41 protein-coding genes and 1 pseudogene (1 of these 42 running past the window's edge) are annotated in these 57,671 nt (G+C 45.3%); 16 read left to right on the top strand and 26 right to left on the bottom strand.

Annotated elements, in window-relative coordinates:
- The 4 genes from AB4249_RS16350 to dsrO all read right to left on the bottom strand — a co-directional run.
- On the bottom strand, window positions 1–519 hold the 5' portion of the coding sequence (locus AB4249_RS16350) for a cytochrome c (RefSeq protein WP_372103973.1). The gene continues 123 nt to the left of window position 1, outside the view; 519 of the gene's 642 nt are visible here — the first part of the coding sequence; its start codon is at window positions 517–519; its stop codon lies off the left edge, out of view.
- A gap of 526 nt (window positions 520–1,045) precedes the next feature.
- Window positions 1,046–4,138: a tetrathionate reductase subunit A gene (locus tag AB4249_RS16345; RefSeq protein ID WP_372103970.1), complete on the bottom strand. Its 3,093-nt coding sequence runs from the start codon at window positions 4,136–4,138 to the stop codon at window positions 1,046–1,048.
- A 14-nt stretch (window positions 4,139–4,152) separates the two neighbouring features.
- Window positions 4,153–5,301: an NrfD/PsrC family molybdoenzyme membrane anchor subunit gene (gene nrfD, locus AB4249_RS16340; protein WP_372103968.1), complete on the bottom strand. Its 1,149-nt coding sequence runs from the start codon at window positions 5,299–5,301 to the stop codon at window positions 4,153–4,155.
- Complete coding sequence (gene dsrO, locus AB4249_RS16335) at window positions 5,298–6,134, bottom strand: sulfate reduction electron transfer complex DsrMKJOP subunit DsrO (protein WP_372103965.1); 837 nt, start codon at window positions 6,132–6,134, stop codon at window positions 5,298–5,300. The genes nrfD and dsrO overlap by 4 nt, the downstream gene beginning before the upstream one ends.
- Before the next feature lie 221 nt (window positions 6,135–6,355).
- Here dsrO and AB4249_RS16330 point away from each other — a divergent pair, with 221 nt between their 5' ends.
- From AB4249_RS16330 to AB4249_RS16320, 3 genes are all read left to right on the top strand, one after another.
- Window positions 6,356–8,227, top strand: coding sequence for a PhnD/SsuA/transferrin family substrate-binding protein (locus AB4249_RS16330; RefSeq protein ID WP_372103963.1), 1,872 nt, complete (start codon window positions 6,356–6,358; stop codon window positions 8,225–8,227).
- A gap of 11 nt (window positions 8,228–8,238) precedes the next feature.
- Window positions 8,239–8,841, top strand: a complete 603-nt coding sequence (locus AB4249_RS16325) for a response regulator transcription factor (protein WP_048609831.1) — start codon at window positions 8,239–8,241, stop codon at window positions 8,839–8,841.
- A gap of 343 nt (window positions 8,842–9,184) precedes the next feature.
- Complete coding sequence (locus AB4249_RS16320; protein ID WP_081326279.1) at window positions 9,185–10,405, top strand: tetratricopeptide repeat protein; 1,221 nt, start codon at window positions 9,185–9,187, stop codon at window positions 10,403–10,405.
- Between the two features lie 212 nt (window positions 10,406–10,617).
- On the opposite strand, the gene sstT is transcribed toward AB4249_RS16320, so the two are convergent.
- From sstT to malT, 7 genes are all read right to left on the bottom strand, one after another.
- Window positions 10,618–11,832: a serine/threonine transporter SstT gene (gene sstT / locus AB4249_RS16315; protein WP_004732110.1), complete on the bottom strand. Its 1,215-nt coding sequence runs from the start codon at window positions 11,830–11,832 to the stop codon at window positions 10,618–10,620.
- A gap of 458 nt (window positions 11,833–12,290) precedes the next feature.
- Window positions 12,291–13,355: a ribosome small subunit-dependent GTPase A gene (gene rsgA, locus AB4249_RS16310; protein ID WP_017064233.1), complete on the bottom strand. Its 1,065-nt coding sequence runs from the start codon at window positions 13,353–13,355 to the stop codon at window positions 12,291–12,293.
- 507 nt (window positions 13,356–13,862) lie between these two features.
- On the bottom strand, window positions 13,863–14,321 hold the full coding sequence (locus AB4249_RS16305) for a copper chaperone PCu(A)C (protein ID WP_372103959.1): 459 nt from the start codon (window positions 14,319–14,321) through the stop codon (window positions 13,863–13,865).
- A gap of 83 nt (window positions 14,322–14,404) precedes the next feature.
- Window positions 14,405–15,001 carry an SCO family protein gene (locus AB4249_RS16300; RefSeq protein ID WP_004732104.1) on the bottom strand — a complete coding sequence of 199 codons (597 nt, stop codon included), beginning with the start codon at window positions 14,999–15,001 and terminating at the stop codon, window positions 14,405–14,407.
- Window positions 14,998–15,438 carry a hypothetical protein gene (locus tag AB4249_RS16295; RefSeq protein ID WP_372103957.1) on the bottom strand — a complete coding sequence of 147 codons (441 nt, stop codon included), beginning with the start codon at window positions 15,436–15,438 and terminating at the stop codon, window positions 14,998–15,000. Before AB4249_RS16295 ends, AB4249_RS16300 begins: the two co-directional genes overlap by 4 nt.
- Window positions 15,439–15,641: 203 nt before the next feature.
- Window positions 15,642–16,562, bottom strand: coding sequence for a DUF368 domain-containing protein (locus AB4249_RS16290; protein WP_017066617.1), 921 nt, complete (start codon window positions 16,560–16,562; stop codon window positions 15,642–15,644).
- Between the two features lie 568 nt (window positions 16,563–17,130).
- Window positions 17,131–19,839: an HTH-type transcriptional regulator MalT gene (malT, locus tag AB4249_RS16285; RefSeq protein WP_017067440.1), complete on the bottom strand. Its 2,709-nt coding sequence runs from the start codon at window positions 19,837–19,839 to the stop codon at window positions 17,131–17,133.
- A 567-nt stretch (window positions 19,840–20,406) separates the two neighbouring features.
- On the opposite strand from malT, the gene AB4249_RS16280 reads away from it, so the two are divergent.
- From AB4249_RS16280 to glgB, 3 genes are all read left to right on the top strand, one after another.
- Complete coding sequence (locus AB4249_RS16280) at window positions 20,407–22,860, top strand: glycogen/starch/alpha-glucan phosphorylase (protein ID WP_372103954.1); 2,454 nt, start codon at window positions 20,407–20,409, stop codon at window positions 22,858–22,860.
- Between the two features lie 188 nt (window positions 22,861–23,048).
- Complete coding sequence (gene malQ, locus AB4249_RS16275) at window positions 23,049–25,229, top strand: 4-alpha-glucanotransferase (protein ID WP_017067441.1); 2,181 nt, start codon at window positions 23,049–23,051, stop codon at window positions 25,227–25,229.
- A gap of 175 nt (window positions 25,230–25,404) precedes the next feature.
- Window positions 25,405–27,585 carry a 1,4-alpha-glucan branching protein GlgB gene (gene glgB, locus AB4249_RS16270; RefSeq protein WP_372103951.1) on the top strand — a complete coding sequence of 727 codons (2,181 nt, stop codon included), beginning with the start codon at window positions 25,405–25,407 and terminating at the stop codon, window positions 27,583–27,585.
- A gap of 98 nt (window positions 27,586–27,683) precedes the next feature.
- On the opposite strand, the gene AB4249_RS16265 is transcribed toward glgB, so the two are convergent.
- The 6 genes from AB4249_RS16265 to AB4249_RS16240 form a co-directional block, all read right to left on the bottom strand.
- On the bottom strand, window positions 27,684–28,148 hold the full coding sequence (locus AB4249_RS16265) for a TetR/AcrR family transcriptional regulator (RefSeq protein ID WP_372103948.1): 465 nt from the start codon (window positions 28,146–28,148) through the stop codon (window positions 27,684–27,686).
- Window positions 28,149–28,371: 223 nt separating this feature from the next.
- Entirely contained in the window at window positions 28,372–29,211 is an 840-nt protein-coding gene (locus AB4249_RS16260; protein WP_017064241.1) for an energy-coupling factor transporter transmembrane protein EcfT, read from the bottom strand.
- Window positions 29,208–30,902, bottom strand: a complete 1,695-nt coding sequence (locus tag AB4249_RS16255; protein WP_372103945.1) for an ABC transporter ATP-binding protein — start codon at window positions 30,900–30,902, stop codon at window positions 29,208–29,210. The genes AB4249_RS16260 and AB4249_RS16255 overlap by 4 nt, the downstream gene beginning before the upstream one ends.
- Window positions 30,903–30,908: 6 nt before the next feature.
- Entirely contained in the window at window positions 30,909–31,457 is a 549-nt protein-coding gene (locus tag AB4249_RS16250) for an ECF-type riboflavin transporter substrate-binding protein (RefSeq protein ID WP_372103942.1), read from the bottom strand.
- Between the two features lie 302 nt (window positions 31,458–31,759).
- Window positions 31,760–32,890, bottom strand: a complete 1,131-nt coding sequence (locus tag AB4249_RS16245; RefSeq protein WP_017064244.1) for an HlyD family secretion protein — start codon at window positions 32,888–32,890, stop codon at window positions 31,760–31,762.
- Window positions 32,890–33,285 (bottom strand): DUF3302 domain-containing protein, encoded by a 396-nt coding sequence (locus AB4249_RS16240; protein ID WP_372103939.1) that lies wholly within the window; start codon window positions 33,283–33,285, stop codon window positions 32,890–32,892. The genes AB4249_RS16245 and AB4249_RS16240 overlap by 1 nt, the downstream gene beginning before the upstream one ends.
- 250 nt (window positions 33,286–33,535) lie before the next feature.
- On the opposite strand from AB4249_RS16240, the gene AB4249_RS16235 reads away from it, so the two are divergent.
- Window positions 33,536–34,438 carry a DMT family transporter gene (locus AB4249_RS16235; protein WP_372103936.1) on the top strand — a complete coding sequence of 301 codons (903 nt, stop codon included), beginning with the start codon at window positions 33,536–33,538 and terminating at the stop codon, window positions 34,436–34,438.
- A gap of 32 nt (window positions 34,439–34,470) precedes the next feature.
- Here AB4249_RS16235 and AB4249_RS16230 read toward each other — a convergent pair whose 3' ends face one another.
- The 4 genes from AB4249_RS16230 to deoD form a co-directional block, all read right to left on the bottom strand.
- The gene (locus tag AB4249_RS16230; protein ID WP_372057814.1) at window positions 34,471–36,051 is read right to left on the bottom strand and encodes a diguanylate cyclase domain-containing protein; all 1,581 of its coding nucleotides are present in this window, start codon (window positions 36,049–36,051) and stop codon (window positions 34,471–34,473) included.
- Complete coding sequence (locus AB4249_RS16225; protein WP_136979020.1) at window positions 36,051–37,520, bottom strand: hypothetical protein; 1,470 nt, start codon at window positions 37,518–37,520, stop codon at window positions 36,051–36,053. The genes AB4249_RS16230 and AB4249_RS16225 overlap by 1 nt, the downstream gene beginning before the upstream one ends.
- Before the next feature lie 186 nt (window positions 37,521–37,706).
- Window positions 37,707–39,176, bottom strand: coding sequence for a lactate dehydrogenase (locus tag AB4249_RS16220; protein ID WP_017064249.1), 1,470 nt, complete (start codon window positions 39,174–39,176; stop codon window positions 37,707–37,709).
- 82 nt (window positions 39,177–39,258) lie between these two features.
- The gene (gene deoD / locus AB4249_RS16215; protein WP_017061880.1) at window positions 39,259–39,969 is read right to left on the bottom strand and encodes a purine-nucleoside phosphorylase; all 711 of its coding nucleotides are present in this window, start codon (window positions 39,967–39,969) and stop codon (window positions 39,259–39,261) included.
- A 346-nt stretch (window positions 39,970–40,315) separates the two neighbouring features.
- Here deoD and AB4249_RS16210 point away from each other — a divergent pair, with 346 nt between their 5' ends.
- Window positions 40,316–41,290, top strand: coding sequence for a L,D-transpeptidase family protein (locus tag AB4249_RS16210; protein WP_372103934.1), 975 nt, complete (start codon window positions 40,316–40,318; stop codon window positions 41,288–41,290).
- A 145-nt stretch (window positions 41,291–41,435) separates the two neighbouring features.
- Here the strand turns inward: AB4249_RS16210 and AB4249_RS16205 are convergent, their stop codons facing one another.
- The gene (locus AB4249_RS16205; protein WP_029223276.1) at window positions 41,436–41,702 is read right to left on the bottom strand and encodes an Lpp/OprI family alanine-zipper lipoprotein; all 267 of its coding nucleotides are present in this window, start codon (window positions 41,700–41,702) and stop codon (window positions 41,436–41,438) included.
- 361 nt (window positions 41,703–42,063) lie between these two features.
- Here AB4249_RS16205 and AB4249_RS16200 point away from each other — a divergent pair, with 361 nt between their 5' ends.
- A complete protein-coding gene (locus AB4249_RS16200; protein ID WP_017104563.1) occupies window positions 42,064–43,395 on the top strand; it encodes a DEAD/DEAH box helicase in 1,332 nt (443 codons plus the stop codon).
- Window positions 43,396–43,552: 157 nt separating this feature from the next.
- Here AB4249_RS16200 and AB4249_RS16195 read toward each other — a convergent pair whose 3' ends face one another.
- Window positions 43,553–44,800: an SGNH/GDSL hydrolase family protein gene (locus AB4249_RS16195; RefSeq protein ID WP_372103984.1), complete on the bottom strand. Its 1,248-nt coding sequence runs from the start codon at window positions 44,798–44,800 to the stop codon at window positions 43,553–43,555.
- Window positions 44,801–45,288: 488 nt separating this feature from the next.
- Here AB4249_RS16195 and AB4249_RS16190 point away from each other — a divergent pair, with 488 nt between their 5' ends.
- Window positions 45,289–46,230 (top strand): triacylglycerol lipase, encoded by a 942-nt coding sequence (locus tag AB4249_RS16190; protein WP_050547032.1) that lies wholly within the window; start codon window positions 45,289–45,291, stop codon window positions 46,228–46,230.
- 38 nt (window positions 46,231–46,268) lie between these two features.
- Window positions 46,269–47,156, top strand: a complete 888-nt coding sequence (locus tag AB4249_RS16185) for a lipase secretion chaperone (RefSeq protein WP_372103981.1) — start codon at window positions 46,269–46,271, stop codon at window positions 47,154–47,156.
- 107 nt (window positions 47,157–47,263) lie between these two features.
- Here the strand turns inward: AB4249_RS16185 and AB4249_RS16180 are convergent, their stop codons facing one another.
- Window positions 47,264–48,907 carry a methyl-accepting chemotaxis protein gene (locus AB4249_RS16180; protein ID WP_017064253.1) on the bottom strand — a complete coding sequence of 548 codons (1,644 nt, stop codon included), beginning with the start codon at window positions 48,905–48,907 and terminating at the stop codon, window positions 47,264–47,266.
- A gap of 480 nt (window positions 48,908–49,387) precedes the next feature.
- Here AB4249_RS16180 and AB4249_RS16175 point away from each other — a divergent pair, with 480 nt between their 5' ends.
- From AB4249_RS16175 to AB4249_RS16155, 5 genes are all read left to right on the top strand, one after another.
- Complete coding sequence (locus tag AB4249_RS16175) at window positions 49,388–50,209, top strand: phosphate ABC transporter substrate-binding protein (RefSeq protein WP_017064254.1); 822 nt, start codon at window positions 49,388–49,390, stop codon at window positions 50,207–50,209.
- Window positions 50,210–50,320: 111 nt separating this feature from the next.
- Window positions 50,321–51,250: a phosphate ABC transporter permease subunit PstC gene (gene pstC / locus AB4249_RS16170; protein ID WP_017064255.1), complete on the top strand. Its 930-nt coding sequence runs from the start codon at window positions 50,321–50,323 to the stop codon at window positions 51,248–51,250.
- 15 nt (window positions 51,251–51,265) lie between these two features.
- On the top strand, window positions 51,266–52,129 hold the full coding sequence (gene pstA / locus AB4249_RS16165; RefSeq protein WP_017064256.1) for a phosphate ABC transporter permease PstA: 864 nt from the start codon (window positions 51,266–51,268) through the stop codon (window positions 52,127–52,129).
- A 90-nt stretch (window positions 52,130–52,219) separates the two neighbouring features.
- A complete protein-coding gene (gene pstB / locus AB4249_RS16160; protein ID WP_004737715.1) occupies window positions 52,220–52,969 on the top strand; it encodes a phosphate ABC transporter ATP-binding protein PstB in 750 nt (249 codons plus the stop codon).
- 336 nt (window positions 52,970–53,305) lie between these two features.
- Window positions 53,306–55,450: a GGDEF domain-containing protein gene (locus AB4249_RS16155; RefSeq protein ID WP_017064257.1), complete on the top strand. Its 2,145-nt coding sequence runs from the start codon at window positions 53,306–53,308 to the stop codon at window positions 55,448–55,450.
- Window positions 55,451–55,519: 69 nt separating this feature from the next.
- On the opposite strand, the gene AB4249_RS16150 is transcribed toward AB4249_RS16155, so the two are convergent.
- Entirely contained in the window at window positions 55,520–57,199 is a 1,680-nt protein-coding gene (locus AB4249_RS16150) for a BatD family protein (protein ID WP_372103930.1), read from the bottom strand.
- 2 nt (window positions 57,200–57,201) lie between these two features.
- A pseudogene (locus AB4249_RS16145) lies at window positions 57,202–57,671 on the bottom strand (hypothetical protein); the annotation flags it as partial.

Here is a 57,671-nt window from a genome sequence, read left to right as displayed (position 1 = left end):
GAGCTGAGTCTGAATGTAGTCGGCATGCTGACTCGCTAGGCGAGGAAATTTGTCTACGCCCATACCACTTGGTCCATGACAGGTAGCACAAGCAGGAATGTTTCGATCCCAATCACCTTGGAATACAAGTTTACGATACGGGTTATCGATATCGGCTTGTGAGCCGCGTTGTTCTAAATCGGTGAAGTCGTATGAAGGTAATGAAGCGAAGTATTCTGCAACTTCACGACGAATCGCAGGATCAGACACACCATCAGCCATGCCTTTCATGATCGTGCTTTGACGCTCACCACTTGAGAATAAGACTAGTTGATGTTCTAGGTAGTCAGCATTGAGCCCTGCAAGCATAGGTGCGATGTTGGGCATGCCTTTCCCGTCGGCTTGGTGGCAACCGCTACAGGTTTCTGCGGCTTCTGGCATTGGATTGGGTGCTGCTTGTGCAAAACCGGATAAAGAAAGGCTTCCCAGAGCAGCGATGCAAAGCGTTAGAGTTTGAGTTTTTATGTTCAGCTTAATCATGAGGCGTCGCTATTGGTTGTAATGCACGCATTTTCGACATAATTGGTTGCTCGCGCTATTGTGGATTTCCACATTAATTCACTGGGAACTTGAGGTAAGTCTCACATTAATAACCTCAATCACCATAGTGGTATTGATGTGGATTTCGATAGGCGAATCCAACTGCCGTTAACGAAGTGCAAGGGAACTGCCATGTTCGCCTCGGTATAACTGCTTGTTAAGGCTCTTTTATGGCACCGATTGTATAAGCATAGCTGCTTTATGGATGCGGGCTAAAAAAGTTGTGGTGAAATGAAGATTACCTAATGGTTTTGGGTTGATTACTCTATCTAGAGCGGATGCTTTATGTAGATTGGGTACTTTATGTAGATTGGACGTTTATCCAAATAGGGTGCTTTTCTAGATCAAGGGGACGAAAAAGCAGAGCAACCTCGAATGACGAAGTTGCCCTGTTGTGTTCTCATCTGCAAATCAGATAAGGAAGTGTTTTGAATCAGTGATTAAGTTATAGCTTGCTGAGTTTAAGCTAGACCTTGTAGATCTTAGCCGGAAGCGCTTGCCTTGCTGCTGCCCCCACAACCCAATCCAACATCACGCCTTTGCCTTCTCTCGTAGGGTCAATCAAGCCTATATCATTGATGTTAACGCCATCGTTCGACTTCATTTTCACCGGTTGTTGTGTGTCACCAATCCAGTGTGCGCGTTCACCGAGTTCTTTATGACCAAAGCCGTGTTCAAAGCCTAATGTTCCCGGTTTGATGCCATCAATCACCATCGCCAAAGCATGTGTGGTTGAGCTCGGTGTTTCAATAGCAAACACGTCACCGGTTTTGATACCCACAGAAGAGGCGTCTTGCGGGTGGATGTAAACAGGGTTTACTCCTTTAATCGATTCCAAGCGTGGTGACAAATTAGAGACCGCACTGTGAATGTTGGATTTAAAGTTGGTTAGGGTGAACGGCCACTCTTTTGCTGGGAACTGCTCTGCTAGTGGCGTTCCGTCCGCGAGTTTTTGTGGATACCATGTAGGGCAACCCATGTATTGCTCGCCACTGATGGTGTTGCGAGAAGTACCGAGCTTTTCATTCCAGATAGCCAATGGTTTGGTCCATTTGTACTTCATGGTTTCATTGGTATACGCATTGGTTGCGTCTTCAAAACGGCCGCCACGCGCAAAAATGTACGCTACTTTGAGCATCTCTTCAGGCTTGAGCGTTTTGTTCATCACAGGGACTAGGCGTTCTAGACCAGACCAAACAATATCTTCCGCATCCACATTCGGCACGCCACCTTTTACGAACGCTAAGTTAGCAGCCGAGCGCAGGTAGAAGTCTTCAGCGCTATGAATACCGTGCCAGTTACCTTGATTGTCTTTGATTACGTTGTCGCCGAAGCCACCTAGGCCAAGCGTTTTCGCTAGATCAATAAAGAAGTTCTCTAGGTTGATGGCACGTCCGTCTTGAGTGCGGGAAGTTTTGGGCTCAACAATCGGCCAACGAGCGGTGATCGCTTTGGTCGCGACACCATGCCAAGGTGTTGCCATGCCCCAGCTCTCGTAGGTCACTGTGTCTGGCACTAGGTAATCCGATAAGGCAGTCGTTTCATTGATAAAGGCATCGATAGACACGATCAAGCCAAGCTGTTTGGGATCTTTAAGCTTCTCGCCTAGCAGGTTGTCTAAGCCTGGGACACCATATAGTGGGTTCGCCATGTGGTTGATCCACGCTTTTGCACGGTAAGGGTAACCGTCAATCGCAGCTGATAAGTGCTCGGTTAACAGCGGCGCAGAGATTGGGTACCACGGAGCGCGTGTCGGGTAAGGTGACTCACCTGCGGCAACGCGACGTTTGTATTCGCTGGTGTTTTGATACGGGAACTTGCTGCGGGACAAGAATACACCTTGAGGCTTAGTCTTACCCTTGAACTTGGTAAAGTCGTAACGTGGACCTGCAACCGAAGTTGGGTAGCCGCCCGCTTTCGCCATCGCGCCACCTTTCGCGTTGATGTTACCGATCAGCGCGTTTAGCATCAGAATAGAGAACGAGTTGTAGAAGCCGTTGGTGTGCATGTTGCCACCGTGAGTATCCACGACTGCTTTCGTCCCGTAGCTGGTGAAGCGTTTTGCCAACGCAATAATTTGGTCCTGCGGGATCTCACACTGCTCACTGTAGTATGCAAGGTCATATTTGAAGGCTTCTTCCTTCAATCTTTGCAGAGAAGACTTAACACGAACAGTCTGACCATTGATTTCTACGTCTTGATCGACGAACAGAGCCGCTTCATTCACCTGAATATGTGACGTCAATAGTGACGTTGTCACATCTAGTGCGATAAATCCGTCATCGTCAGACATCGGTTCGCCTGTTTCTAGCAAACCCATATCCGATGCGCGAAGCATGCGCCCGTTTTGTGGGTGTGCTTCGTCACTGATCACAAGGTGTGAAGCATTACACCAATGCGTGGTGCCTGCTTTTTGCATCGCTTGTGCGCTTGGGCGAGACAAGAAGTCGTGATTGTATCGTTGGTTCTCGATGATCCATTGGATCATACCCAGCACTAATGCTGAATCGGTGCCCGGTTTGATCGGTAGCCAGTTGTTTCGATCGCCCGCAGCAAGGCTTGAAGATCCTGCAGGAAGGCTCGGAGTCACTATGGTGTAGCTCAGTTTTCCGTTGGTACGAGCTTCAGCCAGCTGTCTTGCTTGGCGCTTAAACGGGTTACCCGCTTGAGCTGGAGACATACCGATGAAAAGAATGAACTCTGCGTTGTTGAAGTCGGGCTTTAAGTGCGAGAACTTGTCTAGATCGTTCATGATCGCGCCTGAACCTGCGCGGAACGCGTAGCCACAGTAAGATCCATGGTGACCAAAGTTACGAGTGCCGTAGCTGTTAAATGCAAAGCGCTTCAAGATGTCGTCACGGCCTTCATTACCGGCATTAGTCACAAGCAGTTGGTTGGCTTTTGGTCCGTATTCAGGGTTGTTCGGATCGAGTGGTGTTTCGATGTCGCGAATCGATCGTAAGCCTTCAACTTCGCCTTCACCGAACAAGTCACCACCTTCGGTGATCTCAGAGATAAGCTGTTCGTAGCTGATCGGTTCCCACTTGCCTTCACCACGTTTACCAACACGTTTTAATGGTTGAGTGATTCGGTATGGGCTGTTTTGAATCTCTAACATGCCGTTGCCACGGGCGCAGGCTGTCGAACGGTTATTGATGCCTGATTCACCAGACAAGCCAATGTAGGCGTCTTTTACCGGTGTTTTGAATGGGATCTGTTGGTCACTTGATAGCGGGTGATACGGGTTGCCCGAGATACGCAAGATCTCATCATTGCGATTATCGATACGTACACGCAATCCACACAGTGTCCAGCAACCAAAACACATTGATGGTGCAACGCGTTGGTTTGGATTCGGCGAGATCTTACCTTGCTCATCGACACTGTATTCCGTCTCTAACGAATTACCGTGATGAATGTGATTGGTTTTCTTACCTGCGGTGCCATCGATAGCACCGTGAACCATGTGCTTTGTGGTTGTCGCATAACCTGCAGCAAAAGCTCCAACACCACCGGCAGCAAGGCCTGTTTTCAAAAATTGACGACGTTTGTTATCCATGATGATTCCTCAGACTACAAGCTATGTGAGCGGTTAAGTGGTGACGATGTATTTTGGTTTGTATTCGATGTTGTCTTTGGTGCAGAGCCAGTTGCTCTTGTCGATCCAGCAGACACGATTTCAGAAGCAAACAACGCAAGCGCAAGCCACAGGCCACACATGCCAACGATGCCGAGTAATCCTGCACTACCCATCGGCAGTTCATAAGGGAATGGACCCACATCAAAACGAGGAATGGTTTGAACTTCCATCATGGTGACCCAACGTACCGCCCATGCTGAAATAATGGTCGCAAGCGCAACACAGATAATTCCTAGCTTACTTTGCGATAGGCGTTGCAGCGGAAGAACCAAGATCATGCATACCAAAATGCTGGTGGTCATGATGCCTAAATTGATGCCCCAAGCGTCGTTCTCATACAGGCTGAAGTGACCATGGTTAGATGCCCAAATCGACGTAAGAATGATGGCAAGGCCACCCGTTAAGGTAATGGTTCTTTGTACTAGAGCGAGGTCTGTTGGTTTTAAGCTTGGCTTGCTTGAAGGCAGTAGAGCCCAAATCAACAGCGTTAAACCCGTTGCAGCAAAGAATGCGGTCGTGAACCAAAGCAGCGGAGAAGCCGGTTGATGCCAAAGCGGTCGGCTCGCCAAAATCGCAATCTCTGCGCCTGTGTAAAGCGCGATGCATAGGCCCGAAATAGCCGTCACAGCAGCGAGCGCAATCATCAGCTTTGACGATATTTGCCATTGACCTAGCGTCAGCCAAGCCAAACGTTTTAGAAGTGGGTTTTCACTCTCTTTCAGTTGTGCGATGTCATCACGCAGGTAAACCCATGCGGTTGCGACAGCCAGACCAGAGAACAAAGGTAGAAACAGAGAGCCCAATGACATCCATGACCAAGGTGTGATGTGAGCATAGAAGTGCCACGCACGTCCCGGTTGGTGTAAGTCTCCAGTGAGGGCTAATGGCCCAACAATCGCGCCGATTGCCATCACAAGCACAAGGGCTGCACGAAATTGATGACTGGTTGAATTTTTAAATATCAGGGCAATCAAAAACAGAATCGCAGCCGCGTAAGCCGAACCAATGTAGAAGAAATATTGAACCGCCCACGGTAGCCAAGCGATCTCTTGAGCGGGAACTAACACCTCAGTGATATTCATGCTGTCTCTCCTTGTTTGCCTTGTGTCGCGATTGCCAATTCTTGTTTGCTAGAGGATGAGTTATCGATGGCGGCTGGATCATAAATCGCAGGTTGGCCTTCAATGTGGCTAACGAATCGCTCATTCATGCCGATATAGAAAACATGTGGGTTGGTATTCTGCTCTGGTTTAAGCACTTTTATGTCGCCTTGGTTTTCATTGAGCAGGCGGTTAATTTCGCTGTTTGGGTCTTTGAGGTCACCAATCACACGAGCTCCACCAACACAGGTTTCGACACAAGCGGGCAGTAAACCGTCTTCAAGGCGGTGTGCACAGAAGGTGCATTTGTCTGCGGTAAGGGTGTCGTTGCTGATGAATCGAGCGTCGTAAGGGCAAGCTTGAACACAGTAAGCACAGGCTACGCAGCGTTCGTTGTCGACCATTACAATGCCGTCTTCACGTTGGAAGGTCGCTTGAACAGGACAAACCTTAATGCACGGAGCATCGTCGCAGTGGTTACACAGACGAGGCAACATGAATGACTTCACCTCTTGTTGAGTAGTCGAACCATCATCAAGGGAGACTTCATACTGTTTTACGGTGGTTCTGAACTGGCCAACTGGCGCTTGGTTTTCAACGCTACAGCCAACGGTGCACGCCTGACAGCCAACGCATTTACGTAAATCAACCGCCATGGCGTAGCGTTTACCTACTTCGCCTTTGCGGTCAGGTTGGTTGTTATTGCGAATGGCTGTGCTTGCGACTACGGTGTTGATTCCGGTGATGGGAATGAGCGCAGCACCAGCGGAAACCTTGCCGAATTGGCTGAGAAACCGTCTTTTCAATGAGTCCATGTTGGTACCTATAAATGGGTATTCTATCTGTTGGGCTCATTGTCAGATTTTGGGCGTACGCGGGGTATTGTGGATTTCCACATACCCAGATCAAAGTTGATCTAGAACAAATGTGGTTTTACCAATCTAGCTGTTATGCTTTGTTTAAAGGCTCTATTTAACGTGTCGTCAATGCGTTATTCGAGTGTGAACATGCCATCAGTGTGGAGAAAGAGATTTTAGTGACAGTCCGAAACCTAATATCAATCGTTAGCCTTTGTTGGTTGAGTCTAACTGCAGGAATCTGTTTAGCCGCTCAAGCGGAGCAAGAGATTACAACATCAAACACTGTTGAGTCGGAACAGGTGATTGAGGTCGGTGTGCTGGCTATTCGAGGCAAGCTTTCCGCGCAGCAGCGTTGGCAGCCGACGATGGATTGGTTGTCGGAGCGCATTCCCGGCAAACACTTTGTTCTCAAGCCTTTCAACTTAGAAGAGATGGCGGAAGCGGTGAAAGATGTCACGGTCGATTTTGTTGTCACCAATCCCGGCCAAGCAGTGCGTTTAGGACGTCAATACGCGCTCTCTTGGATGGCGACCATGACCAGTCACAATTACGACGATCAAGGTGTGAGCAGCACGCGCAGTATCGGTTCTGCATTAGTGGTCAGAAGAATGTCACCGTATATCTCGTTTGAGCAACTTAGTGGAAAGCCGATTGCTGCTGTCTCTGAAAATGCGTTTGGCGGTTACCTCACTATGCGTTACCAAGTGATGCAACAAGGGCTTAATCCCAACCACTTTTTCTCTAACACCCAATTTTTAGGTTTCCCGATCGACGCCAGCTTGTATCAACTACGTGAAGGGCACATTGAAGCGGCTGTCGTACCAAGCTGTTTAGTTGAGAACATGATCAGTGAAGGTTTGCTGGTGGCGGGGCAATATCGAATTATCGAGAATCAAGCGCCAGAAGGATTCCGATGCCAAGTGTCTACGCCGTTGTACCCCAACTGGTCGTTCGCCAAAACAGAGCGGGCTTCTTCGGCACTGGCCAAACAGATGAGTCAGGTATTATTTGCGATGCCTAAGAGCAGCGCACCGGCCATTGCAGCGAATGCATCGGGTTGGACGTCACCGACAAGCTTGCTGGCGATCGACAAGCTATATCAACAACTCGACATGCATCCACTGCAACAACCTTGGTGGAAAGAAGCGTTAATCTGGCTCAAGTACAATCAACAGTGGGCATGGGCGTTCTTTATTCTTGTCGTGTCTCTGAATGCTTACCACTTCTGGCTAGAATACAAATTCAGTCGCAGCAAAAAGCAACTAGAAGCGACGCTTTATAAGCTGAAAAGTAAGAGTGAACAGCTAGAGCACTCACAACGAATCGCGGTAGTTGGTGAACTGGGAAGTAGCTTGGCACACGAGATTAATCAGCCTTTGGCAGCTATTCGGAATTATAGCGAAGGTGGTTTACTGCGGATTTCGAAGAACAAACCGCTGACTGACATAGAGCCTGTATTTGAGAAGATCCAGTCGCAAGTGGACCGTGCTGATGCGATCATCCAGCGCTTAAGAAACATGATCAAAAAACGCTCATCAGATAAATCTCAAACTGATATAGAAGCTCTTCTTACAGATACCATCGAGCTACTGCAATTTCGATTACAGAAACACAAGATAACCATTGAACGTTATGTCGTGGGTAAACCTATCACGCTACATGTTGACCCCGTCGGATTGCAGCAGGTGGTTGTAAATTTGATCAACAATGCGACTGATGCGTGTAATGCTCAGATGCATCGCGAACAAAGCGCTACGTCTGATATTGGTAACAAAAACAACGAACCATCGACAATTAAAGTGATTACCGAGTATCAACCGGATAAAATAATGTTGTCGATTATCGATAACGGCACCGGTTTAGATTTCACTGAACAAGAAGTGACTCAAGCCTTTGTGAGCAGCAAAGAAAATGGCTTGGGGCTTGGGCTCGCGATTTGCCAAGATGTTATTGAAGATCACAGTGGTCAAATGACGATCACGTCACTCACCCCACATGGATGTCATGTTGCGGTGACACTGCCTTTCTCTCTTTCAAATGATTCATAAGGAATCTTGTTATGTCTGAACTTCATCAAAGGCTCCCTGTCTATGTGGTTGATGACGATGAGTCGATGCGCGATTCGTTGGTGTTCTTATTAGAAGAGCATGATTTCACTGTGTCAGCTTTTGAAGATGGCCCCAGTTTTTTAGACTCAGTGGACTTGAGTGCGCCGGGTTGTGTGGTTTTAGACAGCCGAATGCCAGAGATGAGAGGGCAGCAAGTTCATGAGTTGATGGTAAAAGCGCAGAGCCCACTGTCGGTGATTTACCTGACGGGGCACGGTGATGTGCCAATGGCGGTTGAAGCCTTACAAGCCGGCGCGGTGAATTTCTTTCAAAAGCCAGTTAAAGGCAATGAGTTAGCTGAGGCGATCAAGCAAGGTTTGGACGCTTCAGAAAAGCACTTACACATGAATGTGTATCGCCAAGCGTACGCGTCGTTAACCGAGCGTGAGATAGACATCCTCAAACAAATTATCGACGGTAAGCGTAACCAGAAAATAGCCGATGAATTGTGCATTGCCATGAGAACAGTGGAAGTACACCGAGCAAGCTTGATGAAGAAATTCTCAGCGAAGACGGTTGCCGAGTTGGCTTACATATACGGTCAATTGACCTAGGTATAGAGCTATTCCTGTAAGAGAGTTGTACGGCAGTTGCACGAAATTGTTGATGGGAAAAACATCAATTTCGTCACCAAGCTTTAGGACTTTCCTGATGAAAGGCAGCCTTCATAATTTATCTATATTGAAGCAAGATCACATCGTCTATGGACTGCATACGGATTGAACCTCCTAGGCTTCTTATCGCAATGTAATCCTGAGATACTGAACTAAGTTCATTTTAAGGCGGAACGTGCCAGTAACTGCACTTTTCCCTGTAATTCGAAACATAACATTCACTATGGGTAGAACACACTCTCAACGTCGAGTCTTGTATCTGCCGAGTTAGGTTAAATATTTTATGAGTACAATGGGAATCGCAATTGGTGCGACGGCTCTTTCGTTAATACTTGTCGCCGTGTGGCTGATCTCTTTATCGCTAAGAAAGCAGCGCTTGGAACAAGAACGTAAGGCTCGTGCTGTCGCTTACCGAAAAGCGATTGAAAAAGCGCGCATACAAGAGCAAAAAGAGCGTCACTTCAAAGCCGAAACCGGTCATGTACCGTCGATTCTGTATTTGGCAAAAGAAGCTGAACGTAACAATATAAAGGAAGCTCTGTATTGGTACGACAAAGCGGCGCAACTCGATAATATCAATGGCATGTACGGCATTGTGCGCCTAAGCATGAAGCGTAAAGAAGACCTCATTTTAAGAGAGAAAGCCAACTTTTGGCAGCTAGCAATCTCTGCTTTAGACAATGACGTATCGGCGAAATTCGAGATGGGCAAAGCGCTCGTCTTTGGTCGTGGAACCGATAAGAACATCCCTAAGGGTTATACCTATATTGAAGAGTCTGCGGCTGGTGGTAATACCGAAGCGATGCTGTTTATCGGTGACTGGTGTCTAGATAAAGAGAATCCAGATTACTCGGCTGAAAGCTCTGTCGAGTGGTACCAAAAGGCCGCTGAAAAAAACAACCTAGACGGCAAGATCAAACTGGGTATGAGCTATTTGAACGGTGTTGGTGTTGAACCGAATCACGGCGAAGCGGTGTACTGGTTTGAAACTGCCGCAGAAAAGAACAGTGCAGAAGCCATGTTTAGAGCTGGCGAAGCTTGGATTGACCATGGTGAACACGGCAACGCGATTGCTTATATCTGGCTATTTTTGTCTGCTCATTTTGGCTACTCAGAAGCGAAGCATTTGCGGGATAAAGTTGGTGGTGAACTGGGTGTCGATGCCGTCGTGGGCTTACAAGCTCTGACTAAGCCGATCATGACTAAGTTGACTCAAGAAGCGATCACTAAGCATTCAATCATTAAAGCGCTCAATAAGCTCTACAAGCGCAATATACCGATCCCTAAGAAAGTGAAAGAAGCGTCTGATGAAGAAGGTGAGGCATTAAAAGTAGATGCGAGCCATCTAGATACTCAAACGGCGAGTGCTCAAGATACGAATGTTGATTACAGCCAACAACCTAATTCCGAGCAAGCATCAACAGAGAGACAAGCGACCCCAAATAGTGACCCTCTAGACTTCAGTCAGGCAGCCTTGGATCCAAGCTGGAAAAGCAACCACTAAAACGTGTTGGTTAGCTTTGATGAGTTAGACAAAAATGACTGAAGCTATAAATCTATAAATCTATATAGCTTCTAACCGTAATCTAGAAAACCAAGACAACAAAAAAGGGAAGCGAATGCTTCCCTTTTTATTTGTGTGCTATTTGCTTTTAGAGCTTAGAGCTTAGAGCTTAGAGCTTAGAGCTTAGAGCTAAAGCCTAATACCAAGAGCTGTTAAGCTTTGTTTTGCTCAGCTTTACATACAGCCGCAGTGAACACTACGTCAGTTGAGCTGTTAAGCGCTGTTTCAGCAGAATCTTGAATCACACCAATGATGAAACCAACCGCTACAACCTGCATCGCTACATCGTTTGAGATACCGAATAGGCCACAAGCTAGAGGAATCAGTAGCAGTGAACCACCGGCAACGCCTGATGCGCCACATGCTGAAATTGCAGCAACAAGGCTTAGTAGAATCGCAGTGAAGATATCAATCTCAATACCCATTGTGTGTACAGCTGCAAGCGTTAACACAGTGATGGTGATTGCAGCACCCGCCATGTTGATGGTTGCGCCTAGAGGGATTGATACAGAGTAAGTATCTTCATCTAGCTCTAGCTTCTTACAAAGGTTCATGTTCACTGGGATGTTTGCAGCGCTTGAACGAGTGAAGAATGCCGTTACACCAGATTCACGAATACATTGCAGTACAAGTGGGTATGGGTTCTGTTTTGTCTTTACAAAGACAAGCAGTGGGTTAACGACAAGAGCAATGATCAGCATTGAGCTTAGTAGAACCGCTAGCAGTTGACCGTAGCTTGCTAGTGCATCGAAGCCCGTTGTTGCGAATGTAGTCGAAACAAGGCCGAAGATACCGAATGGCGCAAGACGAATAATGAAGCGAACAATGTGTGAAACACTGTGGCTAAGGTCTTCGAAAACCGCTTTGGTTGTTGCAGATGCGTGGTGCAGTGCAAGACCAAGACCGATTGCCCAAGCAAGAATACCGATGTAGTTCGCGTTCATTAGTGCGCTAACTGGGTTATCTACAAGCTTGAATAGAAGCGTATGAAGAACTTCTGCAATACCTTGAGGAGGGTTAGCACCTTCAGCGCCAGCAACCAGTGTCAAAGTGGTTGGGAACATGAAGCTCAGTACTACAGCAGTCAGTGCTGCAGAGAACGTACCAATCAGGTAAAGCACAATGATTGGACGCATATGAGTATGCTGACCTTTCTTTTGGTTTGCGATAGAAGCTGCAACAAGAATGAATACTAAAATTGGGGCAACAGCTTTCAGAGCACCAACAAACAGACTACCTAATAGGCCTGCATCTTGAGCTGCTGAAGGAGAAACCATGGCGAGAACGACACCGAAAACAATACCAGCAAGGATCTGTAGAACGAGATTTCCACGAGCGATGCGGGCGAGCATGTTGTGATTTTGCATAAAATACCTGCAATTGTTAATTTATTATAGTGATGTATTTTTTATAAAGTTGTACCAAATCCAACTATACACTAGTGGAATGGGCGGTCATATTAGCGGGATCTAAGAGGGTGTCTAGGAATAGTTTACTTTTAGGGTGATTGTTTGCGCTACGTGGTGTTTTTAGAGCTAAATGTTAAATTTTTGTACTCTTGTTGAGATATAAATCTGCATGATAATACTCATTCGGGTCAATGTTCTGGTTCTGGTGCCGTCAGAGTCGATTAGCAAGATCATTGTGTGCAGAAATGATCCCATTGGGTTCCTGTTGATATAAAGAAGACCTGTTAATACAAAGAAGCCTCGCTGATACAAAAAAGCCCCAGCCCAATGCATTAAAGAGCTCAGGAATTAATGAGCTAATACGCGATAGGGACATGGGGCTTATTTACGTGTTGTAAACCTAATCCAATAATCGGCTATTTAGACGATTTCTTGATATTACGGCTCTCTGACTGCACGGTTTTGTACATTTTAGAAAGCTGTTTACTGTTCGCTCTCTGCTCTGCCAATGAGGCTCCATTTCTTGCTTGCTCTCTGAGTAACTTCTCATAGTTAGAGAATCGTCTTTCAGAAAGCTCACCGCTTTCAATGGCCTTGCGTATTGTGCATCCTGGTTCTGACTCATGGCTGCAATCAGAAAAGCGGCAGTGCATTGCTAACTCTTCGACGTCTGAAAAAGTTTCACTCACGCCTTCAGCGCAGTCTGCAAGTTGGAGCTCTCGCATTCCTGGAGTGTCGAGAAGCAAGCCACCTGATGCGAGCAAGTGGAGTGATCGTGATGTGGTTGTATGACGACCTTTACTGTCGTCTTCACGAATACCACCAGTTGCCTGCGATGCTTCACCTAGCAATGAGTTAACCAAAGTCGACTTACCCACACCAGAAGAGCCCATTAGCGCGACGGTCTTGCCGATTTTACACCAAGGTGAAAGTACTTGGGTTGAGTCTTGATCTAGGCTGTTGACCGCTTCGATCATCAGCATCGGGTCTAAGCTTTGTACCTGTTGTACTTTGTCTTCGTAGTCGTCACACAAGTCTTTCTTCGTCAGGACGATAACCGCTTCAACTTGTGCTTCATTTGCGAGTGCCAGGTAGCGTTCAATGCGACTCAGATTAAAGTCGTTGTTCAATGAAACCACGATAAACACTGTGTCGATATTGGCTGAAATATATTGTTCAGCCACACGACTGCCCGCAGCTTTTCGGCTAAAGAGCGATTGGCGTTCTAGTAAGCGATCGAATTGCAGTTCAGAGTTCAATATTACCCAGTCGCCAACGGTCATTGCCGGTTGGTTTTGGTGGATGGGTAGAACAATTTCACCTTGCTCTGACGCTAATGTATAGCCATTGCGGTGATGTGCGACGATACGAGCAATGACGGAGTGATCATAGTCTTCGAGTGTCAGTTGTTGTTGGAATACAGGTTGCCATCCAAGTTGTTGAAGTGACATTGGATGAGAAAATGCGTTTTGTGAATTCATGTCTATTTACCCAGACGTGCGAGCTTTCTTTTCTTGTGAGAGCATTAAAGTCTTATCAGTGCATTAAAGTCTTATGAGAGCATTAACGTCTTGTAAGATCTCAGGTTGTCGATGAGATCGAAAAGCGTTGGTCAGTTCAAAAAGCGTCGAGACGTCAAAAATGTTTGAGCTTGGGTCGAATTCAAAATCGATAGGACCCCGGATTTGAGTCATGCTTTACAGGCATGCAGATATTGATCACTTACGATCAACAGTAAACCGGGTAAAAGTGTGCGGTAGCCAGCTGATGGCTTAATGTTGGTAGTTCGAGATTAAAGTTTGATTAACCAAACAAATTAACGCGTTACTTTTACTGCCAGTTTTAGTGTTTTCATTACAATCATCTTCTATTCTCCTTGGTTTATTAATGTGTTCAGGCTTTGAATAAAAAGCGCGCTCAGTTTAACAAAAAGCCACGATGGCGAGAAGTCATCGTGGCTTAAATTATTTTATCAATTGTGAATACGATTAATGATGGTCGTGATTCATCTTTTTCATGCCGCTCATCACTTTCTTCACTGGTGCGTCGAAGGTCTGTGTTTCACCATTGGCAAAGGTCAGTATCATCTCGATTTGCTCACCTTCTTTTAGGCTACTTTTTAGGTCGAACAACATGATGTGTAGGCTACCTGGCTTTAGTACCGCTTCACCATTTGCAGGGATTGTGATTTGTTGAACTTGGCGCATTTTCATAACATCGCCATCCATGATTACATCATGAAGTTCTACTTTACCTGCTGCAGGTGTTGTTGCAGAAACAATAGCGCGATCTTTATCGCTGTGGTTCATCAGAGTCGTGAACACCGCGCTGTTCACTGCTGAAGGCGGGGTTGCACGAGCGTACGCGTCATGAACCATAATATCGCTACTAGCCTGAGCAAAAGGGGTGAGCAATAAGCCTGCTAGAGCAAGTGCTTTTAACTTCATGTTGTTGTCCTTAATTTTTATGTTTTTGGTCTGGGACCTGACTTTTCTTGAACTTTATTGAGTAAGTTCTTTATTTTTACGTTTTACTGCGTCAGCTTGTTGATAGCCTCAACAATTGGCGCTGGCGTCAACGTGTGCGGCACTTTGGTAATCAAGGTACCGTCGGGCTTTAAAAAATAAAAATATGAGCTGTGGTCAAGGGTGTATTCCAACTCTGAACCTTCCAGCTTGGTCTTTCTGAAAATAACACCGTAGTTGTGTGCAAGCGTGGTTGTCACATCCAAAGGACCACTTAATCCTTCCATCATTGGGTGGAAGTATTGTGCGTATTCGTATGAGGCTTCTGCTGCATCACGCTCAGGGTCGAGAGAGACAAACATCGGGCGAATCTTGGCTTTTGCTTCATCAGAGACTTGGTTAAGTGCTCCGGCCAACATAGCCAAAGAAGTGGGGCACACATCTGGGCAGCGTGTGAAACCGAAGTAAACGATACGAATTCTGTCATCGGTTTGGTCAAAGATTTCCGTTGGTTGGTTGTCTTTGCCGAAAAGAGTCGTTGCGGAGAACTCTTGTTTTGCAGCGTGTTGTTCTTGAACTTCGTTTTGCCCATCAAGATAGCTTTTGACACCAAAGCCAAGTACAAAAGCGACAACCAATGCTAACGACCAATTTCTACTCATCTTGCCATCCTTATTGCAGGTTTTACGGTTTCAACACCATCGGTGAGCTCACCAAGCCAAGTCATGTGATCCATGGTACACACGGGTAAAATGACATCACCTTCATAGATGTTGTTACCAGTATTTTTTAATTGGAAACGTGCTGAGCCCATTTCCATCTCTAAACCGGTCAGCGATAGCATCAAGGTTTCAGAGGCCGCGCCTTCCCACACCACTTTGATTTTTGTTGGGACTAGAGGTTGAGCTGTTTCATGCTCAAGGGTCATAGCAACGCTGTCTTGCTCACACCATGTTGTTGAAAGCATGCAGTAGTCATCTAAGTTGACGTCGGCAGTTGAGTGCTCCATCGCTGATTTAAACTGCTGAATTGCTTGCGGCCCATAAAAGCCTGCCACGAGAGCGATCCCAACAGCAGCAACCTTTAATGCAGAGTGCATGTCGTGTTCTCATTTAATTTTATAAGAGCGGCGATGTTATCACACCCCTCAATACGTGCTTGTATCAAAAAGCAATTTTGTGCGTATGGTAGAACTAAAAAAGCGAAGCCATTGGCTTCGCTTTTGTCTGTTTAATAGATAGGTGAGCTTAGTATTTCTAAGCATTATCCGTTCTAAACGCTTTCCAGAAGTAGGCTGAATGATTAGTCAGCGTTGCGCTCTGCAAACTTCTCTAGTCCTAGAACCAATGCAATCGCAACAAACATCATCACAATAGCCATTACCAGCTGAGAAGGCTGAGAAGTTACCGCTTCAAAATCAAACGGTGATAGGTTTTCTTGAATCAGAGGAACTTGTTCACCTTTTGAGTTTGTGCGCCAGCTGATGGTCTCTTTCCAAGGCCAGATCTTAGGCAGCGTACCGATCATCAAACCGGTTAAGAATACCAATGTGAAGTCGCGGAATGAACGCAATAGCCAAGACAGTACATGTGAGAAAGTCAGCAGTCCGATCACACAGCCCGCAAGGAATAGCGCAAGTACATCGACTTGAAATGATTTAACGGCGCCAAGCACGGGGCCATACATGCCAATCAGGAGCAGAATAAAGCTGCCTGAAATACCGGGTAAAATCATCGCGCAGATAGCAATCGCACCCGCAATCAATACGTTGATGCTGGTTGGTTCCATTTGCAGCGGTTTAAGCACGGTAATGCTATAAGCGAAAGCAACGCCAAGCAGCAAAAACACGAAGCGAATCATATCGCGTTTCTCTACTTGCTTAAGAATATGGAAAACCGAGACCAAGATCAGGCCGAAGAAGAAAGACCACAGTGGAACAGGGTGGGTGACTAATAACCAAGAAATCAATTTTGCGAATGTCGCAATGCTCGTGAATACGCCCGCGAACAGTGAAATTAGGAAGAAACCATTGATGTGATTAAACGCGGCTTTGAAGCCTTCGCGTTTCCATAAGCCAAGTACGCTAGGGTTAATTCTGCGAATGCTTTCTAGTAGCGTATCGTAGATACCAGTGATGAATGCGATGGTTCCGCCCGACACGCCAGGAACAACGTCTGCTGCGCCCATAGCCATGCCTTTGAAAAAAGTACTTAAGTAGTTCATTGCTTCATAGAGTTGAGGATGATTTTGTGCAGTATACAAACTTTAGTGTAAAAAAAGTATGAATATGCTTTTGGGGAAGGGCTTTTATTACTCTATTAATTGTAAGGCAATAAGTTGAAGTGAATATTTGCCTAACATTTAGATAACAACCACTTAGTGATTTGTCATTAAGAGCAGCGATGAAACTGATCTCTTATCGATATTGCATCTTGGTTGCATTATGCAAATGCACTTTGCAATTCGCATGACAAATTCATGGTTTTTATGCGATGCAGGGCTTATAAAACGTCGAATAAAAGTTGGCACGCTAACTGCATTATATACATTGACCCTTCTTAAGCCGAGGGTCACCTAGCCAACTGACGTTGTTAGTGAACCTATGATTTGTTCACAAATATATAGAGCCAATCGCGATTATTGCGGTTGGCTATTTTTTTGCCTGTCGTTTGGTGATCGTCTTTTTACTTTTCCCATTCCTACATTTTTAGGTTCTAAACTTCAGATGAAAAAAAAGCCAGCCACCATCGGTGACTAGCTTATGTTTTCTCGAATCAATCTCGAATCCGTTTTAGTACCCCATCAACTGCAGCAAGTTTTCCGCTGTGCTGATTGCTTCTTTACGGTTAGCAATATTGAGTTTTTGGTAAAGGTTACGGATGTGAGTCTTGATCGTGGTACCCGCTACATCGAGTTCTTGAGCGATCTGCTCATTACTGAATCCTGAATAGATCAGACCAAGCACTTGCCATTCACGCTGAGTGAGTGGGCTAGTGCGCACCAGCTCAGGGATATTCGGGTGATTAACCAAGTTCTCAACAAAGTCTTCATCGAAATGCACCGAACGACTGCGTTGGGTCGTGGAGATATCCTTCATGATTTGTTGCGCGCGGTGACGTTCTAAATCACCTAAGCCAGGCTTGTTGCTCAACTTATCCAAGATATGCCCGATAGTCCCACCGTCGACTAAGAAGTTACCGACCATACCGGTTTGGTTAGTCATATGAAGCGCTTCTTCAAGCAGTACTCGTGCGCTGTCTTCATCGTTAATTTGTGTACGTAACACGGCTTCAACGATCAAGTTGCGGTTGGTGTCTGTAATCAGGTGCGAACGCTGGGCTTCACTCTTAAGGAAAGTTAGCGCTTCTTCTGCGTCTTCATACTGCTCAAGGATGATGTGAGCACGAACGATGTTTCGCCACTGAAGTTGGCAGAAGTGGTTACTTGCCGATTCAGGTCGAACAGCCACACTCAGCCAATCACGGATAGCTTCTTTATCGCCTTTTACTTGCCAGAACAGAATCAAAGAAAGAGAAGCATTTGCCGTCCAATCTACGTGGTAAGTCGATTGACGCAATAGGTGCTGAATCTGGTCGATAAATTTCGACGCTTTATCAATCTCACCACGGCTCAATGAAATACGAGCCAACATAGAATAGCTGTGCAGGTGTTTACTCGGAGAGTGGTGACCAAGGATATCTAAGCCTTTGTAGCAACACTCTTCCGCTTCATCTAGTCGGTTCCAACACCAGAAGATCTGAGCGCGAACACGCAGCAAGAATTCGTGCAGAGGTACGTATTGCAGCTGATGTTCTTCAATCAATTTGAATGCACTGTCTTGTAGCTCAAATGCAGCTTGAACATAACCTTGAGCAATCAAGATTTCGCTTTGTTGCAGAATCGCCCACAGGGCCTGATGGTAAACCTGATACTGACGTGCCAGTTTTTCTGTTTGTTGCATCATCGGTAGCGCACGGCTTAGGTTACCCATTACGTGATTCACTTCGCCTACAACCGAGGTTGCGACAATGCGGCTACGATAAACGGTGGTGTTCAACTGACTCAACGAAAGCTCAGCCAATTCCAATGCTTTCTCAGGCTCATTGCTGTTGATGGCAACTTGTGCGCGTAAGGCGTTGTATTGGCCTTGCTGCTGAGTATCGAGTTCAATGTTTCGAGCTTGATATTGAGTCTCAGCCTCTTCCAACAAAGTACCCACTTGGTCATAACGGTGCTGACTTTGTGCAAGCCAAGCACGCAACATCGAAAGCTTTGGCTCACTGTAAAGTTGGTCGGTAGTCAGTTGCTTGATCGCCATCTCTAGTGACGACAGCTCACCTTGGTTGAACATCGGCCAACCGTGCTCAGTCAGGATTTGAATGATCAGTTCTGGATCTTCAGCGCGCTGTGCGTGACGTAGTGCTTGGTGTGGTGTGTTTTGCTTGATCCACGCTTTTGCAGCACTTCGATGCAGTTCTGCTTCTTGCTGAGGAATTCGAGCTTGGCGCTCATGTGCGAGGAATTCACCAAATAGATTGTGGAATCGGTACCAGTTTTTCTCGCCTTCAAGCGGGTAGATGAATAAGCCAAATCGGTTGAGTGATTCGATCATACCCAGTGCGTCTTCACGCTGTGTAAGCGCGCAGACTAATTCGTCATTGAAATGATCAAGTACTGAACACTGCATTAAGAACTGTCGGGTTTCTTTATCCAGTAGATCGAATACTTCTTCAACCAAGTAATCCCAAAGGTGGGCATGGTTAAAGTGAGAGAATGACTCTGCGGACTGTGCAAGAGTGCGTTTTTGGTGTTGTGCTTGTAGCGCGATAAGTTGTAGTGCAGAAGGCCAACCTTCTACATAACTACAAATGCTATCTGCCGTGGTGTCATCAATGCCGTCGGCTACGCGTTGGTTGAAAAAGCGTGTGGTTTCTTCGGTATCAAACGCCAACGAGTCATTACCTAATTCGATCATTAAGTCACGAACGCGCAGGTTTGCTGTACCAAGTGGTGGCGTACCACGACTGGTGACAACCAACGTTAGGTTATCGGGCATGTGTTTGAGGAAGAAGCGCATGGCTTCGTGGATGTCGTCATTGTTGACCAAGTGATAGTCATCCAACACCAGAAAACACTCGTGATGGAATTCCGACATCTCGGCAAATACTTCACTTAATAAAGAATGCAGCGATGAAAACTGTCGTTTTTCTGCCAGCTTTTGGGCATTCGGACAGGCATTTTGAGTCGCTTTATTAAGTGATTGAAGTAGGTAGTTGATAAAGCGGAAGGCATCGTTGTCGCTATCATCAATGCTGTACCAACCCACATTGGGTTTATCTACCAACCATTGTGCAGCCATGGTGGTTTTGCCGTAGCCCGCTGGAGAGCGGAACAACACAAGCTTATAGCAATCTGCATTGTGAAGCAGATCGAGAACCCTAGGTCGTAGGATTGCATTATGTAAGCGGCCGGGACGAGTCAGTTTCGAAGGGATCCACATATCGAAGTTTTACACCTATTCCGTGGCTATGTTCTGGAATATCCCAATCTATCGTTGAGTGCACTCCAATGACATGAGCCTAATTACTTAAGTCTTTACTCATATTACGTGAAGCCAAACGTTACCGACTACGATCCTCCTCAGAAACCTTGCACTCCTGCATGTTTTTGGGTGTCTACGCCCTTTATTTGAGACTTTGCTCACGTTGCGGGTTGGTTTGTGAATGTGACTTCGTTCATCCCTACACGGGAATCTATGCAAAAGATGAGAGTTGGAAATTATTTTCGTGATCTGAATATCAGATTTGACAATGACTTTAATCTGGTTAAATAAAAGTCACATCAATTGAAGTTAAGTTATCGAACGGGAGCTTGTGATCTTAGTCACTCCAAGTTTTTGTTCTCAGTCAGAACATGAGAGTCAGATCACTAACCCTAAGTCGGTACGCCCCCTACGCCCTCCCATCTACTCCTAGTCAGTTGCATTAGCGGGAGGATGTTTAGTTTATGGTGACCATGCACGATATGTCACAGATGAATTAGAACTATTAAAAGCGAGATTTCTGAAATGAAACCAACTCAGCAAAAAACTTTCGATAAAGTGTCATTCCAAGAGAGTGTTAAGAAACATTTATCTGCAACCTACGCAACAACCGTTGAAACAGCAGACAGCCGTTCATGGTATCTAGCAATGGGTCGTGCTCTTGCAGAGCTAACGACTTTTGACCTGCTAGAAACTGAAAATGATGAAAAAATTAAGAACGCTAAGAGCGTTAACTACCTATCACTAGAGTTTTTGATTGGTCGTCTAACAGGTAACAACCTGATCAGCATGGGTCTTTACGAACAGATCACTCATGCAATGGAAGAGCTAGGTCAAAACCTAACTGACCTTCTAGAAGAAGAACGCGACCCATCACTAGGTAATGGTGGTCTTGGTCGTCTAGCTGCTTGTTTCATGGATTCTTGTGCCGCTCAAGAATACCCAACAGTAGGCTACGGTCTTCACTACGAGTACGGTCTATTCAAACAATCTTTCCAAGACGGTCGTCAACAAGAAGCACCTGACGCATGGCGTGGTGTTGAAGGTTACCCATGGGAAGTAGCTCGTCCAGAACTAGCACAACACATTGGTTTTTACGGTCATGTAGACGTTGAATTCGTTGACGGTAAAGAAGTTCGTACTTGGGTTCCAGGTATGGAAGTAAAAGCAATGCCTTGGGATCTACCTATCGTAGGTTACGAGTCAAACACGGTTTACCCGCTGCGTCTTTGGGAATGTCAGGCAATCGCACCATTCTCGCTAGCAAGCTTTAACAACGGTGATTACTTCGAAGCGCAACACTCGCTAATCGATGCAGGTAACATCACTAAAGTTCTTTACCCGAACGACAACCACGAGAAAGGTAAGACTCTGCGTCTAATGCAGCAGTACTTCCATTCAGCAGCATCGGTTCGCGATATTCTACGTCGCCACGAAGCAGCAGGTTTCTCTCTAGAAGATCTGCCTAAGCAAGAAACGATTCAGCTTAACGATACGCACCCAACGATTGCGATTCCTGAGCTAATGCGCATCTTGATTGACGAGAAAGGTCTATCTTGGGACCAAGCATGGGAAATCAGTGCTCATACGTTCGCATACACGAACCACACACTACTTCCTGAAGCACTAGAGACTTGGTCTGAATCACTGATCAACCGTCTTCTTCCACGTCACATGGAAATCATTTTTGAAATCAACCACCGCTTCATGCAAGAAGTTCGCAAGATGTGGCCTGGTGACGGTGAGAAGCAAGCGAAGCTTTCTATCATCCAAGAAGGTTTCCACCGCATGGTTCGCATGGCAAACCTATGTGTGATTGGTTCTTACAAAGTAAACGGTGTAGCTGCGCTTCACTCACAACTGGTTAAGAAAGACTTGTTCCCTGAGTTCAACGAAATCTTCCCAGGTAAACTGACTAACGTAACGAACGGCATCACGCCACGTCGTTGGTTGAAGTTCTGTAACCCAGGTCTATCTACGCTAATCACGGGTAAGATCGGCACTGAATGGCCAGCAAAACTTGAGCAGCTAGAAGGCATCGCTAAGTTTGCAACAGACGCGAAATTCCAAAAAGAATTCATGGCTGTTAAGAAAGAAAACAAACAGCGCCTAGCTGATTGGGTTCAAGAGAACATGGGTATCGAGCTAGATACTAACGCTATCTTTGACGTGCAAATCAAGCGTCTTCACGAATACAAGCGTCAGCACCTAGATTTGCTACACATTCTATCTCTGTACCACCGTATTCTTAACGAACCTGGTTTCGAGTGTGAGCCACGCGTATGTTTCTTCGCAGCGAAAGCAGCACCGGGTTACCACCTAGCGAAAGAGATCATCTTCGCGGTTAACAAGATTGCAGAGAAGATCAACAACGACCCTCGCATTGGCAGCAAACTGAAAGTGGTATTCATTCCTGACTACCGTGTAAGCATGGCTGAAATCATCATCCCTGCAGCAGACGTTTCTCAGCAAATCTCACTAGCGGGTAAAGAAGCATCTGGTACGGGCAACATGAAGATGGCTCTAAACGGCGCGCTAACTATCGGTACGATGGATGGTGCAAACGTTGAGATTCGTGAAGAAGTGGGTGATGAAAACATCTACATCTTCGGCCTAGACGTTGATGGTGTTCAAGCTCTGAAAGCTCAAGGCTACAACCCATACGACTACTACAACGCAGACCCACTGCTGAAAGCATCTCTAGACCTACTGACTGGCGATGAGTTCTCTCCAGGTCAACCAGGCCTTCTACGTGCAACGTTTGATAGCCTACTAGACGGTGGCGACCCGTACCTATGTCTTGCTGATTTCGCCTCTTATGTGAAAGCACATGAAGACATGGGCACGCAATACAAAGACCAAGCAGGTTGGGCTAAGAAAGCAATTCTTAACACAGCATTGGTTGGTAAGTTCACATCAGACCGCTCAATCCGCGACTACGTGAACAACATTTGGAAACTTGAAGCGGTTAACCGTTAATACTTCCAAAGTAGCCAAGGCAGTCTCTGCCTTGGCTCAATTAGCTTGTGAGCAAACGAAAGGCTTAAAGGTTTGTCGTTTATAAACAAGCTGCTTACAAACCGATTGTCACAAGCTAATTGATTAGTAAAAAATTAAATTAACAACCCTACAAAATTGAAAGCGTCAGAACGTTTTCGGAGAGAGCGATGAAAGAACAGACCGTATTAAAACAAGTCGCAGAAATGGCAAACATTGCCGACAGTTACGTTAGTGCGTGGGGCGATGAAGCACAAGTATCAGACGAGACGATCACGTCTCTATTGGCTTCGTTGGGCTACGATACAAGCAGCGATGATGCACTGCTTAAGTCAGCAGAAAGAAAACACAAAAAAGATGTACTAGACCCAGTTCTTGTCTTGCGTGACGGTGAGCCAGTAGAAGTGGCGCTTAATCTAGGTGTAAGTGCTCGTGAAAGTGAGTTCAGCTGGCGCTTAGAAACCGAGCAAGGAGAGGTACTTGAAGGCTATCTTCAATCTCAAGTCATTCGTGACGAGCGTGCCGAGGGTGGCCCTTTAGTGTTTGCATTGCCAAGTGATTTGGCATGGGGTTATCACAAGCTCATTGTGAGCCGTAAGCGCCGTAAGAAGCCTTACGAGATGACACTGATTATTACGCCAAAAGCGTGTTTCAAGCAGTCACCAATCGAGCAAGGCAAAAAGCTTTGGGGACCCAGTGTTCAACTTTATACCCTAAGAACTCAGCATAACTGGGGTATTGGTGATTTCGGAGACCTAAAACAGCTTGTTGCGGATATCGCTTCTCGTGGTGGTGACTTCGTTGGTCTAAACCCAATTCACTCATTGTTCCCTGCGAACCCTGAAGGTGCGAGCCCATATAGCCCATCTTCTCGTCGCTGGTTGAACATCTTATACATTGATGTGAGTTCAGTTCCTGAATTTGCACTAAGTGCAGAAGCACAACAAACAGTCGGCAGCGCAGAGTTCCAACAGCGTCTACAAAAAGCGCGTGAAGCACACTGGGTAAACTACACCGAAGTGTCTGAGCTTAAGATGAGCATCTTGCCTCTGCTATTCGCAGAGTTTAAGACTCGTCATCTAGACAAAAACAGCGACCGTGCACAAGCGTTCTTAGCCTTCGTAGAAGAGGGTGGCGATAGCCTGATGCATCAAGCGGCGTTTGATGCTCTACATGGTGAACTGCATGCAGAAGATTCTGGCATGTGGGGATGGCCGGTATTCCCTGAGAAGTACCGTACATTCGACAGCCCAGCGACACAGAAATACATCAAAGAGAACTTAGAAAACGTTCATCTGTACATGTACCTGCAATGGCTAGCAGATTGCCAGATCAACGATGCACAGTCTCTTGCAGAAGAGAAGGGCATGGCTGTTGGCCTGTACCGTGACTTAGCGGTAGGTGTTGCAGATTCAGGCAGCGAGACTTGGGCTGACGAAGGCAACCTAGTGATGGATGCGAGCATTGGTGCTCCACCTGATATTCTTGGTCCTTTGGGTCAGAACTGGGGTCTACCTCCGTTAAACCCAGAAGTGCTTCAAGAAACAAGCTACGACGCTTACATCAAGCTACTTCGTGCGAACATGAAGCACTGTGGTGCACTGCGTATCGACCACGTTTTAGGTCTACTGCGCTTGTGGTGGATTCCAAAGGGTGAGAACGCAACTAAGGGCGCGTACATCTACTACCCAGTACAAGATATGCTGTCTATTCTGGCGCTTGAATCTCACCGTTACCAATGTAGCGTTATCGGTGAAGATTTAGGAACGGTACCGGATGAGATTGTCGACATCCTTGCAGATGCTGGCGTGCACTCTTACAAAGTGTTCTTCTTCGAAACATCAGAAGATGACGGTGGTTTCATCTCACCAAAACACTACGCATCACAATCGATGGCCGCACTGTGTACTCACGATATGCCAACGCTTCGTGGCTTCTGGCACTGTGATGACCTGAAAATGGGCCAAGAGATTGGCTTATACCCAGATGCAGAACAATTAGAAACCTTGTTCGATGACCGCCTAGAGTGCAAGCAAGGTATCTTAGATTCAGTAGCATGGCATGGTTTCCTACCAGAAGGTGTGGGCCGCGATGCGAGCCAAGTACCGATGGACTCTTACCTTGCTGAGGCACTTCAACTGCACGTAGCGGCTGGTGGTTCAACACTACTGAGCGTTCAGCTAGAAGATTGGCTAGAGATGGACAAGCCAGTAAACATTCCTGGCACGGTTGATGAGTACCCTAACTGGCGTCGTAAACTATCAATGAACTTGGACGAAATATTTGCTCACGAAGGTGTTAATCGTATCGCTTCTAAGCTGACTGACGTTCGAGAAAAAGCAGGTAAGTAGTGACATTGAGTGACTTGAAAATAGGTGGTTTTTTGCTTACGCCGTACGAAACTACAACCTCGGTCACTCAATAATGAATGCTCATCTGGTAGAATAAACCGTCGTTATATTGCCCGCACTAATAGCGGGCATTTTTGTATTATATTTTTTGGATGTTTGGTTAGGGAGAAGCGTTTTGGAACTAAGTTCGATTTCAAAGCAAAAACAAATATATACCCAACTATCACAGGCTTGTTTTACTGACCCATTTGCGTTTTTAGGGCCATACCTACCTTCAGAGCAAGGTGCATTACGTGTGTGGATTCCTGGGGCAAATAAAGTCGAGTTGATTGTTGGAAAGGAACCTCGTATTGAGTTAGCGCGAGAGGGTGAAAGTGGTTTCATTCTTAAGCAAGAGAGAGACTTACGTTTTACTCACTATAAGCTTGCGGTTGATTGGGCTGGCGTAGAACAGATCATCGATGATCCTTACCAGTACCACGATCTGTACGCGAGTTATGAAGATCTTCATACACCGAAAGATATGTATCATCACATGGGGGCTCAGTTTATTACGCTAGAGCGTGATGGACAGACGATTTCAGGTACGCGTTTCTTGGTGTACGCACCGCATGCAACTGCGGTAAGCTTGGTGGGTAACTTCAACGCTTGGGATGGTCGCCGCCACCCAATGCAACGCCTAGATTACGGTATGTGGGGCTTATTCATTCCTGAACTGGAAGAAGGCGCTCAATACAAGTTTGAATTAAAAGGACCAAATGGCGAAGGCTTACCACACAAAGCTGACCCATGGGGTTTCTACTCTGAGCAATACCCATCGTTCTCATCTGTAACTTACGATCACGCTCGTTACCAGTGGCAAGATACTCAATGGCAAAATCGCCCGGTAACGCAAAAGCGCAAAGAAGCGCTTTCGTTCTATGAATTGCATGCAGGTTCTTGGAAGCGTAACGCTGAAGGTGAATTCTTAAATTATCGCGAGCTTGCGGCAGAGCTGATCCCATACCTAACGGATCTTGGCTACACGCACGTTGAACTAATGCCAGTTTCAGAACATCCATTCTACGGTTCTTGGGGCTATCAGCCTGTAGGTCTATTTGCACCGACTAGCCGTTTTGGCTCTCCAGATGATTTCAAATACTTCGTCGATCAATGTCACCAAGCGGGTCTCGGCGTTGTTCTGGACTGGGTTCCTGCTCACTTCCCAAGTGATGATCACGGCCTAGCAAACTTCGATGGTACGCCATTATTCCATGATCCAGATCCACGTCGTGGTTGGCATCAAGATTGGAACTCGTACATTTACGATTTAGGCAAAGAGCATGTTCGTCGTTTCTTAGTTTCTAATGCACTGTACTGGTTCGAGCAATTCCACATTGATGGCATCCGTGTTGATGCGGTTGCTTCGATGTTGTACCTCGACTATTCGCGTAGCCATGACCAATGGATCCCGAATGCGGATGGCGGCAACGAAAACTACGACGCTATCGCAACCCTTAAGTGGATGAACGAAGAAGTGTATAAACACTTTCCGAATGCGATGACGATTGCTGAAGAATCAACGGCTTTCCCTGGTGTTTCAGCACCGACTTTTATGGGCGGCTTAGGCTTTGGCTTTAAGTGGAACATGGGTTGGATGCACGACAGCTTGTCTTACATTCAAGAAGACCCAATCAACCGTAAATATCACCACGATACGATTACCTTCCCACTGGTTTACGCACACAGTGAGAATTATGTATTGTCTCTGTCTCACGATGAGGTGGTTTACGGTAAAGGTTCTATCCACAACAAGATGCCTGGTGATGAATGGCAGCAAACGGCAAACCTACGTGCTTATATGGGTTACATGTATGCGCAACCAGGTAAGAAGCTGAACTTCATGGGTGCAGAATTTGGTCAGACGGCTGAATGGAACCATGACGACCAGCTGCAATGGTTTTTGCTGGATTACGAGCGTCATCAAGGTGTTCAGCGTTTAACGAAAGACCTGAACAATCTGTACCGCTCTGAAGCTGCAATGCACGATCTTGATTTTGATCCGAAAGGCTTTGAATGGCGTCTACAGGACTCTGCTGAAGCGAGCATTCTTGCGCACGAGCGCATCAGTGAATCTGGTGAGCGAGTATTGATAGTGTCTAACTTTACGCCAGTGCCTCACGAGCATTTCCGCTTAGGTGTTCCTGCAAAAGGTGAATACGCATTGTTGTTGAATACAGACTCTGTCGACTATGCAGGCAGCGGTTTTGAAGTGAAGCAGACTGCTGAGATTGAATCTGTAGAAAGCGAAGGGCTAGACACATCGATTGAGCTGCGTTTGCCGCCGTTATCGACCGTTTTTTACAAGCTAAATTAGGTCTATAAGTTGAGCAGGTCATCGCTGCTCACTTTTCTGAAAGTCTAAAAAAGGGAACCCTAGGGTTCCCTTTTTCTATTTCAGTAAGCTGGTTAGCGTTACTTGAAGTTGGTGAGATAGAACATTGAGCGTCCGACTACCATTTCAAGGATTCGAACTGAGTTGTTGCCGAAACTGTCCAACATCTTTTCACGAAATTCGCCGTTCGAGCTGAGGTTAAATTGCTCAGGATTCTTGATTTGCGAAGCATGGAAAAACATCAATTTAATCACGTATCGAAACTGCTCATTATCTAGAGCGGCTTGCCAAGATTGGATAAAAAGCGCTTCCGATGAAAAGTCTAGACTGTCTATAACGATCGATAGCATGTGTTCGTGAAGTACTGAGCGAATAGCGCGGGTCGACGGATAATAGCCCTGAAGCGTCGTTAAACTAATGCCAATCTCTTGAGCAATCCTTGCATAAGTTAGTGCTTCATGTCCTTCAGCCAGAAAAAGGTTTAGTACGATTTCATCGTAGTGTTTTTGGTTTTCTAGTTTCTGTACTTGAGTAATTCGAGCCATTACAAATCTCTATTGAGTGTAACATTCTGTAAACGAGTATATTAAGAGCTTATGAATTAAATCTCAAACTCCAAGGGTAAATAACTGGTCAATTTATCGTTAAATATAGTCAGTATTGTGTCATTGGTTCAATTATCAATCAGATTTTGGCATAAACAAAAACACCGCCCTATTGAGCGGTGTGTTATTTAAAGTCTTTGTTTATCTATGCTAATTCAGATGACTAGAACGGATACCAAAATAACTGCGGCTCTAGAATGCGTTTCGCAATGGCTAACACCACGATAAAAGCGATGACACCTAAACAAACAAAGTCGATACGTTTCAAAGGTGCATAGCTATACCAAGTGCGAGCTTTGTGTCGGCCAAAACCTCGTAACGTCATTGCGTTAGAGATCTCGTCTGCTCGGTCCAAGCTAGAGAAAATGAGCGGGCCTAGAACCTTAGCCACATTTTTGATTCGAGTAATTAGAGGCGCTTTCTTTGAGAGCTCTACACCACGAGCCTGTTGAGCATGCATGATATTGATGAAGTCTTTCTTAACTTCTGGCAAGTAACGCAGTGTTAAGCTGACCGCATAGGCGATCTTGTAAGGAACACCGATACGGTTGAGGCTAGCTGCAAACTCAGTCGGATGCGTTGTGAAGACAAAAATCAACGCTATCGGGAACATGCTCATGTATTTGAGCGTCACAGTAACCAAGTAAAACAGAGTCTCTTGGCTCAACGAGTAGTTACCCGGCAATGTCAGCAATAAGGTTTTGCTGCCGATGAGCTCAGTACCTTGCTGTGGAGCCAGCAGATACATGAACAAAGCATTTAGGCTCAATACACTCGCCGTACCCAATAACAGAGGCTTATATACGCGTACAGGCACATTGGTCAGCTTTAGCAGGTATAAACCAGTCACAATAAGCAGTGCAATCAATCTTAGGTCGAACGTAGTTAAGACCACGGTTACCCAAGCTAAGAAGAGCGCAAATTTGGTGATGCCGTTAAGTGCATGAAGCGGTGATTTTGTATCAATGTAATTGATGCCGAATTTTACTTTTGATACGTTCATTGAGCGCTTCTCTCGTAGTCGATGAAGTACTGCATGAATGCGTTGGTGTCGTCGATTTTCATCATAGTCGCGAGTTCATAAATGCTGGTGGTACAAAGATTTGCGCGTTCTAACAGCGATGGCTGACTGAATACTTCCGTCATCGCGGCATTGGCAATCAGCTTGCTGTCAGCAATGACAATTGAGCGTGTGGTGTACTCTAGAACAAGGTGCATGTCGTGTGAAATGATCACGACGGTGATACCTAACTCGCGGTTAAGCTTTTGGATAAACGCCAGCATTGAGGTGTAGTTGCGGTAATCTTGACCCGCTGTTGGTTCATCCAAGATCAGAAGCTCTGGCTCCAATACTAAGATAGAAGCGATCGTTACGCGTTTTTTCTGACCGTAGCTTAGCGCTTCGATTGGCCAGTGGCGGAACTTGCTCAAGCCACACAGCTCAAGAACGTTTTCCACCTTCTCTTTGATTTCCTGCTCTGCAACCCCACGATTACGCAGACCGAATGCAACTTCATCAAAAATCATATGATGAGAGATCATATGATTTGGGTTCTGCATCACGACACCGACTTTCTGGCTTCTTTCAAAGATAGAAAGCTCAGATAGGTCTTCACCATTTAGATAGGAAGAGCCTGAATCGGCATCGATCACACCCATGATGAGTTTAGTGATGGTAGATTTGCCTGAACCGTTTTTGCCTAAGATTGAAACGAACTCACCCTTACCAATCTTAAAGCTGACATCTTCGAGAGCGTTCTTTTCACCATCGTAAGAGTAAGTCAGGCCGTGGACCTCAAGCAAAGGTTGGTACTGCTTCTCGGCAACTGGAGTCGGGCGCTCTGCAAACCAAGCCTGAACCGCAGGGCGGAATCTTTTGTAATCGAGAGCTTTGAGGTTTGATAGCTTATCTTCACTGGTCAAAGGTGCTTTCGCTGCCTTCAGAGCAGATAAATAAAGTGGTTCACGAATACCGTGTGTTTCAAGCAGTTCAGAAGCTAAGATTTCATCGGGTGTCATGTCAGCAACGATTTCACCGCGTTCCATTAAGATCACGCGGTCGATATCGCGATGTAGGACATCCTCGAGGCGGTGCTCGATAATCACGATGGTCTTGTTGGTTTCTTTATGCAGCTGGTCGATGATCTCAATCGTTGCCTTGCCGGTTCTAGGGTCAAGGCTTGCTAGAGGCTCATCAAACAGCAAGATATCAACGTCATCAACTAAGATGCCCGCTAACGATACTCGCTGTTTTTGACCACCAGAAAGGTCATGAGGTGAACGCTCAAGCATGTCCGCTAGGTCGACCATTTTTGCCGTCGACTTAACTAACGGGTACATGTCAATGTTCGACATCAACTGGTTTTCGAGTGCGAAAGCGATATCTTCACCGATACTCAAACCGACAAACTGGCTGTCAGTATCTTGTAATACGGTGCCGACTTGCTCGGTATAATCGTGCATCGAAAACTCAGAGATATTCTTGCCGTTTATCTCTAAAGAGCCTGTTACCTCACCTTTGATTGCATGAGGTATCAAACCATTGAGACACTGACCTAGGGTAGATTTACCACTACCACTTGGTCCAATAATGACGATTTTCTCTCCTTTCTCTATCCTTAGATTGATATTTTTTAGCGTCGGTTTATCCAGCGACTCATATCTAAAAGAGAAGTTCGAAAATGCTATAGTCATTATCGCTTATGCCTCAGTCAGGTTGCGGCTTTGTTTGTTGCGTTTAGCGACTGATTTTAGGATCAGGAAGCCCACAACAGCGATCAGAATGGTGTTACCCGCTGCGATGATAGACAGCTGAGTGAAGACTTTAGTAAACGGTTCTGCGTATAGGATGGTGTCGAGTAACGCAGAGCAGCCATAGCCTACAACGTTACCTGCAAGGGCCAGTATCACGAACAATACAAAATCTTTCATTGGCAGTTCACCTTGTTGAAGGCGGTTCTTAGTCATCATTGGGAATAAGCCGATAACCATGCCTACGATACCTGAGCCTAAAACCCAAGTTAACCACACGCCCCAGCCTGCGAATAGATCCGTAACCCAGTGACCGATAAAGCCAACTAAGAAGCCAACAATTGGGCCGAACAAAACAGAAAACAGTGCTAGAACTGCCATCGCTGGTTTCAATGTCGTGTTCGCAAACACTGGGACACCAAACATAGGTAAACCACCAATGCCGTACAGTGCCGCGCCAATGGCAATAACGACCACTGTTTTAGCTGAAAAGTTCATAGATAACCTCGAATACTGAAAGATAAAGCTTAATAAAGAACGAATATTCGCCATTATTAATATGCGTCTCAATGAGAACGTTTTTTGGGCAAATATAAAAAATAAGGCGCGCATTATACAGTAGAACCCTTCCATAAGGGAAGGTAAGTGTCTAGATGTCTAAAATTCCATCTGAACACCTAAATATCGTGTAAAAAGCGCAATTTTACGGTTAATCAAGCAACAAAAAAGCCAGAGCGGGTCTGGCTTTTTCATTCGTCTTAACAATGTGTTAAGCGGGTTCGTCACATATCTACGCCCGTTTAGTGGTCTAGGTATAGATAGTTTTGCCAACTCTTCATGCGAATAAGGACCTTACGCATGATAGACACGTGAGTGAAGCTGTCAGAATAAACGGCAACTTCAACCGCGGTACCCATAGGTAAATGGTAGTCAGACAGGTCATCAGTGATGCTCAATTTAACAAACACACGACCACTAGTACGCAACGCATCAGTACCTAGAAGCGCGCCTCTAGCTTGGAATTGGCTCTCACCAATAGCTGGAATCACTTCATCAATACGTCCTTTAAATATTTTTCCTGGCAATGCTCTAAACAGGAACTCAGCTTCGTAACCCGGTTGTAGGCGTTGTAAGGAGTTCTGTCTAAATGCAGCGGTATAGAACTGAGCTTCAGTGTGAACAAACGTCATCACGGGAGCTAAAGGAAGTGGTACTGCCATTACACCTGGGCGTAATGCTAGTTGCGTAACGTATCCGTCAGTGGGAGCTCGAACCACGGTTTGTTCTAAATCAAACTGAGCTTTACGTAATTCAGCTAATAAGCTTAAAACCGCTGTATTCTCGCCACCTATTTCAGAGTCCAAGGCGATCTTTGTTTGTTCTAGGTTTGCATCTGCAACTTTCACGGCCGCTTCCGATGCTTTGTAAGCTTGTCTGCGAGTATCCAATTGCTGCTCGGTAAAAGCGCCACTGTCGTAACCGCGCTTGTAACGAGAAAACTCACGTTGAGCTTTATCTCTTTCCGCGATGGCTTTGATTTTTGCAGCCTCTGCTTCAACCACTTCAGATTCCATTCCAAGCGCACCTTGGCTTGCTTCTTTTACCTTAGCTTCTAACCTTGCGACTTCAGCTTCGAATGGAACTGGGTCGATTTTGAAAAGAATATCCCCTTGCTTCAGTGGTTTGTTTGCTTCTACAGGCACTTCGATAACTTTACCCCTAACGCCTGAAACGACTGGCGTTGTTGAGTAAACTTGGTTACCGATTTGTGTAAATGGATGGTTGTAGTTCATTAGTAGAATTAGGGTACCTACTATGATCACACCTCCAAGTACGGCAGTAGGTACTGTCCATTTATTTAGCGGTATATTGAACACCTTGAAAATGGTGATACAAAGTGCCGCGTAGGTCATTATCAGCAGTAAATCCATTACTTAGCCTCCTGATCTTGAACGTTGTTGGTCTCTTTCTCTGAACTGTTTTGCCCAGCACCAGCTTGCTTGAGCTGTGCGATTTCTTCCTGAAGGGTACTCACTTGCTCGATGAGAATATCGACGCGATGATGAATATCGTGTTGTTCTTCTTCTAATTTAGCGAAGCCCCAACCACGATCTTTGCGCCATAATGTTGCCCAAATCCAAAGAAATGGCCAAATAGTATGTAAAGTGAATAGGCTAACCCAGCCTGAGACGTGAATAGCATCTTGATGAGGGTGATTGCGTTCTTTCGCAATTTCATAGGGAATATCGTGAATAACGATGATGCCGTAAAAGATTACTAATGCTACGAAAATAAGTAAGCCGAGCGCAAAGTAGTCTAAAAACATAACAGATCCTTGTAATGTTAGATATTAGTTATAAATATACTACGCTATCATCCAAGTAATTGTTATAAAAATGATTTACCGAGTTAAAAATAATGTGTTGTCGCTTCTAATGCGAATAAAAGCATTGATGAATCTTATAAAATTTCATCGCGTTTGAAGAGGCTATTTCGGCTTTCTGGTTGGTATTTCAGCTGAAATGATGACAGCTACGATTCTAAATGACGTGCATAACCACAAGGGATAAATACGGATGTATATAGGTGAATTGGCGGCCATTGGCGCTGCAATTGTGTGGGCATGTGCGACATGGATCTATGGGCAATTTGGACATCGCTTCTCTGCGATGCAATTGAACATTGTTAAGGGTGTAGTAGCCTCTGGCATGATGCTGTTGGTCATGCCGTTAATACCGATGCCTGAATTTGAATTGAGTACCAACCATTTTCTGATATTGGCAATTTCAGGTGTGATTGGTATTGCGATTGGAGACAGCGCCTATTTTGCGGCGTTGAAAAGAATCGGTGCCAATAAGACGCTGTTACTGGAATCTTTAGCACCACCTCTTTCTGGTGTGCTGGCACTCATGTTCCTTGGCGCTGTATTGACAGTACAAAGTTGGCTCGGTGTCGTGATTACAACACTAGCGGTGACCTTCGTTGTCTTCCAGCCATCAAAATCGGCGAGCGGTGAATCGAATGATAAAGCGCAGTGGGGTGGCATTGGTTATGGGCTTGTGGCGAGTGTTTGTCAGGCATCCGGTGTGGTGATTTCTCATTACGCGTTAGTGGCGGGTGATATCCCACCATTATTAGGTGCACTGATTCGCCTGACGATTGGCGTGTTTGCTGTGATGCTGATTATCCCTTTTGTTGAAAAGAAGCCGTATTCATCGATAAAAAGAGACCTATGGGAAATGACTAGGTTCGATAAACTGTGGTTATTAGGGGCAATCTTTGTCGGAACGTTTCTCGCTTTATGGCTTCAACAAGTGGCGTTGAAGAATGCTAACCCTGCGATTGCACAAACGTTGATAGCGACCAGCCCGGTCTTTATTTTGGTGATTTATGCGCTGAAAGGGGAGAAGGTGTCAAAGCAAAGTATCATAGGCACACTTGCCGCCCTTGCTGGTATTTCTCTGTTCTTTTATCAATAAGCAGTTGGCCTAAGCTACAGAGCTATATGCCACTACTCTGTACACACTTGATTACGGCCGTTGGCTTTAGCTCGGTATAGCGCTTTATCCGCACGGTAGAAGGTGCGTTGAGTATTCTCTCCGTCACGATGCAAAGTGATACCAATACTCACGGTCAAACCGCGCTCCCCAAGTATCTCATGCCAACCGAATTGGAAAATGCGCTCTCGATAATTTTCAGAGTGCGTTTCTGCCTTCGGAAGATCAGTGTTCTCTAGAATGACGAGGAACTCTTCTCCGCCAAACCTGACACACGATGCGCCTCTAAACTTAAAGTATGAACGCAGCTCTTGAGACACGCTAACAATCGCTTTATCACCCACTAAGTGACTCAGTTCATCATTGATAGACTTGAAGTGGTCAATATCAATAACCATCAGCGCGAAAGAGGTATCGTGCAGCAGCATGTCTTTCAGTTTCACATCTAACCAGCGGCGGTTGTGCAACCCTGTTAATGGATCTGTGAATACGTCTTGTTGAAGCTGAGCCACCGCATTCTTGTGTTGTTCGGTTGTCTCTTTGAGCTCTTTGTTCTCTTGTTCAGAGAGAATGAGTTTGAGTTGTAACTCAAAACGAGACAGTCGGCGTAGCTGGCTTGCACCGAGTTCACTGATCGGGATCTGCTTCATCAGATCGGTTTCAATTCGGTAGCCTTTTTTCTCATAGCTTAGCGCTTCTTGAAAACGCCCTTGATTCATACACACATCACTCAGCGAATCGTAGAATCGTTTTGCAAGTACTGGCGACGAGTAGGCTTTCACGCGTTTGTCTGTGCTCGACAAAATCATGCTCGCGTAGTCTTGCTTGCCGGTTGCACTTAGGCAATGTGAGAGCTCTAGACGAGTCATGGTTGCAAGCCAGCTTGCTTGAGTGCTGTTGGCTGGGTATTGAACCTTAGACAGACAGCGTAGCGCTTCATGGTGTTTTTTCTTAGCGCGCAGCACCTTTGCTTGGTAAAGCAGTATTTGAGCTGTGAGCAACTTGTCACTGACCAAAATACTCAGTTCTTCGCACTCATTCAGTAAATCGCTGGCTGCTGTAATGCGATTGAGTAGAAGTAGGCTTGCTACCATATGCAGCTTGAATTTGAGGCGAAGTGAGCGACTGCTTATCGCATGGTCTATGCTGCTGATTTTTTGGTAGTAACGAAGTGCTCTGTTGTGATCGCCATAGGAATCACACAGGTTGCCCATGCCTAAAATAGCTAATACATACTCATCGATATGACCGTGTTCAACCGCGATAGTCGATGAACTGACGAATTCATTGAGTGCTGAGGTGTAATCACCAGTTTCAACTAAGCGGTCACTTAAACTGGTTTTGACTGTCAGAATATCTTCGATATCGGCAGGAAGGTGGAGCAGATCGAGTGCTCGTCTCAACTCTTCGATACTGGTTTGATTTTGTTGTAACTCGGCACGGTATTCAGAGCTAATGATATAGCAGTGCGCTTGCTCTGTTTGCGTTGTCGAAACGTGCTGACGAATGTGGTTCCAGAAGATGATCGCTTCTTCACCTGATACTGATGAAGGGTCTAAACCGGCGTCTGTGATCTTGCTTAATAGAGTTTCCATTATTCTATTACCTCAGCATCGTCTTCTTCGAGTTGTTCAAGCGTGAACGGGAACGTCAAAATATCATTGAGGCTGACGCTTGGTTTCGAACCTTTTAATCCTTTTCTATGCCATGGATAGATATCGAGCATGGTGCTGAGAGTTTGGAAGGTTTTCTCTGCGGCTTCGCCTTTTTCGGAAAGCATAAGGGCCACACGTTCAGAACTTAGCCTTGCGATGAAGTCATTCTGGTTACATAAAGCATGAGCAATCTCGGTACAGACATCTAAGTAATCAGTATCGACATGATGGAACATAATGATGCTGTGGTTTGAACGTTTAAGCTCTGTCTTGAACAGCACCAACTTTTCCCACCAAAAGGTTTCAGAGACAACGTAAGAGAGGTGCTTTTCAGGATCGTACTCGTGCTGACCGCGAATACGATTAATCAGTTTTCGTGCTCTCTGTTCAAGTTGGCGTTTTGAACTGCGTGCTTTGTCCAAACCGACACGTGTCGTTTGCTCTTTGAGCATGCCGATAGAATATTGACGGTACTTTTTAAAGGCGACGAGCGCGGCTTGGAAGTCTTGGTTTTCTTCCGCCACCAAGGATTGTTGGTAACAGATTTGGCTCAGCAACTCGCCATTATCGAACTCGTTTGCGGATTGTTCTGCGAGCCTCAGTAATTCCGCCGCTTGTTCTGGTCTTTTTCTCAGGAGCTCCAATCTAGCTCGGCTGATGTATGAGTGCGCCTTCATCCAAACTAGGTTGTGTTCAACTGCCAGATTGTGCGCTTTGGCCGTGGCGCGCTCCGCGTCATCTAAGCGTTCAAGACCAAGTAGGGCAAGGCCTCGAAAGTCCCATACCTCTGCATGCCAAGTGTTATCTTTATGGTCTTTTAATGCTTCTTCTGCACCGTCCAATACCGACAGCATTTCAACATAGTTGTTGAGCAGGTAGTAATCCCACGCAAGCAGTATTCTGGCTTTACCCTCTAACCAACCAATACGGCTGTTGTTAGCCACTTTCACGGCAAGTTGGTGGGTTGAACGTGCAAGTTTATATTCGTGGGTCATCCGCCATATATTACCAAGGCCAATGAGGCATTCAATTTGAATTTCGACTTCATCAACCAATGCGGACTGCTCTAAGGCATTGATCCAAAACTGTTGGGCGGAGTAATACTTGGCTTGTCCCCAGAACTGGAGCGCGTGTAAATGGAGGATTTCGGGCAGAAAAAGATCGGTATCTAATCGGCTTTGGCGCTTGTAGGCTTCCTTGATGTATTTTAAACCTTTTTGGTAATCCATCAGGTTCCAGCTACATCTTGCCATTAACATTAATGACTGGATGGCACCCTCTTCAAACAGAACTTGCTCTGATCGGACTAGGCACTGCTGGGCAACCTCTAGGATCACCGATGGCTCAGAGTCGACACGAGTTTTAAGTTTTTCTAATTCTGTTTCAAGAAGGTACTGATTTTTGTCCAAGACTTACATCCATGATTATCGAACATATTGATAACACAATCATTATAAGAGTGTGATTTGAGATAAGCACCAATTATCTTTCCTAGAGCGTCAAAGGAACATCGATCTTTTCTAATTATGGGTGTTACCTCATGTTGTTGCTTTAAAATCAATGAGTTCCCGAATAATTATCTAAAGGCTTTGTTGCTATGAAAGTAGTTGCTTTAGAGTTAATGGCAGCTCTGCTACGCCTAAGCGCTGTGCTGCCGTGAGCCCTTGCTTATCTTGGTAGCACAGATTGTGCCAAGCTCTAAATATGTCGAGCAATGGAAGAATGCCCCCAGGACGAAGCTTACGTCTGGGCTCATTAATAAAGCTATCAAATAACAGCTGAAAGCGTTGTTGATAGAACTTAGTTTGTTGAATTGAGGCCGTGTTAAACCACTGTTTTGGTTCTGGATTGTTACCGGTTAGGTAGCAGATACCTTTCTGGTTATCACCTTGATTCGCAATAGCCCAGCGATCGCGCCACCAACTCATGTGAACGATGTCGATCTTTTCAAAACTTTGATCGTCTTGCCAGCCTGAATCTTCCTCGACGTACATAAGGTCAATATTTTGACTCTGAATACGCGGCAAACATACGCTTAAAGCGGCAGATCTTAGTAATGGATCTTGTGGCATATAGATGGCGACATGCTTGTCTTCGTTACACATATCCAACACATGTAAGAAGTGAGCATAAGAGGTATAAGGCGGTCGAATGAGAGCGCCTTTTGAAGGGTAACTAAATGTGGTGAGGTTACCCATAGGGTCCTCAACGTTACCTCTCGCAAGAATCACTTGGTACTGCTGTTCAATGCGCTCTTTTAGTTTGTCAGAGGGCTGAGGCAGTTCGAGATTTGCTTCTGAAGAGTGCTCTTTGGATACAAATCGTGCCACATCATCATAAGGGTTATGGTCGACGTTTCCTGATGGTTCTTCATTTTGAGAGTAGTTAACGTGTTGGCAAAGTATATAGCCAGAATGCGCCTCGCCCGTCGCTATCCACACCACACCGTTGTTACTTTGTGGTTGCAGACGCTGGTAGTGAGATGCGAACTCGTAATCTTTCGCATGGTTAACCCATCGTGCATCGATCATCGCTAATTTACGACGACAACGGCTCGCGATATGGTCAACATGATCATAGAAAGTCTTTGGGTTGATCTCTAATTTTCGGCAGATTTCACGTACGGAATAGCCCATGAACAGTAAGCCCATGAGGTTCTCTTGAAATTGGAGTTTTTTATTGGATCCAGACCATTTATCAACGAAGGTTGTTTGGCAGTCTTTGCATCGATAACGCTGCCTGTCGCCACTGTAGCCGAAGGCATGATAAAGATGTTTATGGGTATGAACCGATAAGCCGAAGTTATCGCAATCATCATTACGACAAGCAGGGAGCCCGTCGCTGTGAAGTTGTCTTAAGCGATGAAGTTCGCTTAACACTTCACGATTGTTAAGTAAGGGGGGGAAAGCTCCACATTCACGACAAACCATCGCTGGACGCTTAGGGTTCGCGTGTTGCAAAACATACCGTTTTGCATCGCTCAAGCCAAAGTTGTCACACGCCAATGTTTTACAAAAGTTGAGTTGCAAACCATCCGCATCTTTTGGCAGCTTGTCGTTAGACACGATCTCCCCCTCGGGATTATTTGAGCAGCCAAGCGAGCCTGGCTGCGGGGTAACGCTTTTCAATGTATCTTTTATCAAATCGTTAGATGTTGATTGCTGTCTCTAGAGCAACTTTCATCATGTCGTTGAAAGACTTTTGACGCTCTTCAGAACTTAGTTTTTCACCACGGATGATGTGGTCAGATACTGTTAGGATAGTTAGTGCTTTAGCACCAAGGTCTGCAGCAACGCCGTAGATACCAGCCGCTTCCATATCAACACCTAGGATGCCTAGCTTTTCCATTTTTTCGAAAAGGTCAGCTTCTGGAGTGTAGAAAAGGTCTGCAGAGAATACGTTACCAACTTTAACTGGAACTTCTTGTGCACGAGCTTGGTTTACTGCTTCTTCTAGAAGGCCGAAATCAGCGATAGCAGCGAAGTCGTGGTTGTTGAAACGAATGCGGTTTACTTTTGAGTCAGTAGATGCACCCATGCCGATAACAACGTCCATTAGTTTAACGTCGTCACGTACTGCGCCACAGCTACCAACGCGAATTACGTTTTTCACGCCGAACTCAGCGATTAGCTCATGTACGTAGATGCAGCATGATGGGATACCCATACCGTGGCCCATTACAGAAACTTTCTTACCCTTGTAAGTGCCTGTGTAGCCAAACATGTTGCGAACGTCACAAACTTGCTTCACGTCATCAAGGAATGTTTCTGCAATGTATTTTGCGCGAAGCGGGTCGCCCGGCATAAGTACTGTTTCTGCGAAATCACCAGCTTGAGCATTAATATGAGGTGTAGCCATGGTCGTTCTCCAAAGTTTAAACGGTAATTATAGGAACAGGATTTAATCAATTACCGATTCTGTTGAATTGAATTCGTTTTGTTGAGGCAATATTAGCGAGTTAGAACGTGGCTCCATGAGACTTTAGTCACAAAACAGGTCTGCCATTATAGTTTTATTAATATTGATAACTAAATCTGTTGAAAGCGTAAAGGCAATCGATTTTGTATGGGTTAATTGCAAGCGAATGAGAGGAAAAGGCCCACACATAAACTTGTTGTCTATCAGTTTCGAGACAACAATACGTTGTAGAGACGTTTGATCAGAGATAATCTAAACTTTGATAAAAGACAAACCAAGGATTTGTATGTCGCATTGCGCTAACTCGACGCCTTTGCCGTCAATGAAAACACGACTTCACAGGGCGGTGTCGCTTGTTGTAAGAACTACTTTGCTTGCCAGCGGGATAGCTTCATCGTGGGTGTCTGCTGCAACCTTTGAATTGCCACCAACGGAAAGCCGCATTGTGGGCAGAATCCAGCAGCATGAAGTGGCGGCGGGCGAAACCTTGGCCATCATTGCCAAGCAATACGATATTGGTTTTCTCTCTTTAATGGCAGCCAACAAAGGGGTGGATCCTTTTCTTCCCGCGGAAGGCTATGTGTTAAGCATTCCAAGCCGCTTGATTTTGCCTGACACCCCAAGAAAGGGGATTGTCATCAATCTTGCTGAGTTAAGGTTGTATTACTTTGAGCCTGAGAAAAATCAGGTGCATGTTTTCCCTGTCGGCATCGGTCGAGTGGGGCGTGATACTCCCGAGATGATCACCAAGATAAGCCAAAAAAGACCGAATCCAACATGGACGCCACCAAACTCAATCCGCAAAGAGTACTTAGAGAAAGGCATAGAGTTACCAAGAGTGGTTCCTGCTGGGCCTGAAAACCCTTTGGGTGAGTATGCATTGCGACTTGCTTATGGTGCCGGTGATTACCTGATACATGGCACCAATAAAGACTTTGGGATTGGTTTGCGAGTCAGCTCCGGGTGTATTCGTATGGAACCTAAAGATATTGAGTGGCTTTTTGAACAGGTTAGTCGTGGTGAACAAGTCACGATAATCGATGAGCCTATTAAAGTGTCTTTAGAGCCTGATAGAAGCGTGTTTGTTGAAGCGCACGAACCATTGACGCGAAGTGACGGCTCTAAGAAATTACTGCAAATCCCTGTTGAATTGAAATGGTGGCTTGAAGATGCAGACCTTCCTAACTCAAAGGCAAAAGCAGTTATCTTTGCTCAAAATGGTGTGCCTGTTGAAATCGCACCGCCTGTGATTGAGTTCTAATTTGATAGGTTGTGAATAAAGCCTTAAAGCTTTCTTTCTCTTCTCCCTAAATAAAAAACACCACCTCGAAAGAGGTGGTGTTGTCAATTTACTGCATGTATATACGTCTTTTGAAATCTACAGCTTAATTGAGCTTCTATCTCAATTACTTAGTGTAAGACTCAGCAATGTTATCGATACGGTCGTTAGCACGATCCGCTTCTTCTTTTGCTGCCATAGCCGCAGCGGATGCTTCTTGAGCTTTCATTTCAGCAGCAGCTTTGTCACTCTTAAGTGCTTCTACTTCGCTGGTTAGCTCAGCAACTTGGTTAGTTAGTTGGTCCATTTCTGATACCGCTGCTTCTTCAGGCTCTGAAGAACAACCAGCTAAAATAAATACTGAGGCTGCAGCTGCGATTAACGTCTTATTCATAAGAACTCCTTGCTTAATTATCATCAAAAGATGCGCTATACATTCTTTATCATATAGTCGCTTCATTAATGATTGTAGCGACTAATTTTTTAACTGCAAAAACAATAACTAAAGAAATTGCTAAATTTTTGAGGTAATTAGCTCGGTATCACAATCTGTCTCATTTTTGAGATGAAGTGTTTGGCGCGGTAATAAGGCAGTGAAAGGGGAGTCACCCCTTTGCTCGCGGTGCATACAATATTCTGGCTAACATTAGATAAAAGGATAAATTTACTGTGATCTCTATCCTTATAAAGTACTTTCGCGGTATCATGTCACGTTAAATTAATTTTATTCAATACCATCATGACTGGAGAGTCCTTTGCACTTTAAAGATTTAGGCTTAGATAACCGCTTACTGAAGAACTTAAAACATTACGACTTCAAGAAGGCGACAGAGATCCAATCAAAAGCGATCCCTGTTGCTATTGCTGGTAAGGATCTATTGGCTTCATCAAAAACGGGATCAGGTAAAACATTGGCGTTTGTGTTGCCGATGATACATAAAGCATTAAAAACAAAAGCGTTTTCTGCTAAAGATCCTCGTGGTGTAATTTTGGCTCCTACTCGTGAGCTAGCAAAACAAGTTTACGGCGAGCTGCGTAGCATGCTTGGCGGTCTGTCTTACGAAGCGACACTTATCTTGGGTGGCGAAAACTTTAACGACCAAGTTAAAGCTCTGCGTAAGTACCCTCGCTTTATTGTTGCGACTCCAGGCCGTCTTGCTGATCACCTTGAGCACCGCTCACTGTTTTTAGATGGTGTTGAAACGCTAATCCTTGATGAAGCTGACCGTATGCTTGATCTGGGTTTCGCACCTGAATTACGTCGCATTGCGAATGCAGCTAAGCACCGTCGTCGTCAAACGTTGATGTTCTCTGCGACGCTTGATCACGCGGAAGTGAATGGCATTGCAAATGAAATGCTAGACGCACCTAAGCGTATCTCTGTTGGTGTTTCTAACGAACAGCACCTTGATATCACTCAGAAGTTCTACCTGTGTGACCATCTTGATCATAAAGAAGCGATCTTGGATCGTGTGATTGAAGAAGCTGAATACCGTCAGGTGATGATCTTCACTGCAACTCGTGCCGATACTGACCGTTTAACGGATAAGTTGAACGAGAAAAAGCTTAAAGCAGTTGCATTGAGTGGCAACCTAAACCAAACGCAACGTAATGCCATCATGAGCCAGTTCGAGCGTGCGGTTTACAAGATCTTGGTAACAACCGATGTTGCTTCTCGTGGTATCGATATTCCAAACGTAAGCCACGTGATCAACTTTGATATGCCTAAGCATACAGAAGAGTACGTGCACCGCGTTGGTCGTACTGGTCGTGCGGGTAACAAAGGTGATGCAATCTCTTTAGTTGGTCCAAAAGACTGGGACAGCTTTAAGCGTGTTGAGCTTTACCTTCAACAAGATCTTACTTTCTCTGTGCTTGAAGGCTTGAAAGGTAAATTCAAAGGCATTAAGCCTCGTAAACCTGCGTTTGCTAAAGGCGGTCCTGCTAAGAAGAAGACCAACACTCAAGTTAAGAAGACGCCGAAGAAACCGGTTAAGCGCGATAAGAGCTTCCACCAAAATGTGGCGGTGGGTGATACCGTGTTTATCCCTAAGAAGAAAGTTGCACCAAAAGTGGACGACGAGTAATCAACTTGCGTGACTTAAAAGCTTAGGCTTAGCTTTGAAAGGTTGATGCAAACAAAAACCGCCGAAGATGGCGGTTTTTTTGTATCTGTACTTTGTGTAAGCCCTTAACTCTCGGTATTTACAGGCGGTAACTCATGATACTCGCTGGGCTCTTCCGCTAGAAATTGAACGTTGAGAATGAGTACGCCAAGATATGGTCTGCGATGTATTTGTGAGTGGCAGTGGTTGGGTGTGTCACGCCCCAAAATACATAGCTGTCTGAGCCATAGGTCGCGCAATCATTAGTCAAGCTGTGGCTTCGCAAATAGTCTGAAGCTGAGCTTCTATTGATATCAAGACAGGCGTCATTCGCGTTTCGAAAGCCATGTTGTTCTGGGTTATCGGTAATGCTGGCGAACAACGCACTTGCATCGAACAACACCACGTTTTTCCCTATACCTTGGTAATACTCGGCTTGAGCTTTGATGAACTGGTTGAATTCTAAGATCTTGCCACGAACTTTTATTATCTCTTGTTCGGTAGAGTATTTGAATTGAGGGGCTTTGGTTGCATCGGGTAAGGTGAACAGCAGGATATTGTTCGCACCAGATTCTGTTAAGCGGATCAGCGCGCTGCTAAAGTCAGCCTTTACATCGGCGACTTCTCGGTTGTAATTCATGAAGTCATTGAGGCCAAACTCTAAAGTAAACAGTGAGTTTTCCGGACGATAGTTTTTGGCGACTTTCATGTAGGTCAGATAAGAGGTGACTTGATCATAAACACCAGTCAATGCCACGTATTGGTTGGTACCTGCGGCGCCACCCACAGCCCAGTTATACAGAGGGACATCTTTCGCTTTTGCTAAATACTCCGTCCAGACTAAACCATTCGAAAAGTGCCCTAAAAACCACGAATCTGCGTTCGGAAAAAACCATTGTGAGCCATTAAATAGATGACCAGTGTCGGACAGGCTATCACCAAAGGTGACAATACGATTGATGCTATTGGCCTGGAACGCGTTATCGTTGGTCCAGATGGAGTGGTTGTAAGAGAAGCGATTATCTGCGGCAAAGTAGGTGATGTCAGCGGCGTCATGTTGGATGTCGAGCGTCTGTTCGCAACGCTGTTTGATTTCAGATTGAGGCGCATCACTGTAGAACATGTTTTTGAAAGAAACAGAAGACCACCAATATCCGTTGATCGTGTAGTAATCACCACTCTCGTTCTTTGCCCACTTCCAGTCGGTGGCTGGGGAATCATGAGAGGCATCGGTTCGATACCAACATCTAACATATGAATAGGTCTCTGAGCCTTGTGCACTGAGTACTTGTGCAGATGTAATCGATTCAGGTGTTGGTATTGAGTCTTCAGCGGCATAAGCGGCAAAAGGCAGGGCTAACGTGAGTATTAAAGCCGTATTTTTCATCACTGTATTCTCTTTTATATTTAGATGAGCCAAACAGAAACGCTGTTGCTTGTTTCTTGTTTCTTGATAAGTGGATAAGTGGATAAGTAAATAACTGGTACGACCTATATCTAAAATCAATAATTAGCGTCAATATATTCAGGGTTGTGGTGTGTCGTTAATGGAATAGCATCAAGTTATCAACGAGTTTTTGGTTGAAAAATACCTGTTTCCAAACGGTTATTTGTCGAATAATTTTGGTTTATTGAGAATGTTGAATTGATATTTGAGTCGGGATATTGAAAGAACAATCTCATCAACCTTAGTTAAATGTTAATTTAATCAATTGCTTATGTTTTGTTCTCCTGATTCTGTTTGCCTGATGTTCATCGCACCTGTTTAATTCAAGTTCGCCATCACAAATATGAAGTCGTTACTTTCTGTTTTATAAAATCATCATCTACGGTTCTTTTACTCATCAGAGGTCTAATCTGTTTAAGGAAAGAGCATTGAAAAAGATATTAATTTGGACGATAGCCTGCCTATCCAGTTTTGGCGTATATGCCGGAACGAGCGCATCAGCATTAGAAGCCAGCGGATACACTGAAACGAAATACCCCATTATGTTGGTACATGGTCTGTTTGGTTTCGATACATTAGCGGGCGTTGACTATTTCTATGGCGTACCTGAATCCCTAACCAAAGATGGCGCGAACGTATATGTCGCTCAGGTCTCTGCAACCAACAGTTCAGAGGTCCGTGGTGAACAGTTACTCAGCCAAGTTGAAACGCTGTTAGCTGCAACAGGAGCAAGTAAGGTGAATCTGGTTGGTCATAGCCACGGTGGGCCTACGGCTCGTTATGTTGCGTCAGTTCGACCTGATCTTGTTGCTTCAGTGACCAGTATTGGCGGTGTGCATAAAGGTTCTAAGGTCGCTGATCTCGTTCGAGGGAACGTATCTGAAGGCTCTGTCACAGAAGGTATCGCGGTTAAATTAGCAGGTGGATTAACGACACTGATTAACCTTTTATCTGGTGGAACGGATCTCGACCAAGACGGCCTCGCTTCTCTTGAAGCATTGACCACAGAAGGCTCGCTAGCCTTCAACCAGTTTTACCCTGAGGGCGTTCCGACGTCTGAGTGTGGCGATGGTGAGTGGCAAGCAAGTAACGGCGTTTATTACTATTCATGGACAGGGTCTTCCACTTTTACCAACCTTCTTGATCCTACCGACGGAGCGATGACAATCCTAGGCTTAGCCTTCAACGAACCTAATGATGGCTTAGTAGGAGCATGCAGCGCGCATTTGGGCAAAGTGATTGGTGATGATTACAAAATGAACCACCTAGATGAGATTAATGGGTTATTGGGAATTCACCACTTGTTTGAGACAGATCCTGTAACACTATATCGTCAGCATGCCAATCGATTGAAGTTGGCTGGCTTGTAGTCTGCAAAGCCGTTTAATAAGAAAACAAGGGAAGTATGATGAAAAAGACCGCCATTTTTTCGATAACCACGATAGCCCTGATGAGCACAGCGGCGGTCTTTTTATATCTAAATAATCAAGATACACATACTGACGACGAACAACGCGTCTCCTCATTGAAAGTCACCTCTCAGCAAGATACCGACATCGATAACGCATCAGCAAAAGACATGATGGAATATTTCGTGTCAGGTAATACAGAATTAACCCTTGAAGGTATTCGAGACAACGTGGCGAAACACCACGAACAATCATCAACAACCGTGGTTGATGAAGCACTGTTTGCCAAATATCTTGAGTATAAGTCGGCACTGACATCGTTGGACGTGCAGTTCGGTACCACATCCATTTCCGCTGATGATCTACGTGCACTCAATCAAGCGCTCCTTGACCTCCAAGCTCAGTTTTTCAGTGAGAGCGAGATAAGTATTCTGTTTACGCACGACAACAGAATGAGAGAAATCGCCTTAGAAAAGTTACTTCTGAAACAGGAGGGATTAGAGGATGAAGAATACCAACAAAGACTCGAATCCTATCTATCTGAGCAACCTGATTATGTTCAGTCGAGTCACCAGAATCAGGTGTTACTCCAACAGCTCTCTAGCTCTGAAGGTCTCGATGAACAGGGTAAATACTTAAAGAGAAGCGAACTTGTCGGTGAAGAAGCAACCCAGAGACTTGAAGCACTTGATAAACAAAGAGCGGCCTTTGAAGACTCGTTAGAGGTCTACTTCGCAGAACGAAATGATGTCTTGAAAGATTCATTCCTATCAAAAACCGAACAACAAGAGAAGATTGCGCAACTTAGGACTGAACATTTCCTACCAGAACAGCTTAGAAGGGTAGAAGCGATTGAAAGAATTCGAGCGGCTGAATCTCGTCAGTAGTGTCTAAAAGCGAAAAACCAGCCATGATGGCTGGCTTTTTGTTTATCGGCGAGTTCTAAAGAGCATACAGCCTGAATCTGTTTGCCTTGAACTTCGTACCTTGAAGCCTATACCTTAAAGTAATCCAACTGCTGCTTCTGTTGTTCTGCTAGGTTAGAAAGCTCGTGGCTTGCTGCAGCGGCTTGAGTAATGCCGGTAACGTTTTGGCTTACTAGGCTGTAGATGTTTGAGATGTTACGGTTGATGTCTGAGGTTACTTGGCTTTGCTCTTCGGCGGCAGAGGCAACCTGAGTGTTAATCTCAGTCATGTCCGTTACCGAGTTAGCAATGCCTGAAAGCGCCGCGCTTACTTCACCTGCAAGAGTTTGGTTGTGTTCCAGCATAGATAATGAGCTGCTCATGCTTTCATTCGCGTTACCGGATTGAACCTGCAAACCTTCTATGATGGTTTGGATCTCTTTGGTTGAATCTTGTGTACGTGCCGCTAGCATTCGAACTTCATCAGCAACCACTGCGAAACCACGACCGCTTTCACCTGCACGAGCGGCTTCGATTGCTGCGTTAAGCGCCAGCAGGTTAGTTTGTTCAGAGATACTTTGAATTACCTCAATCACTTTACCAATCTGTTCAGAGTGCTCTTTTAGCGTGCCCACAACATTTGCGGCTTCGCTTAGCTGAATCGCCATCTGTTCGTTAGCTTTGTTGCTTTCATTAAACAAGCTCATGCTGTGTGTCGCCATTTCGTCAGCTTGCTTAGACGCTGAGTCGGCTTGTACTGCGTTCTCATTAACGTGTGCTGCTGTGCTTTCCAATTGGTTCACAGCAGAAGCAACTTGCTCCACCTCTTGCTTCTCTTGGTCTGAGTTAACGCTGGACTGTGTCATTACAGCCGCTAGCTCTGTCGACGCAGAAGCCACTTCGATACTGATTCGAGACAGCGAGCTTACCGTGTCACGCAGCTGTTCAACAGACTGGTTTACGTCTTGCGCTAGGCGTGAGATTTCGTTGTCGCCATACTCTTCTGCTTTAACTAACAAGTTACCTTTTGCTACTTCCCGCATCGTTTCTTGAATGTTGCTGATCGGCTTAACAATGATACCAGCCAGCGTCCAACTGATAATTAGAGCTACAGACAGGATCACCAACAGTGCAATGGTCGCAGTAGTCAGCGTGCTAGCGTGTTGCTGGCCGTTGATGTCGACCTCTTGAGTGGCAAGCAAGTTCAGCTTTTTAGACAGAGTATTGATCGCTTGCACCATTTCATTACCCGCATGTCGGTATTGGTCGATTGCGATCTGGTAGCGGTTTTCAAAATCTGAAGATAGTGATGCATCGCCGTGTTTCGCTCTTAATAGCGGAAGCATGGTGGTACGAGAAAAATCGACATAGTGATTCATCGCTTTGTTCATCGCGGCCACTTCATCTTGCATGCCTGGCACTGTGTCTAATGAATTCAGTAGGCGAGTATTCTGATCGCGTTTTTGGTTTAGTGTTTCAACCAATGTTTTTACGTCATCAGCATTGAATAGACTGTAAATCGCTTTGATGCGCATGCCATAGCTGTTGTCGACGATTTCGCTAAGTTCTTCTTTATGTAAGATTAACTGGTCGGTTGCTACTGACACATCTTTGAATGCACTTTCTAGTTTTTCACCACCGATAATGACACCGGCTAAAAGTAAGACAACGGAAAATAGTACGGGTATAAGAATTTGTATTTTGATTGATAAGCCACTGAGAAGTTGGCGCATGTAATGTCCTTCTTTGAATAAAATAAAAAGATGAGAATTATTATTATTAGAATTAGTTGGCGACTCTAACTAATGAGACTGACAATTCAATCAGTAAAGGCTTTGATTTCGTTATATGCGATAGGTATTTGATATAGATGGTTGTTTATTGTTCTAAATGGCGATAAAGGTGGATCTTTTTATCCATCGTGTTAGGGCTAATTGATTGATAAATAGAGAAATATATTGGTTAGTATTCGATATAAATAGGGAAGGAAATCTAGCTTTTTGGTGCTCAAACGATGGTGAGACCTGCATTCACTAACTGCATCTGATGGGGACGCGACTATCAATTCATCGAGTAGGAGAGAAATTAGCCATTAATTTGTAGTTGTCATATAGGCTTCAATTAAGTGAAACACAACTGTCACATTCGGATTCTAAAGTAGGCCTCGTTCAAGCAAAACATTACGGCAATAACGCCACTAAAGGAAATTTGTGATGAAAAAGACAGTTATCGGTGCAATCGCACTACTAGGCGCTCTAACAGTGAATACAGCTTCAGCTAAAGAAACTATCTCTGTAGTTGGCTCTAACAGTGCTTCTCCACTGGTTGAAGTTTTTGCAGAAACCTACATGAATAAAGGCGAACCAGTGTTCATCGAAATTCAAGCACCAGGTTCTTCTGCAGGCATCAAAGCAGCAAAAAATGGAAGTGCTGACCTTGGTATCTCTTCTCGTGACCTAAAAGAAGAAGAGAAAACAGCTGACCTGAAAGAGCTAGTTATCGCTCGTGACGGTATCGCAGTTGTTGTTAACCCGAACAACGAAGTATCTGCTCTTACTGCTGAGCAAATCACTTCAATCTACAAAGGCGACATCACTAACTGGAAAGATGTTGGCGGTGCTGACAAGCCAATCGTAGCAATCACTCGTGATACTGCATCAGGTACACGTGGTGCATTCGAAGACATCATGAAGCTTAAGAAGAAGATTGGCGATAAGAAAGTATCGGCTATCTCTCAACGTGCACAAGTTGCAAACGGTAACGGCGCACTTAAAGTTTCTGTAGCAAGCAACCCATACGCTATCGGCTTTATCTCTCTAGGTACAGTTGACGAATCTGTTCAAGCTCTAACTATCGACGGCGCTGCTGCGACTGTAGACAACGTTAAGAACGGTTCTTACAAAGTTGCTCGTCCATTCCTAGTTCTTTACAAAGCAGGCGCTCCAACAGCTGAAACTCAACAATTCCTAGATTGGATGGTTGCAGATGAAGCTCAAGCTATCGCTGGTAAGAAAGGCTACATCACAGTTAACTAATCTTAACTGACTCAATCTTAATTATTGCTCAGCCTGCTTTAGGCTGAGCCTTTTCTTTCAACTTTGTTTATTTCGAGCTCTTATTGAGCCACAAAGTTTGAGATTTTATATATGACCATCGCAAATAGTGAAAAGCTTATGAATACTGAAGCGACTCAAATCAACAAGCCAAGTCTACGTGCTAAGAAGCGCATCGACTGGAGAGAAAGAATCTTCCACGGCTTGTTCTTATCGAGTGCTGTAATCGGCATCGTATCACTAGCCGTTATCGCTTACTTTATCGTTGCAGAGAGTATCCCTGCATTCCAAGAGGCCGGTGTTTCTGGCATCGTTCTGGGTGTTGACTGGTTACCTCCAGCTCTATTCGGTGTTGCAACCATGATTGTTGCATCGATTGTTTCGACACTTGGAGCTGTAGTTGTTGGTGTGCCAGTTGGTGTATTAACCGCTATTTTTATTGCTGAGATTGCTCCAAAGCGTCTTGCAGATATTATTCGACCAGCAGTTGAGCTTCTAGCGGGTATCCCGTCGGTAGTTTACGGCTTCTTCGGTCTAGTAATTATCGTTCCAATGATTCAAAACGTTTTCCAAGTACCAGCGGGTAACACTATCCTGGCGGGTATCATTGTTCTGGGTATCATGATTCTTCCTACCGTTATCACGGTTTCTGAAACTTCGATTCGTGCGGTACCTCGTACATACAAAGAAGGTTCACTTGCACTGGGTGCTTCGAAAATCTACACGATTTTTAAGCTACTCGTTCCTGCTGCACGTTCAGGCATTATGACTGGTGTGATTTTGGGTATCGGCCGCGCACTTGGCGAAACGATGGCAATCATCATGGTTATGGGTAACGCGCCAGCAATGCCAGAAGGCATTTTGGACTCTGCTCGTACGCTAACAGCAAACATTGCAATTGAAATGTCTTACGCAAGTGGCGTTCACGCTAACGCACTGTACGCAACAGGTGTTGTACTTCTAGTGTTCATCATGATGTTAAATGGTGCTCTACTTTATCTTAACCGTGAAAAAGCGAAGTAGGCGAGGATAAGTAATATGGATCGCGTAAAACTAAAACAAGCACGTCAAACCAAAGATAACATCCTAAAAGGTTTTATCTGGGCAGCTGCAGCTGTAACCGTTGGTTTCTTATTCTGGATTATTTGGTACATCCTATCGAACGGTCTGCAATACGTAGATTGGAACTTCATCACTGACGATTACACTCGTACTGGTGAAGAACGTGGTATTTTCCCAATGATCATTGCCACGATCTACATGGTAATCGCATCGATTGCGGTAGCCGCGCCACTGGGCATCATGACGGCGATATACTTAACTGAATATGCGAAAGTAGGTAGCCGATTGGTGAAAGTGATTCGATTCTGTACTGAGTCGTTAGCTGGTATCCCATCGATCATCTTTGGTCTGTTCGGTATGACCTTCTTTGTTTCGATTCTTGGTCTTGGCTTCTCGATTCTGTCGGGTGCACTAACGCTAAGTATCCTGATTCTTCCTGTAATCATTCGTACTACAGAAGAAGCATTGATGGCAGTGCCACAAACTTACCGCGAAGGCTCATACGGCCTTGGCGCTTCAAAAATCTACACTATCTGGCGTTTGATCTTACCAAGCGCAATGCCAGGTATCTTAACTTCGGTCATTCTTAGTATTGGTCGTGTAATTGGCGAATCAGCACCTGTATTTTTAACAGCAGGTATGGTGGCACGTGTTCCTGAGTCGGTATTCGATTCTGGCCGTACACTAACGGTTCACCTATATAAGCTGACAACAGAGCTATTTACTATCGATGAGTGGAACCAAGCCTACGGCACGGCGACAGTCCTAATCGTACTGGTTCTCTTGATCAACATGGTTACAAAACTGATTGCGAGACGCTTCAACACGGCAACTTACTAAGCTCATTAGCTGGCTCATAAATAAAGCGAGCCCCCGTGATAAAGAAAGCATCAAGTTAGACACGAATTTAAGAATTTAGAGATTACGAACATGAATAAATTTGATATTGAGAACCTAGATCTGTTTTACGGCGACAACCAAGCGCTTAAATCTATCAACCTGCCAATTCCAACTCGCCAGGTTACTGCTCTGATTGGCCCGTCTGGCTGTGGTAAATCAACACTATTGCGTTGTTTGAACCGCATGAATGACCTAATTGAAGGCGTTACGATTAAGGGTAAGCTGGATATGGATGGCACTGACATCTACGGTAATATCGATGTCGCTGACCTACGTATCCGCGTAGGCATGGTATTCCAAAAGCCAAACCCGTTCCCAATGAGCATCTACGAGAACGTGGCATACGGCCTACGTGCTCAAGGTATCAAAGACAAAAAACACATCGATGAAGTGGTTGAGCGCTCGCTACGCAGTGCTGCACTGTGGGATGAAGTAAAAGACCGTCTTAAAGCGCATGCATTTGGTCTGTCTGGTGGTCAACAACAGCGTCTATGTATCGCACGTACCATTGCAATGGAACCAGATGTAATCCTGATGGATGAACCAACATCGGCTCTAGACCCAATCGCGACACACAAGATTGAAGAATTGATGGAAGATCTGAAGAAAGACTTCACTATCGTTATCGTAACGCACTCAATGCAGCAAGCGCGTCGTATCTCAGACCGCACGGCTTTCTTCCTAATGGGAGAGCTTGTAGAGCATAACGAAACCAGCGTTATCTTCAGTGAACCAAAAGATGATCGTACTAAAGGTTACGTAAACGGTGACTTCGGTTAATCGACGATTTACGTGTGGTATTTAAGCGATTAGATACCTTTACACACTAACTGAAACGCAGGTTAGATAATCGAATAGAACAACAGAATTATCACTATAACTATAAGCGATGGAAGTTTTGCCCCACTATAGGTGGGGCTTTTTTATGTGTCTAAAAAATCCCCAATGTCGATGTGATTTTGGGCAGAGAATCCCATTTTTGTCGTCCTTCTCATGCTTGTGATAATGTTAAAGGTGAAACTGCGACCCGCTTAACATCTCATTTTTACTTACATTGATTGCATATCAAGCCTTCTGTATTTTTGCTTTATTCTTAATCGCCAATGGAAGGAAGCTGTGCCTGTTAAAGCCTTTGCAAAACAAATATCTGCGACACGCGACCATCGTCTGTTGGCTGAGTCTCTTTTTGACTATCTGGTTAAGGTACTTACTCCAAAAGGGATAGGAATATTTGCTGAACCGACGCCGGAGAGCGACGCATTACCGCTTTTTTCTTATGGCGACCTAACCTCATTGGCGAGCTACCCCTCTACATTTTGGCCGTGGGTCTCACAGTTTGATACCGCAGACGGGGTTTTGCCAATGGCTATCAACACCTGCAAGTGGGAACACATGAAAGTGCTTGGTGGGGAGTCGTTTATCATGATGCTCGACAACGCACCTGCCTCCAGAACTTATTTAATTGTTCAAAATTGCAATGCTGAGAAGGTTAATCAAACCTTTGACCAAGATCTTGATGTGTTACAGCTCGCGGCTGCCCGTTGGCAATGTATTCGTGCCGAAAAGAACGCGGCGCTAGAAATCAAACACAGAGACACACGTGAAGCTCAATACTTAGATGAGATAAAGTTACGTGAGCTGTTTGTAGAGAACATGAAGCTGGTTCATCAGGTCGCGCTTGAGCTTTCTAACCCTGAGTCACTCGATGCTTTGTATAAAGCATCGGTTGAGGCTGTGCGAGACAGGTTAGGGTTTGATCGTGCGATCTTCATGTTGCTTGATATGAAAAAGCGTTGTTTCAGCGGCACTTATGGCACTGACGAAGCGGGTAAAACCAACAGTGAACACCACACTCAATACGATTTGCACCAACTTGAAGCGGAATACATTGAAGCGCTGTCTGATAACCATACTAATCTAGTCATCATCGATAATGCGCCCCTGTATACAGAAGGTAAGGTGGTCGGGCAGGGGTGGAATGGCATGCTTATCTTGCGTGAAGGCGACAAACCTGTCGGCTGGATCGCCATGGATAACTACATTCATCGCTCACCGATTACTAACTATCAAAAGCAGATGCTTGAGTCTTTTGGCTCTTTGCTTTCTCAAATCTATATTCGCAAGCGCCAAGAGCAGAACATACGTATGTTGCACTCGAGTATGGTTGAGCTGTCTCGATGCGATAGCGTCAGTGAAGTCTGTAAGTCCGCGGTTAGTTTTGCGATTCAACATCTAGGTATCGATCGACTGGCTGTTTTCCTAACAGACAAAAAGTGCAGTTACATGCAAGGTACTTGGGGCACTGACATCAAAGGCGATATTGTCGATGAGTCCTATTATCGCTCTGAGCTGGTGGAACGTGACATTGTAGCCGCAGCTCGTGCTTGCCCTAATCAAGTTGCCTTTGAAGAATCAGTTCCTATCTATCACGATTTCAATATTGTGGGAGTCGGTTGGACGGCAATGACCATGCTCACCACCAATACGGGTGAGCCGATTGCGTTTATCGCTGCTGATAACCTATTAACTCGCAGTCCTTTAACCTCACAGCTTCGTGAGGTAATACGTATCTTTGCTTCGAGCCTTGCTGAGGTGCTGCAAAGAACCATGGCTCAAGAAGAACTGAAAAAGCTCAATGAAACATTGGAGCAAGAAGTCAGTAAGCGTACCCAAGAGCTAGAGTTGGCGAATGAGCAATTGGATATCATTTCTAAGCTAGATCCTCTTACGCGCCTTGGAAACCGCCGTATGTTGTCGCAGGTTCTAGAAGACTTGAACGGTGACGATCAAGGTGCCTTTGCCTTACAGAACGAAATTACATTTGGCTTGATTCTTGTCGACCTCGACCACTTTGGTTTGTACAACAGTGTCTATGGTCATACTGAAGGGGATGCGGCTCTGAGGACGGTAGGTGAGATACTGAATGCCCATGTTCACAATGATAAAGAAACCTTCTGCCGGATTGGCGGAGAGGAGTTTATGTTGTTGATGATTGGCACGAATCACTCAGAGACAAAGCAACGTGCAGAGTCGATTAGAAAATGCATTGAAGAGGCAAAAATCCTGCATTGTGAAAGTAGTACCAGCCCATATTTAACGGCATCCGTTGGCTATGCCTCGATAACGTCTGACCAGCATCAGTTCGATTTTGATTTGTTGTATGGCAAGGCAGATAAAGCCTTGTATCAAGCCAAAGACTCGGGGCGAAATCGAATTGTTTCTGCCTTAAAACGTAAAAAAGTCACAGCCTCTCTTTCTTAAAATAAAGGCCGTTGATCTCAAGATGATCAACGGCCTTTGTGTTTTACTGTTCTTGATGAACAGCGTCGACTAAAGATTTTCTAGCGAACTATTATGCTTTTTACTCGCAACTCTCTTGGGCTTCTTCACCGTTTTGATTGCCAGCTCAGGGCTCCATGTTTGGGCTGGTGAACCGGCTTCACCATAAAGGCTTTGGTTTAGCTTGGTGAGTTCGGCTTCAACGGTTTGTAACGTCTCATCACTTAGATCTGTATTTTCATATTTCCATTGCTCAAATAAGGTTCTGGTCATCACGCCATCTTTCGTTCTTAGAGCTTCAATAAGCGCTTCTGCGGTATCTGATTGACGTTCAACAGTGTGTGTTGGTTTTGTCGTTACGCCGCGGCGTGACCAGAAGTAGAATGCCAATGCTGAGCTGATTAGCCACAAAGCTGCAAATAGGGCGGTGAGATAAGGCCAGATCCCAGGGCTATCCACAGTAACAACCGTCGGGCTTACTTGTTGGGCGGGCGTAGCAGTTACTGGTGGAGTGCTTGACGTTGCGCGATCACTTGCTTTTACCGCTAACTCTAGCCCCTGCGCTTTGCTTGTTTGTTCTGATTGCAAATCGGTGTTAAACCAAGCTTGAGACACATCAGGAAGCGAGATGTTTCCTGCCTCTTTCGGAATCAAGACTTGCTTGTAAACAACGACAGAATCACCTGACTGAGTTGTGCCAAATTGCGGCTTCTCTTCATAAACACGTACCGAATTAGGGTAGGTGATATTCAGTTTTGGCAGCTGGTGTTGCGTTAAGTTGCTAGCCGTCATCGTGATGGTACGAGTTAACGAATCACCCGCTTCCATTTCAATGGTTTGGTTGTCGCCTTCTAAACCATTACTATTTCCCAGTTGATTGCCTTGGCTATCTGACCATTGTTGAATCAGTTTGAAGTTTGATGTTGGTAACCACTCACCTTGGTAGCCTTTTGGTACGTCCTTCACAGTTACATCTAAGATTTCAACGGGCGTGTCGAGCTGGAACAGACGCGTTGTACTGGAGTTGTTGGTTGAGTAAACAACGGCTCCATTCAGCTTCGGTCCATTCAGCTTAAACTGTCCGGCCTTTTGTGAAGAGATACGGAAAGACTGTTGAACTACCGTCACCTCTTGTCCATTGAGAACATCTTGAAATTGCTTCGATTCACCAATAGGTTCCACATCTAAGCCCGGCGAGCTCGGTGGCGCTATTTTAGGATCTTGCAGCCTTCTTGGGTCAGCTTTGATGATGAGTTTTACATCAAGCTCAGCCACTTCTTCTGGGTACAGCGAGTTCTTGCTGAGATTAAGCTGGAACTCTGCCATATCATGTTGAGTTGGAGCGGCTTTGTTAATTGCAACATTGATGGTGATAGGCTTGGTTTTTGCCCCTTCAATATCAAAACTCGGGATTTGCAACTTACCCAAACGCAGTGGAGCAAGGCTAATGTTCCATTCACTTGATACCGAACGGCTGCCATTGACGATTCGCATCGAAGACCCAAAGTTTGGTGTGCCAACATAGAAATCCTGCTGGAGCGCTGTTAGATCTAGAGCATCAGAGGAGACCTTTTCATCGGTTGCAACTCTAAGAAGGAACACTTCATCTTTGGTGACACTGTTATGTGAAACGCTCGCCACGGCGTTTGCAGCCAATACTGAGAAGGACGAGAAAGCTCCCAACAACAATGTTAGGAGTACGGATAAAAATGGCTTGTTTAAAAATCGCATGGTTACCACTTTTTGTTCTGGTTGTTAGGAGCACTTTTTTGTCGTGCTTGTAAAATCATTTGCGCTTTAAGCAGTTGGCTCGGGTCACGGGCGCTTTCTACTTGCTCAAGTTTTCGCATGTCAGGGTCACTCGACAGAGGTTGATCTGAGGTTTGTGCTACAGCTTGCTGACTACTTTGCTCACCATCTTCTTTTGAAGCTTGTTGTGCGCTAGCACTTTGAGGTGTAGCGCCTTTTTGGTCACTCTGTTTCGGCTGATCACTGTTACTTTGTTGCGTGGCTTGCTTGTCGTCTTGTTTAGACTTTTCAGAGTCAGAGTGATTTTCAGGTTGGCCTTGAGATGAGTTTTGGTCTTGGCTACCGCGTTGATCTTGGTTACTGCTTTGATCTTGCGACTTGCCATTGTCAGCGGAGCTTTGTTGTTGATCCTGAGAGCTTTGCGAAGAATCATTTTGCTGACCTTGCTGACCTT

This window comes from Vibrio sp. 10N.261.55.F4, from assembly GCF_041470465.1.
GTDB lineage: Bacteria > Pseudomonadota > Gammaproteobacteria > Enterobacterales > Vibrionaceae > Vibrio > Vibrio crassostreae_C.
This window is presented reverse-complemented; position numbering and strand designations above follow the sequence as displayed.

What these genes read in the sequence shown, in the direction of transcription:
- pstB (WP_004737715.1), top strand. Translation starts at nt 52,220, where the DNA reads ATGAATAAATTTGATATTGAGAACCTAGATCTGTTTTACGGCGACAAC.
- AB4249_RS16280 (WP_372103954.1), top strand. Translation starts at nt 20,407, where the DNA reads ATGAAACCAACTCAGCAAAAAACTTTCGATAAAGTGTCATTCCAAGAG.
- AB4249_RS16255 (WP_372103945.1), bottom strand. Translation starts at nt 30,902, where the DNA reads ATGACTATAGCATTTTCGAACTTCTCTTTTAGATATGAGTCGCTGGAT.
- AB4249_RS16245 (WP_017064244.1), bottom strand. Translation starts at nt 32,890, where the DNA reads ATGGATTTACTGCTGATAATGACCTACGCGGCACTTTGTATCACCATT.
- AB4249_RS16175 (WP_017064254.1), top strand. Translation starts at nt 49,388, where the DNA reads ATGAAAAAGACAGTTATCGGTGCAATCGCACTACTAGGCGCTCTAACA.
- AB4249_RS16300 (WP_004732104.1), bottom strand. Translation starts at nt 15,001, where the DNA reads ATGAGTAGAAATTGGTCGTTAGCATTGGTTGTCGCTTTTGTACTTGGC.
- AB4249_RS16195 (WP_372103984.1), bottom strand. Translation starts at nt 44,800, where the DNA reads ATGAAAAATACGGCTTTAATACTCACGTTAGCCCTGCCTTTTGCCGCT.
- pstC (WP_017064255.1), top strand. Translation starts at nt 50,321, where the DNA reads ATGACCATCGCAAATAGTGAAAAGCTTATGAATACTGAAGCGACTCAA.
- pstA (WP_017064256.1), top strand. Translation starts at nt 51,266, where the DNA reads ATGGATCGCGTAAAACTAAAACAAGCACGTCAAACCAAAGATAACATC.
- AB4249_RS16260 (WP_017064241.1), bottom strand. Translation starts at nt 29,211, where the DNA reads ATGAACGTATCAAAAGTAAAATTCGGCATCAATTACATTGATACAAAA.
- AB4249_RS16235 (WP_372103936.1), top strand. Translation starts at nt 33,536, where the DNA reads ATGTATATAGGTGAATTGGCGGCCATTGGCGCTGCAATTGTGTGGGCA.
- AB4249_RS16290 (WP_017066617.1), bottom strand. Translation starts at nt 16,562, where the DNA reads ATGAACTACTTAAGTACTTTTTTCAAAGGCATGGCTATGGGCGCAGCA.
- AB4249_RS16320 (WP_081326279.1), top strand. Translation starts at nt 9,185, where the DNA reads ATGAGTACAATGGGAATCGCAATTGGTGCGACGGCTCTTTCGTTAATA.
- AB4249_RS16205 (WP_029223276.1), bottom strand. Translation starts at nt 41,702, where the DNA reads ATGAATAAGACGTTAATCGCAGCTGCAGCCTCAGTATTTATTTTAGCT.
- AB4249_RS16150 (WP_372103930.1), bottom strand. Translation starts at nt 57,199, where the DNA reads ATGCGATTTTTAAACAAGCCATTTTTATCCGTACTCCTAACATTGTTG.
- AB4249_RS16240 (WP_372103939.1), bottom strand. Translation starts at nt 33,285, where the DNA reads ATGTTTTTAGACTACTTTGCGCTCGGCTTACTTATTTTCGTAGCATTA.
- AB4249_RS16265 (WP_372103948.1), bottom strand. Translation starts at nt 28,148, where the DNA reads ATGGCTCGAATTACTCAAGTACAGAAACTAGAAAACCAAAAACACTAC.
- AB4249_RS16180 (WP_017064253.1), bottom strand. Translation starts at nt 48,907, where the DNA reads ATGCGCCAACTTCTCAGTGGCTTATCAATCAAAATACAAATTCTTATA.
- rsgA (WP_017064233.1), bottom strand. Translation starts at nt 13,355, where the DNA reads ATGAATTCACAAAACGCATTTTCTCATCCAATGTCACTTCAACAACTT.
- AB4249_RS16185 (WP_372103981.1), top strand. Translation starts at nt 46,269, where the DNA reads ATGAAAAAGACCGCCATTTTTTCGATAACCACGATAGCCCTGATGAGC.
- deoD (WP_017061880.1), bottom strand. Translation starts at nt 39,969, where the DNA reads ATGGCTACACCTCATATTAATGCTCAAGCTGGTGATTTCGCAGAAACA.
- malT (WP_017067440.1), bottom strand. Translation starts at nt 19,839, where the DNA reads ATGTGGATCCCTTCGAAACTGACTCGTCCCGGCCGCTTACATAATGCA.
- AB4249_RS16305 (WP_372103959.1), bottom strand. Translation starts at nt 14,321, where the DNA reads ATGAAGTTAAAAGCACTTGCTCTAGCAGGCTTATTGCTCACCCCTTTT.
- dsrO (WP_372103965.1), bottom strand. Translation starts at nt 6,134, where the DNA reads ATGGACTCATTGAAAAGACGGTTTCTCAGCCAATTCGGCAAGGTTTCC.
- AB4249_RS16345 (WP_372103970.1), bottom strand. Translation starts at nt 4,138, where the DNA reads ATGGATAACAAACGTCGTCAATTTTTGAAAACAGGCCTTGCTGCCGGT.
- AB4249_RS16230 (WP_372057814.1), bottom strand. Translation starts at nt 36,051, where the DNA reads ATGGAAACTCTATTAAGCAAGATCACAGACGCCGGTTTAGACCCTTCA.
- malQ (WP_017067441.1), top strand. Translation starts at nt 23,049, where the DNA reads ATGAAAGAACAGACCGTATTAAAACAAGTCGCAGAAATGGCAAACATT.
- sstT (WP_004732110.1), bottom strand. Translation starts at nt 11,832, where the DNA reads ATGCAAAATCACAACATGCTCGCCCGCATCGCTCGTGGAAATCTCGTT.
- nrfD (WP_372103968.1), bottom strand. Translation starts at nt 5,301, where the DNA reads ATGAATATCACTGAGGTGTTAGTTCCCGCTCAAGAGATCGCTTGGCTA.
- AB4249_RS16250 (WP_372103942.1), bottom strand. Translation starts at nt 31,457, where the DNA reads ATGAACTTTTCAGCTAAAACAGTGGTCGTTATTGCCATTGGCGCGGCA.
- AB4249_RS16295 (WP_372103957.1), bottom strand. Translation starts at nt 15,438, where the DNA reads ATGCACTCTGCATTAAAGGTTGCTGCTGTTGGGATCGCTCTCGTGGCA.
- AB4249_RS16325 (WP_048609831.1), top strand. Translation starts at nt 8,239, where the DNA reads ATGTCTGAACTTCATCAAAGGCTCCCTGTCTATGTGGTTGATGACGAT.
- AB4249_RS16210 (WP_372103934.1), top strand. Translation starts at nt 40,316, where the DNA reads ATGTCGCATTGCGCTAACTCGACGCCTTTGCCGTCAATGAAAACACGA.